Raw genomic sequence first — 42,190 nt, forward strand, 5'->3', positions numbered from 1 at the left:
AACAATGACCGGTTGCACACAGCTAATAGTGGAATGTCTCCGGCTAAATATGAAATGTCTCTGATTAAAGTGTCCGGTTCGACTTGACCAGAACACTATTTCACCGTGCAAACACATAAATAAACTCTCTAAAAGATTGATTGCATGTCCTTATGAATATCTTCTGCAAAAAATATATTACGTAATTTTAGTTATTTATTAATCACTCTGATATTAATAAATTTCCTTTCATGCGAATACTTTCACATTTTCATTCGTATAAATGTTCAGAATGAGGAAACTCATTTTGATAAAGAAGTACTGAGATATTCACAATATATTATAAGGAAGTTACTATGAAAAAAGTATTATCGCAAAATATGTTTACTGCAATCTTTACTTGCATAGCCTTAATTGTTATTTCTTTTGGGAGCATATCACCATCATTTGCTGGAGGGAATGATGGTAAAAACTGCAGTCATGACAAAGGAAAAAAGTTTGAGAGAATGGATGCTAATGCAGATGGAGTAATTACGCTTGAAGAAGTTTTGGCTAAAGCGGAAAAAAGCTTTGTTAAAATGGATACTGATGGTGACGGGAAAATAACGAAAGAAGAAGCCAAAAATCATTTTGCTGCAAAGAAAGAGAAGCACAAAAGACAGTACCACAAAAAACAGGAAAATACGAACCAGGAGTAGTGGTTAAGGTGGCCCTGTAGTCATATACCTGTAACAAAGGAAACTAAATGGCTCCAGAGTCACCAGATGATGAATATCTGCTACTTCAAATACAGGAAGGTGATAATACAGCTTTTGCTACATTAGTTAAAAAGCATAGTACAAAATATTACAACCTTGCTTTTCGTTATATGATAAACCGTGAAGCAGCAGAAGATATTGTGCAAACAGCATTTTTAAAACTATTTGAAAACCCGAGCATATGGAATCCGAAAAAGGGAGTGAAATTCACGACATGGTTTTATCGTATTGTGGTAAACCTGTGTTTAGATAACAAGAAGAAATATAAAGAGATACAGTTGCCTGAAATATTTGAGATAAGTGATGATAGGCCCCATCAGGAAGAAGACGCACTAACGCTAGAAGCACAATCATTATTGGCGGCAGAAATTGCTTCCTTACCGGACAGGCAAAAATCAGCACTAATTTTATGTTTTTACGAGGGTATGAGTCACAAGGAAGCAGCAGAAATATTGGCAGTAAGTGTTAAGGCGCTTCAGTCCTTGTTAATGAGAGCAAAAGAAAGGCTGAAAACAAGAATGAAAGATTATTTGTGGGATACACATGAATAAGGATAAACAACTCGAGCGGCTAATGAACATGTACAACGTTCCACTTGTAAGCGCCAGCTTGGCAGATAGAATTATTCTGGCAGCGACACATGTTAGACAGCGACAAAATATATGGGACTGGATTGGTAGGGTATTCGAAGAGTTTAAACTACCTCTACCTTGCTACAGCCTTACTTCATTACTTGCTATTGGATTCCTGGTAGGCTTCCTCACCTATGACTATGTTGATATTACTATTATTGGGGATGCCTATGTGGCCTCTGATGAGAGTATTTACCAGTTTATGGGTGAAGATGAGACATTATTATGAGTAAGAAATTAAAATTATTCATACTTATATCAGTTATCCTGAATGTTATTCTGATAGGAATCATTGCGGGATATAGTTTTCAGCATTTCGGTTTAGAACGTGGCGATGAGATCATTTCTTTGCTGGACAACTCTTCGTTACCTGAGGAAAAACGTAATAGCTTAAAGAAAAAACTTCGGGATGTGTTACCCAACGAAAACAAGAGAAAAGATAAACAAGAATGGCGTGATAAAACGCTTGCCATCCTTACAGCAAAAGAGTTTGATGTTGATGCATATCGTGCACAATTGGAAAAGAGACGTGTAGAGCGTAGCCAGAATAAGAACGACCAAATAGAAATCATGACAGAGCTTGTCTCTCAGCTCAATCAGGATGAACGCAAAGAACTAGCAAAGATATTTCGCAAGAATCGACGTTTTGTAAATTAGATGTATTAGTGTGATTACCAATGGGTACATTACTATAATAATGAACGAACACATCAAGGAAAAATGTGCTGTGGGCGCACACCATTGAAACAATGCTTGATGGGCAATCGGTTTGGGCGGAAAAGAATTTAACTCAAATCTAAACTGACAGACACCTTAAAAAAACGGGTAACTGTTAGATCAGGTCTGAGCTAGTACATATAAAAATATCCATTGGCCAACTTCATCGTGTTTCTTTTAAACGCCTTGCGGTAGATGGTCGATTACTGCATAAAAATGAATTTTTACCTATCCCACCGTCCCCTCCAAGTCGTGAGCAGACCGTCGATTTCATTAAGTCATACCGCTTATTGAATGGCCAACAGTATTAGTTTGAATTGCAACCAACCTGTCCGGTGCTCTCATTTTTTTAATTTTTTAAAGATTGTCGCTTTTGACGGCTATGCAGCCATTAATTCGAAAAAGTATGCATTTATTTTTACTAGTGCCCCACCAATGTCCCACAAAAGAAAAAGCACCTAGTTATTATCTAACTAAGCGCTTGATTATTTGGTGGGTCTGGTTGGACTCGAACCAACGACCAAGGGATTATGAGTCCCCTGCTCTAACCAACTGAGCTACAGACCCTTCGAAATATAATTAGCCGTTCCCTGTATCAAGAAAGCTGCGCAGTCGCTCGGAGCGCGCTGGGTGGCGCAGCTTCCGTAAAGCTTTCGCTTCGATCTGCCGGATTCGTTCACGCGTTACATCGAATTGTTTGCCGACTTCTTCAAGTGTATGGTCGGTGTTCATTTCGATGCCAAACCGCATGCGTAATACTTTGGCTTCACGTGGTGTCAAAGAGTCTAGTATATCCTTTGTAACCCCTCTTAGGCTAGCATAAACTGCTGCGTCGGAGGGTGCCATCGTTGCCGCATCTTCAATAAAGTCACCCAGATGAGAATCTTCGTCGTCGCCAATAGGTGTTTCCATAGAAATGGGTTCTTTCGAAATCTTCAGTATTTTACGGATTTTTTCTTCAGGCATTTCCATTTTTTCTGCTAGCACTGCCGGTTCAGGTTCTTGCCCGGTTTCTTGCAAAATCTGACGCGAAATACGGTTCATTTTGTTAATGGTTTCAATCATATGCACGGGTATCCGAATAGTACGTGCCTGGTCGGCAATGGACCGTGTAATTGCTTGTCGTATCCACCATGTTGCATAGGTGGAGAATTTGTAACCACGGCGATATTCGAATTTGTCGACTGCTTTCATTAAGCCAATATTGCCTTCTTGGATTAAATCAAGAAATTGCAGGCCACGGTTGGTATATTTCTTGGCGATAGAAATAACCAAACGTAAATTTGCTTCTGTCATTTCTCGTTTTGCACGCCGCGCTTTGGCTTCGCCTGTCGACATTTTCCTGTTAATTTCTCTTAAGTCTCTAATTGAGATACCAATAGTTTCTTTGAGTGAAAGCAATTTTTGCTGTTGCTCGATAATTTCCGGTTTATAGTGTTCCAACGCCTGGCTATATTGTTTTTCTGCATTAACTTCTTTAGTAATCCAGTCAAAGTTTGTCTCGTTACCGGGAAATACCTTGATGAAATAACTGCGTGGCATTTTTGACTTGGAAACACATAATTCCATAATTTTACGTTCGTATCTGCGAACATCCTGAACTAATGTGCGTTGCGTATCGCAGAGTTTTTCGACCATTTTTGCCGAAAAACGGATACACATAAGTTCATTGGAAATTTTTTCCTGTAAATCCTGATATTTACTGCTACTGGGGCCATCTTCATTGAGAACCGTTTGCATTTGTGTGTATAACTCGCGGACAGCGACAAAATGTTCCAATGCATCAGTCTTGAGTTTCAGCAAGTCGGCACTGGCAATCGCGCTCTCATCAGAATCATCATCGGTGTCATCATCTTCAATGTCATCGGAATCAAGTTCTGCAACTAGTGATTCTCCTGGCATGTCACTGTTGACAATATCCTGGTCATCTGTATCTACTAATCCGTCTACTACTTCATCAATACGTAGATTGTCATTTTCTACTTCCGATGCAAGTCTGATTATTTCGGCAATAATAGGCGGACAGGCAGAAATCGCCTGAATCATATGCCGCAACCCACCTTCAATACGCTTGGCTATCTCAATTTCACTTTCGCGCGTTAACAGGCCGACTGAACCCATTTCACGCATATACATGCGCACGGGATCGGTTGTGCGTCCAAACTCGGAATCTACAGAGGACAGTGCAGCTTCTGCTTCTTCGGCAACATCTTCATCGGCAACAGCAGTTGCCGCATCTGACATCAATAATGTTTCAGCATCAGGAGCCTCATCATGGACAGAAATGCCCATGTCGTTGATCATGCTGATAATACCTTCAATTTGTTCGGCATCCAGCATGTCATCAGGCAGATGATCGTTTATTTCCGCATATGTCAGGTAACCCCGTTCCTTACCCAGCACGATTAGTCTTTTTAGGCGCATGCGCCTTGCTTCAATATCCTGTGCCTGCATACTTTCAGGAGCGGCAGAAGCTGCGGATTCAAGGTTGTTAAGTTGTTCTGTTATTGCCGCAGCTTTTGATTTTTTACCGGCACGCGTTTTAGGTTTTTTAATCATTTTGAGTTTCGTGTCTTGTGAGGTAATTATGGCATCGGTAATTTCAGATACGGTATTGTTTTTTTTATGTATTTTTTTTACCGTTTCAGTTGCTTCTGTATTTTTTGTGGTGTTTTGTGATTTAGCCTGTTTTAAATTTTCTTTTTTTTCTTCCGCTTTTGCGGTAGACTTTTTAAATTCTGTATCTCTGGTTTTGACTTGTTTTGTCTTTGGCATATATTTAATTCCAGAATAGGATGTATTAATTAAAAATATAAAAGCAGGTGCTGAATTATAGCAAAATTCTTGCCTGCTGGCATTTTAGCTATCAACGTCAGTCGTGGATTGTCGATGATTACCACGTTAGAATAGTTATGGCGTATTTACAGAAGCCACAAAAAGTCTCTTTTTGTTTTTTTATTTGTTAGCAATCCATTTCATTGCATTGTGTAAATCTTACTAACTTCCGATCTGGCGGAGGTGTTTGTATAAGTAGATGATTAGTACATAGCCAAGCGTTGAAGTTCGCGCTTTTCTTCATCTGTTAATAAACTCAAAGGCTTGTTATGTAGTTCCGTCATGCGCATTTTGTGCTGCATTTCCTGCAGTTTTTTTACAGTATCTGTGAACTCGGTTTCTAAGTCCATGTCATTATCCCAGTCGAGTATTTCACTTTCTATTTTTTCCAATCGCGATCGATAGTGGTGGTCTTGCAAATGAGGTATGATCGAAACTGTTGATGCACTGTTGACAATATCGGGGTTGTTATCCAGAAAATCAACCAGTATTTTCAACATGCCAAGCTCTTCGTTACTGTCTTTGCATTGCGTCAATAGTGCTTTATTCAAGCCCAAACAGTATTTTGGATTATAGAGCAAAAGTAATATTAATCGATGATAGAGCGATGTGGGTTGTTTTCTGGGAAGATTCTTTTGCGCGTGTGCCGGGGCGGTTTGTTTTATCTGCAACAGCGTTTCTAATTCACGTTGATCCAGACTGCATAGTGTTGACAATCGTTTGAGTAGCATCAATGCCAATGCGGGTGCTTTAACGAGTTGTAATAATGGCTTTGCGTCACGAATTAATTTGGCGCGATCTTCATCGGTTTGGAGATTCAGATTACGTGATAATCCCCGCAACAAAAACTCTGATAACGGTAACGATTGCATAATTTGTTGTTCGAATGCTTCTTTTCCATTTTGACTGATAAAGCTATCCGGGTCTTCATTCTCGGGTAAAAAAAGAAAATTAATTGCTTTGCCGTCTGTTAATTGCGCAAGACTGTTTTTAAGTGCTCGCCAGGCTGCCTTGTTACCGGCGCTGTCTCCATCAAAACAAAAAATAATTTTGTCGGTATGGCGTAGTAATTTTTGTATATGAATATCGGTGATTGCTGTTCCCAGTGTTGCAACAACATAATCAATGCCATGTTGTGATAGCGATACAACATCCATATATCCTTCCACGACGATTACGCACTCTGCATCACGAATCGATTTGCGTGCAGAAAACAGATTGTAAATTTCCTGTCCTTTCACAAACAATTCCGTTTCTGGCGAATTAAGATATTTGGGTTCGCCTTGGTCAATGACGCGTCCGCCAAACGCTATGACCTGTCCTTTTTGATTTAAAATTGGAAACATAATGCGATCTCTGAAGCGGTCGTATTGCTTTCCGTCCTTACCGGCGATCACCAGACCGGCGCGTGCCAGTGTTTGGCTTGTTTTTTTGGAGTTGTAATCGGTAAAGAGTGTGGAAAGATGCTGCCAATCATCGGGTGCATAACCTATTCCGAAGCGTGCCGCAGTTTTCCCTGTAAGGCCGCGCTTTTTTAGATAGGCAATTGGTTTTTCTGATCGTTTTAGCTGTTCACGATAAAATTGAGTGGCTGCACGCATCGCTTCGAATAGTTCTTGCACAGTGCAAATCGCTTCTTTATCCCGTGCATTATGCAATGAACGCAAGTTTGCAGGTGTGCTGGATTGTTGCTCTGGAATCTGCATGCCAATAGAGGAGGCCAGATTTTCAACAGCTTCAATAAAACTGAGGCCGTTGTATTCCATCAGGAAATTGATTGCGTTACCATGTGCGCCGCAACCAAAGCAATGATAAAATTGTTTGGTTGGACTGACTGTAAATGAAGGGGTTTTTTCGCCGTGGAAGGGGCAGCATGCAATATAATTAGCACCTGCCTTTTTGAGGGTGACATGACGATCTATCGCATCTATGATGTTAATATGGGTCAATAAATCATGGATGAAAGATTGCGGTATCATTGTTCGAAACAATTAAATAATGCCCAACAAAGCGCATAACTAAAGCAAAATGCGGCCTCAGAAAATGATAGAAACTTATCTGTTTTAAATCAAACAGAAATTTTTGCTTTGACGAGTGCAGAAACTTTGCCCATGTCGGCGCGACCTGCAAGTTTAGGTTTCAATATAGCCATGACTTTGCCCATATCTTGCATTCCTTTGGCTGTTGCAGCTGAGATGGCTTCATTAACCAACATATCAACCTCCTCATCTGAAAATCCTTTGGGCATATAGACGCTGAGTATATTGATTTCATCTTTCTCGGCGGCAGCCAGGTCATGGCGTTGTGCGGCTTCATACTGCTCAATTGAGTCTTTGCGTTGTTTGAGCATTTTCTCAATCACAGCAACGACAGCTGTATCATCCAGCTCGATACGCTCGTCTACTTCCTTTTGTTTGATGGCGGCTTGCAAAAGACGAATTGTATCGCGCTGTTTAGTATTGCCTGCGCGCATGGCAGCTTTCATATCATCAGTAATTTTCTGTTTTAAATTCATGGTGAAAATTAATGTATATCCTGCACAAGCACGGTATTAAACTTAATGTATGCAGAGTGTTGTAACAAAGTTATAAAACGCTGCTTAATAGAGTTTTGGTGGTAAGAGTTGACTACGAAGTCGTTTGTAGTTACGTTTTACTGCTGCCGCCAATTTGCGTTTGCGTTCTGCTGTCGGCTTTTCATAAAATTCACGTGCACGTAACTCTGTCAGTAAACCGGTTTTTTCAATTGAGCGTTTAAAACGACGCATTGCAACTTCAAAAGGCTCATTTTCTTTGACTTTGATCGTAGTCATAAATATCCAGAATCTCCTAATTAACAATTAAAATTTAATATAAAATAAGCTTTAAATATTTGTGATGAGCGCTTTTTTTCTGACTGCGCTCAATTCAACAAAAAGCCTTTCATATTATCACAATATTTGATCTCTCTGTAAAAAAACCATTTCCTCATGATTATTTTAGGTATAGAAACATCCTGTGATGAGACCGGAATTGCGCTGTACGACACTGAACGCGGATTACTCAGTCATGCACTTTATTCCCAAATTGAAATGCATAGCGAATATGGTGGCGTTGTGCCAGAGCTCGCGTCCCGGGACCATATCCGGCGTATTTTGCCGCTCATTAAAGAAGCACTAAATGTTGCCCACTGCGAGCTTGCTGACATCGATGCGCTTGCGTTTACGCAAGGACCCGGTCTGGCCGGTGCGTTGCTGGTTGGAGCCAGTGTGGGTGCTGCACTTAGTTTTGTCTTGAAAATTCCGGCGTTGGGTATTCACCATCTTGAGGGGCATTTGCTTTCGCCACTGCTGTCGACGCCTGCGCCTGAGTTTCCTTTTATTGCATTACTGGTGTCAGGTGGCCATACTCAATTGATGCAGGTTGGCGGTGTCGGACAATATCAATTGTTGGGTGAAACCGTAGATGATGCTGCTGGTGAAGCTTTCGATAAAACAGCTAAACTATTGGGGCTGGGTTATCCGGGAGGTGCGGCTTTGTCGAAGCTTGCCGGACAAGGGCGTCCAGGACGATTTAAATTACCTTGCCCTATGCTTAAAAGCGGTGATCTTAATTTCAGTTTTAGCGGACTTAAAACAGCGGTACTGACCTTAACAAACAAGCAGAAAATGGATCAACAAGTACGCGCCGATATTGCTTTAGCGTTTCAGGAAGCTGTTGTCACCGTATTAACTGAGAAATCATTAGCTGCGCTATCGCGCTCCAATTTAAATCAGTTGGTTGTTGCAGGTGGCGTGGGGGCAAATCAACAATTGCGCCAACATCTCGCTGAAAAAACGGCTTTGATGGGCGCAACTGTTTTTTATCCGCAACTGGAGTTTTGTACCGACAATGGCGCCATGATTGCGTTGGCGGGCGCGTTGCGGTTACAGGCAATGGATAAAAGGGAAAGTATTTCAACGGGTACTTTTACTGTTCGAGCCCGATGGAATCTGGCCGAGACAATTGACGGCTAGTGAGCAATTGAACGCTGAGAGCCCAACAAAACCGGTTTATTTTTTGGCGATAAGCGACTCATATTTTGCGCGCAACTGTTCTTTGCTCTCGACTACATCAGGATTAAGGATAATACAGTCAACCGGACAGACTTCAACACACTGTGGAACGTCATAGTGTCCGACGCATTCGGTGCATTTTTTCGGATCAATGACGTAAATTTCCTCACCCTGAGAAATGGCGCTGTTTGGGCACTCGGGCTCGCAAACATCGCAATTGATACATTCATCCGTTATGATTAAAGCCATTTTTTACCTCTAAAACTATTTTGCTATTTTATTGTGCAAGCGTTGCGCTACGATAGGATGTACAAATTTATCAGCTTTGCCGCCCAGCAAAGCAATCTCGCGAACTATTGTTGCTGAGACAAACATATATTGTTCACTTGGCGTCATAAATAGCGTCTCAACATCCGGGTACATGCTGCGATTCATACCCGCCATTTGAAATTCATATTCAAAATCGGATGCGGCACGTAACCCGCGCAGAATGACTCTTGCATTTTGTTGTTGCAGGAATTCCATTAACAAACCCGAAAATGATGTCACTATTACATTTGGGCAATCTGACAGCACTTGTTCTGCCATATAGACGCGTTCGTCCAGAGTAAAGAATGGTTTTTTTGCACTGCTGGCCGCAATGGCAACAGTTACTTGATTAAAAATGCGAGCAGCGCGCCGCACAAGGTCTTCATGTCCACGCGTTACGGGATCAAAGGTCCCCGGATAAACGGCTTTATCCATGGTTGTCCAATACCGTGTGCAATTCCAATAATTGATAATTCACTTTGCCTGCTTTTCCTTTGCGCCATATCTGCCACTGTTGATCTGGTATCCAAGGAGTTTTGGTTTCAAGATAAACCTGCCCCCTTTTGGTAAGAAGCGGTGGTAACAGAGACATTATTTCAGGTACTAATTGCAGCCGATAGGGCGGATCAAGAAAAACAACATCAAATTGACGTTTGTCAGAAGCTAAAAATACTGTTGCGTCCATATTTACCAGTTCAATCTGGTTTGCCTTTAATTTGTCTCTGTTTTCCTGCAGCGCTTTATACACGCTGTTGTCCGATTCTACCATTATCACCTTCGCAGCACCACGAGAAGCCGCTTCAAATCCCAGTGCGCCGCTGCCGGCAAAAAGATCCAGGCAACACATACCGTCCAGATCCTGACCAAGCCAGTTAAAGAGCGTCTCGCGTACCCGGTCGGGTGTGGGACGCAAGTCAGGTAGGTATGGAAAAGTAATCATGCGGCTACGCCAGCACCCGCCTATGATGCGAAGCTTACCTTGAGTGAGCGCCATAGAGAAAAAAAGATTTGATTTTTATTGCGGAATTGCTCCGACAATCACAGTGACTATATTTTCTGAATGAATACGGCGTTGAAATGCATTTTTGATTTGTGCTGTGGTGACTGCTTCAACCGATTTTAAATAATCATCCAGATATGTTAAAGGGAGGTTATAAAAGCCTATCATGGCAAGATATCCCAATATTTTTTTGTTGCTGTCAAGTCTCAAGGGAAAGCCGCCAATAATGTTTTGCTTGGCAGAAATGAGTTCTTGTTCGCTGGGGCCCTTTTCAATAAAGTCTTTCAGTACAGTTTGTGTCAATACAAGCGCTTCATCTGATTGTTCTTTTTTTGTTTGCAAGCCGATTTGGAAGGGTCCTTTTTCTCTGAGCGGAGAGAAAAAACTGTAAACACTGTAAGCCAACCCTCTTTGTTGGCGAATCTCTTCCATCAGGCGTGACACGAAGCCACCGCCGCCCAGGATGTAATTGCCGACCAGGAGTGGAAAGTAATCTGGATCACTTCTACGCATCCCCGGATAGGCCAGTTGGATATGGCTTTGTGATGCGGGATGTGCGATTTTTTTTATTTGGCCGGTTGGATTTTCAACTGGTGGAATATGATGGTTATTTGCATCTTTGGGGAGATTACCTGTCAGTGACTCCGCTATTTTTGCTGCTTCTTTTTTGTCTATATCGCCTATGATAGCAACAACCGCATTGGCTGCAGTATAGTGGGATTGATAAAACGTGATCAGATCATCTCGCTGTATTTTTTCAACTGTTTCGATCTCTCCTGCCTCGTTTAATCCATAGGGATGATCGCTGTAGAGCATTTCCATCAGTGCGCGGTCTGCGATGTAGCTCGGTTTGGTACTCGATTCTTTAATGCTTGCGATGATTCTTGTTTTTTCACGTTGCAAAATATCCTGTGGAAATTCCGGACTTTGAATAATTCTGGAAAACATATCCAATGCCTGTTCACGTTCACGCTTGTTACTTAAAGTGCGCAGTGTAAACCCGGCGCGATCCACATCAAAGCTTCCACCCAATTGAGCGCCCACATCGGCTAATGCTTTGGCAATCTCATCCTCAGACAGACCGCCTGCTCCTAGATTCAGCAAATGCCGTGTCAAATTTGCTAGACCGGATTTATCAGAGCTGTTTTTACTACTGCCTGCGGCAAATTCCATACGAATATCCAGTATGGGCAGTTCATTACTTTCGACAAAATAGACACGCGCACCGGAAGATGTCTGCCAGAATTGGATAGAAAGCGATGCAGATAACGATTGGGAATAAATGCAAATCAGGAAGACAAAGACATATTGCTTTAGGTGCATAATATTTTTCTCGCGGAATGTTTATACATAATAAAGTACTTGCCGGTTAACCGCTATTTCGCAGCCCTGCGGTCACGCCATTAATGGTCAGATGAATAGATCGTTTTATTTCGTCACTGTCTTCTCCGGAGCGATAACGGCGCAACAATTCCACTTGCAAATGATTGAGCGGGTCAATATAAGGTCTTCGGTTCTGAATACTGCGCGCAAGCGTCGGATTATCCTGTAATAACTCGGTATTGCCTGTTATCGCAAAAAGCCATTTTTTGCAGCGTTTCCATTCTTCGTGAATGCGTCCAAAAATCTGATCCCGTAAAATAATATCCGTTACCAGTTCAGCATATCGGGAAGCAATACCCATATCGGTTTTGGCCAGTACCATATCCATGTTCGACAACAAGGTCTGCATAAATGGCCATGTTCGGTACATTTCCTGCAATAATTCCAATCCTGTTCCTGTTTGATCCTCTTGCACAAAAGCTTCAACCGCATGCCCAAAACCATACCATCCGGGAATCATGACACGATTCAGGCCCCAGCTGAAAACCCATGGAATAGCACGCAAATCTTCAATCTCATCTGATGATTTGCGTGAGGCCGGACGACTGCCGATATGTAAGCCGGAAATCTCGCGAATGGGTGTCGATTCCTGAAAAAACTGCTTGAATCCCGGTGTTTCAAATACTAGGTTTTGATAAGCCGCAAATGAATGAACGGCGAGATTATCCATGGCCCGATAATACCGTCCAGCATTGTCTCCAATCGGATCATGACCTAATAATGTAGATTCAATCGTTGCAGCGACCAGCGTTTCAAGATTGCGTCTGCCAATTTCCGGTTCAGCATATTTACTGCTGATAACCTCACCTTGTTCGGTAACGCGTATCTGGCCATTTACGCTACCGGGTGGCTGTGCCAAGATGCCCTGGTAGCTGGGGCCGCCGCCGCGTCCGACTGTGCCGCCCCGTCCATGAAAAAGCCTTAACTCGATATTATGTTTAGCAAACACCTTAGTCAATTCAATTTCAGCTTTATAAATCTCCCAGTTGGATGTGATGAATCCACCGTCTTTGTTGCTGTCTGAATACCCCAGCATAACTTCCTGTACATTGCCGCGCGAAACTAACAGTGTTTTGTAGTAAGGCAGGGAAAACAGCTGATCCATGACTACGCCGCAACTGCGCAAATCCGATATGGTCTCAAACAGTGGAATAATATTGAGCCCAAGATACGGTTTTTCTCCAGCCTGCAATAGACCGACTTCTTTGAGTAATAGCGCCACTTCCAGTACATTAATAATATGTGTTGTCATGGAAATGATGTAATTGGGTATAGCCGCATGGCCAAAACGGGTTTGGATTTCTGCAGCTTTTTGCAAGATGCGCAATTCACTATTGGTTGATTCCGAATATTCCAGATAGGGTGAAAGTAACGGACGTGGACTGCTGATTTCGTTGAGTAACCATTCAATGCGTTTATCTTCTGGCATCTCCAGGTAATCGTTCCGATCTGTACCCAATTCAAAAAGTTCTGCAACGACCTGTTCATGAACCTTACTATGCTGACGCATGTCCAGAGGCGCCAGGTGAAAGCCAAAGACATCCGCTGCGCGCCGTAAATTACGTAGTGGTCCGCGCGCAATCCAGTTTGCATTATGCTTTTTGAGCGATTTGATAACAATGTCGAGGTCATGCACAAATTCACTGCTGTCAGTGTAGGCTTGAGTACTTTCGTGTATCTCTGTCTGCTTGGGAGTATGCCCCAGTTTTTGGGTGGTTGCGACAAGTCGTGCGCCGATACCGATAAATGCGCGCCGGTAGGGTTCATCAATACGGCAGGCTGGGATATCCGGAGAAGCTGCCGCCAGTTCTTCCAGTTCATCTGTAATATTTACTAGACGCTCGGCCAGACTCATGGTGTGGCCAATTCTTTCTACTTCGTCAATATAATAATCCAGCGCTAATGCGGATTGTCGTTCGGCTGCATATAGCATGACCTGATCCGTGACAAACGGGTTGCCATCTCTGTCGCCCCCAATCCAGCTTCCAATGCGAAGAAATGAATTGACACGAGGCGCTTTGTCGCCCATGTGACGTTCCAGCAGGTTTTCAATTTTTGCGTAGATATAAGGTACCTGAGACAGAAACGTGTAGCTGTAATACGCTAGCCCATTATCGATTTCGTCATGTACTGATAAGCGTACAGAGCGTAACATGCGCGTAAGCCACAAAATTTGGATCATGGCGTGTAAATTTTCTTCATTTTGCCGTTTTTCATTGGGTGTCAGCTGGGTGAGTGCGCGCTCTCGTAACAAGCGTTCTATAGTAAGCTGGCAGTCGAGAATGCTTCTACGCTGGACCTCAGTCGGGTGTGCGGTTAGAACCGGCGAAACTATTGCTTTGGCAAAAAAATTGGCAAGTGATTCGCTGTCGATACCGCTTTCAAAAACGCGCCTCAATGCCAATGTTACACTGCCGGCTTGAGGCGACGAGCCGGCACACAGGTGCGCACGGCGGCGGCGATTATGATGTACATCTTCAGCAATATTTGAAAGTTGAGAAAAATAACTAAAAGCACGTACGACAACTACCGTTGCCGCGTTACTGAGTTCAGCAAGTATGCGGTCAAGTTCCTGACGTGCTTGCGGGTCTTGCTCTCTATGGAAGCGTATGGCTGTTTGTCTGATTTTCTCAACCAGCTCGAAAGACGCCTCTCCTTCCTGTTCGCGCAGGATATCTCCCAACATACGACCTAATAAGCGAATATCTTCTCGAAGCGGTAAATCCTTAACGTCAGCGGATTCATTTTCGGAATGATTTTCCAAGCCTACAATATGCATAGTGTTACTTCGCCTCTAGTTTAAAATTTGTTATTTATACTTCCTTTAATCCAAGCCGTACCTGGTTCGTGTTTGTCCAAGTCAGCATGGGTCATGCTAGAATGATCGTTTCGCTTTTATAGAAAATTTTGTCATTTTTATTATTTTTTTTATTTAATGTCCAACTCATTTCATATTCCTCAAAGCATAATTATTGCTTCTCGAGAAAGCCTACTTGCAATGTGGCAAGCCAAGTTTATTCGGAAACGTTTAATCCAATTATACCCGCAAACCGAAGTTAGCATACTCGGCATGACAACCCAGGGAGATCAGATACTAGATAAATCCTTATCAAAAATTGGAGGAAAAGGACTTTTTATCAAAGAGTTGGAGCAGGCGTTGGAAGATGGGCGAGCAGATATCGCTGTTCATTCCATGAAAGATATGCCCATGAATGTACCTGAAGGGTTTGCGTTGGCTGCTATTACTGAACGTGAAGATCCGCGCGATGCATTTGTTTCCAATCAGTATAAAAGTCTTGAAGAATTACCACCAGACAGCGTTGTCGGCACATCCAGCTTGCGGCGCGAAAGTCAGCTGCGTGCGCAATTTCCGCATCTAACTGTCAAACCATTACGCGGCAATGTGCAAACCCGATTGCGTAAGCTGGATGAAGGGCAGTATGCTGCTATTATTTTGGCTGCCGCTGGTTTAAAGCGATTGGAATTATCCGACCGTATCACTGCGTTGTTGAGTCCTGAGCAAAGCTTGCCCGCGGTCGGTCAGGGCGCCTTAGGCATAGAGTGTCGGGAAGACCGGTTCGACCTGGTTGGTCTTTTGCAACCGCTACATCATCAGGAAACAGCTTGTTGTGTCAAAGCCGAGCGAGCCATGAGTCGTGTGCTGGGGGGCAGTTGTCAGATTCCGTTAGGTGCTTTCGCTGAAATTGCGAATGATCAATTGAAGCTGCGTGGATTTGTCGCCAGTCCTGATGGCAAACAGATAGTGAGTAATGAATTAAAAGGCAAACCGGAAAGCGGGGAAGATATGGGGAAAAGCATGGCGCAAAACCTGATCGCACAAGGTGCTGATAAAATTCTCGCGGCAATTGTTTCGGAACACGGCTGGTGATTACGAATCAGGCGGTCAGGCCTTTGCAAGGAATCAATGTATTGGTTACCAGGCCTGAACACCAAAGTCTTTTTCTGACTGAAAGTATTCGGAATCTGGGCGGTAATCCAATTATTTTCCCGGTATTAGAAATATCGGATATTAAGAACAAAGCGCCTTTGCTTGAATTGATCCGGCGGCTTGATGAATATGATCTGGCTGTTTTCGTGAGTCCGAATGCTGTGCATAAGGCTATGCAGTTCATTCGCACACACCGCTCAATCCATCAACTATTGCCTGCACACACCAAAATCGCTGCGGTTGGTAAAGGCAGCGCAGATGCTTTAAAAGAATACGGTGTTGATCAAGTAATTATTCCAAAAGAACGTTTTGACAGCGAAGCGTTACTTGAGCACGCAGCGCTTCAACACGTGTCGGGAAAACGCGTCATTATTTTTCGTGGTAACGGTGGCAGGCCATTACTGGGTGATACCTTGATGCAGCGCGGCGCATTGATTGATTATGCTGAATGCTACTATCGAGGCAAACCCAATGTTGATCCGGATGAGTTAATATCAAACTGGTCCCATGGGAGAATCAATGCTGTCATTATCACAAGTAGTGAAGGTTTGCAAAATTTATTTGACATAATTGGCTCATATGGCCAACAATTGCTGAAAATAACACCTGTATTTACTGCTTATGAACGAATTGCCTGTAATGCACGGGATGCTGGGCTCAAAAAAGTTGTGCGATCAGTGGATACCGGCGATCAGGGTATATTGCAAAGTATGCAGGATTATTTTTGTAAAACCAAAGTTTAAGAACATTTTGATGGTATCAAACCATAATAATACATACCATCAAACCGGGGAGCGTCAGAAAGTTGTTGATGAATTGATACTATAATGAAAAAGTCTGGACCTTTAAATTAGGATGCTTCAACTATTGCACTATCGTAGATGGTATTTTAATTATACTGTCAGCGGTATCAGCAGATATGAATGCAATTTCGATTACTGGCTCCAACATTAACAAGGAGAGGATATGAGACTGATACTTTGGGTGTTAGTACTGTTTGCTGCTGCTGTTGCTGTTGCACTTGCTGTCGAAGAATATAGTACAGGTCATCTCATAGTGGAGATACCGTCTTTTGAAAAAATAGAGCTGTCACTTGATTATGCTGTGGCGGGTCTTGTTGCTGCATTTGTTGTATTTTATATTCTGGTTCGAATGCTTATTGGTTTATTTGATCGCCGAAATATCAGAGCAGAATCGTTGATGTTGACAGGCTTGAAAGCTTTCTTTGAAGGTGATTATGATAAGGCCAAGAAAAGTGCGACAAAAGGATTCAAACTGGCAAAAACACCGCTTATCAAAACAATTAATTCGGTGGTCGCTACACGTTCTGCGCATTATGTTGCGGACACTTTTACACGAGATGCATTGCTCGCCAAAACGGAGCAGGAAGTGCAGGATGAAAGAGCGTTGCGACTGGTTACCAAAGCTGAGTTGTTGCTGAGTGCTGGTCGCCCTCAGGAGGCGCTGGAAGCGCTGCAGGATTTGTACTCCACAGGCGGCTTACAGCCGACAGCCGTTTTACGATTGGAGCTGGAAGCACAAAAACAAGTCAAAAACTGGGATGCTGTTCTTGAAATAGCTGACGTATTAAGGCGCCGTCATCCGCTTAGCAGAGATAATTTCGAGAAGATCAGACATGAGGCGCATCTGCAAAATTTCAAGATTAAAGCAACGAACCTAAAGTCGCTAAGCAAATACTGGCACAGCTTATCCGAGCATGAACAAGGCAATAGCCGTTTGGCTGCGGCTGCGACACGCGCCTATATTTCATTGGGTGATTGTGCGACCGCACATAAAATTGTCGAGCGAAACGTGCAAACAGACTGGGATTCTGAATTAATTTTACTTTATGCGGAGTGTCTTAATTATCATGTCAGCAGACAAATTGAATGTGCTGAAGTCTGGCTGAAAGCGCAGCCTAATAATGCCGATTTGCTTTTGATGCTGGGTAAATTATGTGCTCATTGTGAATTATGGGGCAAGGCACAGAGTTACCTGGAAGCCAGTGTTTCTGTAGAACCCAGCGCGACCGCGCATTTTTCGCTGGCGCAATTAAATGAAAAACTCGGTAAGCATGAGTTGGCAATGGATCATTATAACAAGGCGCTTGAACTGACATTAAGAACCAGTTTAGCAGTCTAAGCAGCGTGCTTGCACTTCTGTTGCCTAACAGCTTGTCAATTTATATTGTTCTAGTAACGGATTCTAAGCAATTTTCTGGTAATTTCACTATTGGTTGTTGCTTGTTGAAGGTGTAAAAACATCGGAAAAAAAGCCGTCTTTCGGAAGATTACGCAGAGCGGTAAAATCCTGATAGGCGGCTTTCACCATTACAGGAGAGCCACAAGCATAGACTTGGTGATTTTTAAGTGTACAGAAATCGTTTAGGACGGCTTCATGTACGAAACCTTCTCTACCTTTCCAGTTATCTTCAGGCAATGCATCAGATAATACTGGGATAAAAGTGAAATTGTCATGGAGTTGTTGCCATTGCTTGGCTAAGTCGCCTAAATATAGATCCGCTTTGGTGCGTACACCCCAATAAAGCGTCATGTTGTACCTGTTATTTTTATGATAAAACACATGCTCAAGTATACTTTTAATCGGCGCAAAACCAGTTCCGCTGGCTAAGAAAATGATTGGAATCTCCTCCGGCGTGTCACGTAGAAAGAATGATCCCAGTGGTCCCTCAAAACGGAGAATGTCTTTCACTTTCATTTTGGTAAATACATGCTCAGCAAATACACCGCCTGGATAGTTGCGTGCATGTAACTGCAGAACTTCATCATCATGAGGCGCGTTTGCCAGGGAAAAGCTGCGTCGTTTGCCATCTTTGAGCAGAATGTCGATATACTGCCCGGCAAGAAATTGTAATCGCTGATTCGTCGGCAGCTTCAGGGAAATAATCATTACATCCGGAGCGACGCGTTCAAGTTTCTCAACACGAGCAGGCAATGTTTTGATTTCAATATCTTTGATTGCACTGATTTCATGACATTCAATGACCAGATCTGACAATGGAGAAGCGCAGCAAAATAATGCTAGGCCTGCCTGTTTCTCTTCTTCGGTAAGCGTTTCATCAGTGTAGCGGCCATAGTTGACTGTGCCGGATAGAATTTTACCTTTACAGATGCCGCAGGAACCATTGCGGCAACCATATGGCAAAGAAAAGCCCGCTTGAAGAGTTGATTGTAAAATAGTTTCATCCGGTGCGGCGTTGTTTATAACATGCCCGCTCGGTTTTATAATGATTTGATGCGACATGAGGTTGCTGAAGAACTAAAAAAATAATTGAATGGGAAGAAAAAACGTTTATATGAAAAAAACATTGCTCATCGTAGGTTGTGGTGACATTGCTTTACGTACTGTGCGGCTTTTACGGACAAAATATCGAATTTTTGGTTTGTTTCGCAATTCGAGCAATACTCAGCAATTTCGCGTTCTCGGCGTGACGCCGATTCAAGGTGATCTTGATTGTCCGTCCAGTCTCGATAAACTGACTGGCATTGCACAAATTATCATTCATTTGGCCCCGCCACCTAATCAAGGTACCCAGGATTTACGCACTGCGCATCTGCTCGCTGCACTGTCTAAACAGACAAAAGGCAAGCAGGGCATTTTACCACAACGGTTTATCTATATCAGTACCAGCGGTGTTTATGGCGATTGCGAAGGTGCGTTGATAGACGAAACGCGCCCATTGAACCCATGCAACGATCGCGCCAAACGTCGGGTTGATGCCGAAAAACAAATATGCAAATGGGGTATTCGCAACCATATATCGGTTTCAATCTTGCGTGTGCCCGGTATTTATGCCACTGACCGTTTACCATTAAAGCGCATTCAAGATGGCTTGCCAGCATTTATGGAATCGGAAGATGGCTTTACCAACCATATTCACGCAACCGATTTGGCACAAATTATTTGCGCTGTAATACAGTACGGAAAACCTGGAAGAGTCTATAACACTACGGATGATACGCAAATAAAGATGGGTGATTATTTCGACCTGGTAGCCGACCATTTCAATTTGTCACGCCCACCGCGAATTCGGCGTGATCAGGCAGCAGGCAGTCTTTCGCCTGGAATGCTGTCTTTTATGAATGAATCCAGACGGATCAGCAATGTTCGTATGAAAAAAGAATTATTTGTAAAGTTACGTTACCCGACTGTTGTGGAGGGGGTTAAGGAGGCGGCAATGTCCTTGGATAGTAAACTATTATAAGGGAGAGAAACAGTAGCGGCGTTCTTAGAATTGAAAATACACCCTGTCATATGTTCAATTATTCGCATTACAACTCAGTATGCAGTCCCGGGATGCCGATGCGCTGTATATGGATAGCGTTGTTGTCTTTTTCATAAGCGAGCAATTTACCTTCTTTTTGCCAGAGGCGGAATGCGAGAGCATACGATAGTACTCGGATCGGATAATCACGCGGCAGCGTCTGCAGATAGGGTTGAACGGTTATGAAGTCGGTAGCGCCATATTGCTGCATGATGAAACGTAAGCCGCCGTTAGCGGGACCAATGTTATAAGCTAATAGGCCCAGAAAAGGATCGCCTTTCATTTCGGACAGATAGTGCTTGAATGTGGCGGCAGCTATGAAGGCGTTATGTCGAGGATTATTCAGTGAAAGTCTGTCGGTGTTCAACTGCTTAAAAGTTTGGTCGACGGCTGTTTTTGGGGGGTGGGTGATCTGGAATAATCCGCGTCCACCATCATGGCTGTTTCGCGGTATGAAAGACGATTCTGCTGCAGCAATGCCTTGTAAAAGCTGAACATCAACACCGAAAGCTTTGGATGCGTCCTCAATGGCCTGCTGATAGGCCTGTGCCCGTCCAATCATTTTTTGTAGTTGCGTTAAATTGTGCCTGCGATAAGCCGCGTAGACCTGATGCGCAAGTGTTACACGGCCTGCTTCTTTCTTGCCGCCAACCAACGTGCGGAAATTTCCATAAGCCTGAGCAAATTGATCATGGGTGACAGACGAGGCAAGTAGCAAAGCCAACACAATAGATAACATCGGTGTCCATAATTCCGAATGAAGTTGCAACCATTTTCGCAATTTCCACCAACCGATAATAAAAATGCAGGCAGCTACGATCAATGCCAGTACGCCGACCGCGAATGGCAGCAGATTGCTAAAAAAACTGGTACCTGTAAGTCGGTTTGCGGAATAACCAAGCAGTATCATGATGATGAGAATTGCGGTAATACCTAGGCAAAGAATTTCCAGACTTGCCATCAATAGCTTTCGTTTGAAAGCGCTCGACTGGTCTTTTTTCTGTCGTTTGAGAGGCAGGTTGTAGCCTGCGCGTGTTGCCGCCTTTCGTTTACGTTTGTTGGATGCGGCCTTGGGTTTTGTATTGCCGATATGCGCTGTTTTATGCATTGAATAATAGTCTGGACAAATGAATTATTCGTTTGTTTTATTTATCATGTATTTTTGTGCAGAATAGCATTTTCATGTCTGGAAATTGTCCTGCAACGGCCTCGATTGTTTTTACATGAATTCCTCTCTGGCCTTACCTGGTAGGTTTATTATCAACATGACTGTAATAAGAGCTGAATGTGGTAAATTTTGAATGCTAGACGGTACATTTGTTATTTGTAAAATCATAGGCAAAGTTTTCGCGCGTGTTGCACAGCAAAAGTAAAGAAATGTATGCTTACGGTTGAAAGCTTCGAGGATAAGGTGACACGTTAAGCAGGTAATTACCATGCGACAGTTAATAGTATCATTATTCTACAAGGATATTTATGGATAGTTGGGATAGCGGGTTTCGAGGTGCGCCGGGACAGGGTATGTCGCATACGCTGAGTTTCGGGGGAGCGGCCAGTTTTTTTCGCGTACCTTATCAGAACAAATTGACAGATGTCGATGTGGCGGTGACCGGGGTGCCGCTCGATGTCGCTACTACTAACCGACCCGGTGCGCGATTAGGGCCGCGTGCCATTCGAAATGCATCGCTGTCGCTGGCCTGGGAACGCCCGTGGCCATGGCGCACGGACCCGATGGCTGCGTTGCGCGTGATCGATTATGGAGACTGTGAGCCTGTAGATGGTGACTTACTGAGCGTATCGCATATCGAAACGCATATCGCCAAAATTATCAATTCTGGCGCTGCGACTTTGATGCTTGGAGGAGATCATTTTGTTACTTTCCCCAGCTTGAAGGCGCATGCTGCCGTATATGGTCCTATCAGCCTGATTCATTTTGATGCCCATACCGACACATGGCCTTCCTCCGGCAATACTGTCAATCACGGTACCATGTTTCACTGTGCAGCGCTGGAAGGGATTGTAAATCCTGCATCTTCCATACAGATCGGTATCCGCACCATCAATGAGGATACGCTGGGTTTCCAAATTGTTTCTGCGGCGGATGTGCACCAGTCGTCCAGTCGCGATATAGCCAGGCAGATACGCGAGCGGGTGGGAAATTCACCAGTTTACTTCACTTTTGATATCGACTGTCTGGATCCGGCTTTTGCACCCGGTACGGGTACTCCGGTGCCGGGTGGGCTGTCAACCTTCCAGGCGCTGAGTATTATAAGAGAGCTCTCGGGTATTCATCTGGTAGGTATGGATGTTGTTGAAGTCGCTCCCGCCTATGATCATGCTGAAGTCACCGCGCTGGCAGCGGCGCAGATTGCTATTGAGTTGCTGTGCCTTTTTGCCGAGAGTCACAGGGGGAGAAGAAACCCGCGATGAATGATAGCACAATAAAACATGAATGGAGCTGTGCCGATTCGCAAGCACTATATGCCATGGAAAGTTGGGCGGATGGGTTTTATGCGGTGAACAGGCAAGGTCATGTTTCAGTTTGTCCCATAGAGGGACAGACGCTGCATATAGATGTGATGAAAGTGATTCGTGCTGCGCGTGCTGAAGGCGCCTCGCTGCCCATGCTGATTCGTTTTCAGGATGTTATCAGTTCCCGTGTGCGGCGCCTGAATCTGAAGTTTCAGGATGCGATTCGAGAATGCGGATACGAAGGGACCTATCGCAGCATTTTTCCAATTAAAGTTAATCAGCTACATGAAGTGGTTGCGGAAGTTCTTGAGGCTGGACAGGAATTCAACATTGGATTGGAATGTGGTTCCAAAGCAGAATTGCTGGCCGCGCTGCCGCTGGTTGGTGATGAGACACTGCTGCTTTGCAATGGGGTGAAGGATGCCACGATGCTGAACCTGATGTTGAATGCCCAGCAGCTTGGCCAGCAGGTGGTGCCGATTATAGAAAAATATTCAGAATTTGATCAACTCATGTCCCTTATTGATGCACGTCAGATCAAACCGCGGATGGGCGTGCGGGTGAAACTGAATACAAGGGGTTCGGGGCGTTGGTTTGAGTCCGGTGGAGCCAGTTCCAAGTTCGGGCTGACGATTCCAGAACTGGTAAAGTTGGTGCGGACATTGGAAAATCGCGAAATAACCGGACAGCTTGAGTTGCTGCACTTTCATCTGGGGAGCCAGCTTTCCGATATTCAAGTGCTGCGCAGTGCGGTCAAGGAAATTACGCAGATTTATGCAGATCTGGTATTGCGGGGGTTGCAGATTAGATATCTGGATGTCGGTGGCGGACTTGGCGTAAATTATGGTGCTGATTACAATAACCCGGATTGCTCCATCAATTATGGATTGCGTGAATATGCCAATGTGGTGGTATATACAGTCAAGGAAGTCTGTGATGAACGGCAGGTACCTATGCCTGATCTTTTGTCAGAAAGTGGTCGCGCACTAACCGCGCACCATTCCATGTTGGTAGTTCCCGTTCTGGGGGTGCACAGACCGGATAGCCCACCTGCAACGGACTTGCCGCTTGAATTGCACACTGTGGTGTTACGCATGAAAGCGGTGTACAACAATGTGTTGTCGGCGGAGAAAAGTGGCATATTGCTGGAATGCTATCACGATGCCCAGGAAATCCGTCGGGAAACCGAACAGCTGGCACGATTGGGATACCTCTCAGTTGAAAACATGGCGCAATCGGATAGATTTTACTGGAGTGTTTGCCGCGAGGTGCTGCACAAGCTGGCAGCGGCTGAACTAAATCCGGTGCCGGCCGAGCAACTGGAGCTGGAAAAACAGCTCACGGATCTATATCTGGGGGATTTTTCGGTTTTTCATTCGATTATCGATCACTGGGCTATCGGACAGGTGTTTCCAGTGATGCCGTTGCACCGACTGCATGAAAAACCTGAGCGGCGCGGACAAGTGGTGGATCTGACTTGTGATTCAGACGGTAAAATCAGTCAATATGTATCTTCGGCTGGTACTGTTGACTGTTTGCCCTTGCATGATTTTCGTCAAGATGAACCTTACTATCTAGGTGTATTTCTTGTCGGGGCCTATCAGGAGATTTTGGGCGATGCGCACAATCTGTTCGGGCGAGTGGATGAAGTGCATATTTATGCGAGAGCAGAAGAAAAGGAGGGCTTCTGGATAGAAGAGTTACTGAAGGGAATCAGTGTTAAGGAAATGCTGAGCCAAGTGCAATACTTTCCCAATGATCTGGATCGGCGTATGTCGGAATTTATCCGTCGGCAGATCAATGCGGGATGCATTAAGCCAACGGAGGGTACACGGATTCTTAATAACTATACTCGGCATCTGGAAGATACCACTTATTGTGATATTTGTGCCGGTGATCCGTTGTAGTTGTGTGTTCATTTGTTGTAGTGGTCTAACATGTCATGAATTGGATGATGTGGCGCCTATGGCAAGTTGGATGATTTCTTCTGTACGGGTTTGTCGATTCAACGGTTCCATACTCTATTGCTCGCCTCTTATAGTGTGGCATATTCAAGCTAGCAGAAATAACAAATGGAGTTGTATCCTTGGGAAATGAAGTTTGTCGAGAAGAACATAACTTTCTTGTGATTCTTCTTTTCTGCTTATGTCAAAGATTAGGCCGCAAACTTTTTTGTCTTCAGAAGTTAGAGTGCTTCGTTAAGTGGAGGGAGCAAGTTAAAGTTCAACGCCCTCTGCTTGAAGAACTTGGCGTTCGTAAATATTATTGCCTGAGTGATCGTTAACCTGCAGGTCACCATCACGGGTTATATGTATGATGGCCGTTTTAATAATTATGGTTCGGCAAGAACAAATGTATAGGAAAAAACTGGTGACGCACCATCAGTCCATGATAACAGCAGTTTTCATAATGAATTCATTGCGATAAACTGATGCCTGTATTTGATACTGCTTGGAAAATGCGATTTAGAGATGTAATTAACCTGGCGATTATATAGTTGTGTAACTTTCAGCTGCACCAACAGGGAGGTAAAGTGTGAAACGTTTATTCTTCATCGTAACTCTGAATGTTTTGGTCTTGTCTGGTTGTTCGGGAATACATACTGGTAGTGGTGAGGTTATCCAGCCTATTCACTGTAATGACGTAGCGGATCGCGGACATCTCAATTTTTTATCCATCAATCTGTTATTTTCTGAAACCGAAACGCGCGATCGTCGGTTGGACACGATTGCACAATTTGTATCAGATGTTCCGGTAGACGTAATTCTTCTCCAGGAAGTTGCTGGTGGTGTATTGGTGGGTACAACCAACAGTGCTTTTGATCTTCAGGAAAAACTGCGTGATCGTGGACATGGCTATGACTTACAAACAGCGTTTGAAACGGGTTTGCCGGGACTCCTGGCGGTGGCTAATGCGGTTTTAACCCGCTGCGAAATTGATTATAAAATGGTTAAGCGTTTGCCGAAGGCCTCTGAGTTTGAGTTTAAAGGGCACGATATCAAGCTGCCAAGAAACGCGATGATGATTCGCTTAAATATCCCTGAATTTGGAAAGCTCAACGTCTATAACACGCATCTGTGTGCAAAATGCAGTGCCGATGAACAGAATGCCCAGCTAGAAGCATTATTGTTATTTGTTGATGAAGCAGAAACATTTTACCCTCAAACAAATCCTGTTGTTGTGGGCGGAGATTTTAATATCGACCGTTTTCGAGATAATCCCTTTGCGGAAGGTATCTTTTATAACAAAATTATCAATGCCGGTTTTACTGACGCCTATGCTGAAGGCAGATCTTTGGAGAGGTTGTGTTCAAACACAGCGATAGCTGACGAACATTGTACAGTTGGCGTTTCAACTTTGGATGCGGGTGACTCCGCCAGGCGTATAGATTATATTTTTGTTAAAGAGATAAAAAATATTATTACGAGTCGTGTGGTATTTAATGATCTTGTTGATGGAAGTCAGTCAGGTGTTTCCGATCACGCGGGTGTTTTTGTGTCAATAGCAGTGCCATAAATGTTTTGTAGCGCAGGTGGTACAGTGCGCAGAGTTCTAAAACAGAGACTCGCCGCAGAATCCGGTCGAATTGATTCTATCAGGATCTATCGAAGAATAATAATGTCATATGAATTAATCTTACGCTGAGAGTTGTTTGCGCGTTTGTTTTCTTATAAACAAGGAATTGTGGGATAAATCACTAACTGTCTTTGCTTTTACTGTTACGCTGCATGTTGTTTAATATGACTTCCCGCTAACTTTAATGGAGGAATCCAGCGATGAATATGGAATTTTCTTTTGACGAAGCTGAAGATGTTGATGAACTGTTCGCTGAAAGCCGCGTTGTTAAAATAATCGATGAAATGGAGTTTGTCGAAGATGAATTGGATTATTTTGATGAAACTGAAATCCAACGTGAGCTCACGGAAATGTTTTGACTCTTATGACGGCTTCCTTTTGATCGCGGTCGAGGGTTATTTCCTGACCAAGACTGATTTCATCGAGTTGTTTGTTTAGGATAATAGTGTGATAGACATAAAAAAGGTTAGATTGCGTTTTGCAGCATATGCGCAATCTAACTGTTAGCACCCGCCTCCTCTTTTTCTTCTTGTATCATCTTGCTGCGCTTATCACTGGCGTTCTGTGTATTTATCGAAATCTAATTCGACTCTGATTCTCTCTGTTTTCTGATATTCTCCAATTGCGCCAATACAGGTTATTTGCAAAACCCTATTGAATTTATGGTAATTAGGGTTCAAACTCTGCTGGGGGTAACCTGCGAGCAGGCGATAAACGCTTTCCCCTGTGCGGAATATTCCACTGAATAACCGAAAAAGATTAATTTACATAAGGAAGAATCATATGAAAAAAGGCTTTAGCTTGATGCTGCTATGGGCAGTGAGTTTGTTTCTCCTGGTTTTTAGCAGTTGGGTAAGCGCAGAGGCTGCGCCAGTCATGAGTGAAGCGCGTACGGTCGCGCAATATAACTACATTATCCATATTTTGGCGATGTTGTTGATTGGTTTTGGCTTTTTGATGGTTTTTGTGCGCCGATATGGTTTTGGTGCTGTGACAGGCACATACCTGGTTGTTGCTGTCGGGTTGCCATTGTATATTTTATTGCGCGCCAATGGCATTTTTGGACACCATTTAGATCCGCATACGCTGGATGCAATATTGTTTGCTGAATTGTCGGTGGCAACAGCATTAATCGCCATGGGAGCGGTGCTTGGTCGTTTGCGTGTATTTCAATATGCGTTGCTGGCGTTGTTACTGGTACCGCTTTATTTGCTTAATGAATGGATTGTATTGGATGACGCGCTTGGTTTGACACCTGGTTTTCAGGATACCGCCGGGTCAGTTGTGATTCATGCATTTGGCGCTTATTTCGGTTTGGCCATGTCGATTGTGTTAACTACAGAATATCAGCGCACCAAACCGATTGAGTCAGATCATACTTCGGATCGTTTTGCGATGCTGGGTTCCATGGTGCTATGGCTTTTCTGGCCAAGCTTTGCGACAGCACTTGCGCCACTCGAGGACATGCCGCAGACAGTCGCGAATACTTTGCTGGCGCTGTCAGGTGCAACGATTGCAACTTACTTTCTGAGTTATAAGTTGAACGGCGGCAAAACGTCGATGGTTGACATGGCGAATGCTGCGCTCGCGGGTGGAGTCGGCATTGGATCGGTATGCGATATTGTATCGCCGACAGGTGCATTTGGTATCGGGTTGCTGGCAGGCGCGATCTCTGTACTGGGATATGTTTTTTTGCTGCCTAAGCTCGAAAGCAAATTTAAGCTTCTCGATACCTGTGGTGTCCATAACTTACATGGTATGCCCGGACTACTGGGCGGATTCAGTGCGTTGCTGGTTGTGCCTGGAGTTGCTACGGCACAATTAACTGGTATTGGCATTACACTTTGCATTGCAGTTGTGGGCGGGCTTGTGGCTGGTATCATTATTAAAATTACCGGTACGACACGCGAACCTTATGAGGATAGTGTCGAGTTTACCCACATGGCGGGGCCAGAAAGTGAACAGGCGTCTGGACAAATGCAGGCACGTATTGAGTCTTTGGAAAAGAAAATCGCTTTACTTACCATGCAGTCTGAAGACAAATCGCTTGAGATGAGAGGGGTAGTCACGGGATTGGAAACTCAAATCGAATCATTAGAAAAAGAAATTAAAGATGCGCAGTCGGTTGAGACACTCCGGCCAAAACCAGAATCTTAAACGTGCTCTGCTGATGAAACTACCCTTCAATCTTATCTATCCAGGCCGTCAAGAGATAGAGGGGTGGTTCATGAAAGCGGACTGTCGGTTTTGGAAAACTCTCTGATTAAACGTGCAACACGGATGCTATGGCTACCTTGCCAGTAAATATGGTTGCAATCGGAGCAAACCAAGAATTTTTCATAATGCTTTTTTGTCAGTGGTTTTAAGCGTTGTGCGATGTTTTGCTTCTCGGTTTGCTTCAGTTTTCCATTGCAAAAAGTGCAACGTGTCAATGGCTTGAAAAAACTGTACATATTGAATCTGGCCAGTACTTCCCTGACTTGAATTTTGGGGGTTTCAACGCGAACAAAGTATCCATGATTAATTATTTTTCGATGCAATAACTTTCGGTCCCGGGTGAGGACAATACGCTGGGTGATGCTGGAGATTTCCGCTATCGCTTTGTCATCGAAATTATTACAGTAAAGGCTGTCAAAGCCAAGTAGTCTGAGATAGCGAGCTAATCTGCCCAAATTGACGTCCACGACAAATCTTGGTTCACCTGATACTTGTGGAGAGAGGTGGCGTAGCGGTGCGATGTTGATTTGTTTGATTGATGCGTTTGCTGGGTGCACATGGATATCATCACCATTTTGGACAATATAATTGAAGTCGACTGAAACACCGTTGACGATTATCAAATCTATTTCGGGATGTGGAACATTGTAAGATTCAATGATATCCTTTATAGAAGTTCGATGTTTAAAGTTATGAACGATGGTCTTGTTTTGTCCATTTGGCGCGATAAAATCTTTAAGTTCCGCATAAAAATGCAGGCGTGCTTGCTTCATAGCGCAAGTATTACATCGGACTGAGATCATATATATGATGTATTTGCATAGAAACTCAAAACTATTTCACGTATAATTCGTCTTTCAAAAGCAGGGCAAATCAGTATTTTCTGCCCGATTTCCTAATCGAGTCAAAATCCAAGGAGTTCTTGTGTCACAACGCCCGCATGCCATTCTCGCACTCGCAGATGGAACTGTTTTTTATGGCGTTTCTATAGGTTTTGACGGCGTTACGACGGGCGAAGTTGCTTTTAACACTGCGATGACCGGTTATCAAGAAATATTAACCGATCCATCTTACTGCCAGCAGATTATCACACTGACTTACCCGCATATTGGCAATACGGGCATCAATTTACAAGATTTTGAATCCGGAAATATTGACAAAGTTTATGCGGCTGGACTAGTGATTCGTGATTTGCCATTGACGGCAAGCAATTGGCGTAAAACGCAGTCTTTGGCCGGTTTTCTTGCAGACCAGCAAGTGGTGGCTATCGCCGAAATTGATACACGCAAGCTTACACGAATATTACGTGAAAAAGGTGCGCAGTCAGGCTGTATTATGGCCGGAAGGATTGATGAGCACGAAGCAATCGAGCATGCGCGTTCTTATCCGGGTTTGGCTGGCATGGACTTGGCCAGAGTTGTTTCTTGCCGAAAACCATACACCTGGGATGAGGGTGAATGGTCACTGGAGTCAGGTTATAAAGTGCAGGCGAACATATGTTTTCATGTGATCGCATTTGATTTTGGGATAAAACGCAATATTCTGCGTAAATTGGCGCAACGTGGCTGCAAAATAACTGTAGTGCCAGCGCAGACATCCGCTGAAGAAGTAATGGCACTGCAACCGGATGGGGTCTTCTTATCAAACGGACCGGGAGACCCGGAGCCCTGTAGTTATGCAATTACTGCAACGCGCGCATTACTGGATAAAAATATTCCAATATTCGGGATTTGCCTGGGCCATCAGTTGCTTGCACTGGCAAGTGGCGCGAAAACCGTCAAAATGAAATTCGGGCATCATGGCGCCAATCACCCGGTGCAGGATGTTAAACGTGAAAAAGTTTTTATTACAAGTCAGAACCATGGCTTTGCTGTGGACATGGATACTTTGCCCAGTAATATTCGTATTACACATGTTTCGCTCTTTGACGGCAGTCTGCAGGGATTTGAGTTGCTTGACAAGCCAGCATTCTGTTTTCAGGGTCATCCTGAGGCGAGTCCCGGACCACATGAAGCTGACTATCTATTTGACCGCTTTATTGAAATAATGCAAAGCTCTAAAAATTAAAGCAAATTAATAATTCTTATAAAAATCAAACAAAAATTCTCATCTGACAATGCCTAAACGTGTCGACATTCAATCCATTCTCATCATAGGTGCTGGACCAATTATTATTGGCCAGGCGTGCGAATTCGATTATTCTGGGGTGCAGGCCTGTAAGGCCTTGCGTGAGGAAGGCTATCGCATCATATTGGTAAATTCTAATCCGGCCACCATCATGACCGATCCAGAAATGGCCGACGCAACCTATATTGAGCCAATAACGTGGAGGATGCTGGAAAAAATCATAGAGCTGGAACGCCCGGACGCGTTGTTGCCGACCATGGGTGGGCAGACGGCGCTCAACTGTGCACTCGATCTGGTCAAACATGGTGTTCTCGATAAATATCAGGTTGAATTGATTGGCGCTTCACGTGAGGCGATCGATAAAGCAGAAGATCGGGAAAAATTTAAACAGGCGATGTCGCATATTGGACTTAACTCAGCACGTTCGGCTATGGCGCACAGTATGGAAGAAGCAATGCAAGTGCAGGCGATGGTGGGTTATCCGGTTATTATCCGCCCTTCTTTTACAATGGGAGGCAGTGGTGGGGGGATTGCCTATAACCGTGAAGAATTTGTCGATATCTGTGAACGTGGATTGGATGCTTCACCGACCAGAGAATTGCTGATTGAAGAATCTGTTATAGGTTGGAAAGAATTTGAGATGGAAGTGGTTCGTGATAAACAGGATAACTGTATCATTATCTGTTCCATCGAGAATCTGGATCCCATGGGTATTCACACGGGTGATTCAATTACCGTCGCACCAGCGCAAACGTTGACTGATAAGGAGTATCAACTTATGCGCGATGCTTCCATTGCAGTGCTGCGTGAGATCGGGGTTGAAACAGGCGGCTCAAATGTACAGTTTGCCATTAACCCGGAAGACGGACGCATGTTGGTCATAGAAATGAATCCGCGCGTATCCCGTTCGTCAGCCTTGGCTTCAAAAGCAACCGGTTTTCCTATTGCGAAAATTGCAGCCAAGCTTGCAGTGGGCTATACCTTGAATGAGCTTGGTAATGATATTACCGGCGGCGTTACGCCGGCATCATTCGAGCCGGCAATCGATTATGTCGTCACCAAGGTGCCGCGTTTTGCCTTTGAGAAATTTCCGCAGACCAATGATCGCCTGACGACACAAATGAAATCGGTCGGTGAAGTGATGGCAATCGGCAGAACCTTCCAGGAGTCGCTGCAAAAAGCTTTGCGGGGATTGGAAACAGGTGTTGATGGTCTGGACGAAATAACGGATAACCTGGAAAAGATTCAATCCGAGTTGGCCAATCCCGGCTCGAATCGCATCTGGTATGTTGCTGATGCTTTTCGCTGTGGTATGACGCATGAGGAAATTTTTCAGCTCACGCACATTGACCCTTGGTTTCTGGTGCAAATCGAAGACTTGGTCAAGCAGGAGCAGTTGCTGTCTAAAAAAAGACTGGAAACACTGGATGAACAAACATTACGCAGATTTAAGCGCAATGGATTTTCTGATCGTAGGCTGGCAAAGCTTCTGAAAACAGACCAAACCGCGGTGCGTATTTATCGTCACCGGTTTAATCTGCGACCGGTTTATAAGCGTGTCGATACCTGCGCTGCCGAATTTGCCACAAGTACGGCATATATGTATTCCACTTATGAAGAAGAGTGCGAGGCGCAGTCGACGAACAATAAGAAAATCATGGTGCTGGGTGGCGGTCCTAATCGTATCGGTCAGGGTATTGAGTTTGATTATTGTTGCGTGCATGCCGCCTTGGCGCTGCGGGAAGATGGGTATGAAACGATTATGGTCAACTGCAACCCCGAAACGGTTTCAACCGACTATGATACTTCGGATCGGTTATATTTTGAGCCGTTGACACTGGAGGATGTGCTGGAGATCGTTGCAGTAGAAAAGCCGGAAGGTGTAATCGTGCAGTACGGTGGACAAACACCGCTTAAACTGGCGCGTGATCTAGAGGCTAATGGCGTGCCGATTATCGGTACCAGTCCTGATATGATTGATTGTGCGGAAGATCGCGAGCGTTTTCAGAAAATGCTGCAGGTCTTGGGATTAAAGCAACCGCCTAATCGTACTGCACGTAATGCTGAAGCGGCTCTGGTTGCTGCTGAAGAAATTGGCTACCCGTTAGTAGTTCGGCCTAGTTATGTGTTAGGAGGTCGTGCAATGGAAATAGTGCACGAGCAAGGCGACTTGGAGCGGTATATGCGCGAAGCCGTCAAGGTATCCAACGATTCGCCTGTTTTGCTTGATCGTTTTCTGACCAATGCAGCGGAGGTCGATATTGATGCTATACATGATGGTGAAACTGTATTAATTGGCGGCATCATGGAGCATATTGAACAGGCAGGTGTTCATTCGGGCGATTCAGCCTGTTCTTTACCTCCTTTCAGTTTGTCGCCGGAAATGCAGGGAGAATTGCGTCGCCAGACTGCGGCCATGGCGCGTGCGTTACATGTGGTGGGTTTGATGAATGTACAATTTGCTATACAAGATGGCACAGTTTATGTTTTGGAAGTCAATCCGCGAGCATCTCGGACGGTACCATTTGTATCCAAAGCGACGGGTTTGCAGTTAGCAAAGATATCTGCGCGTTGCATGGTCGGAAAAACACTTATTCAACAGAATGTTACGCGTGAAATTGTACCTTCATTTTTTTCGGTAAAAGAGGCTGTTTTCCCTTTTATTAAGCTGCCAGGTGTAGATACGATATTGGGACCGGAAATGAAATCTACGGGTGAAGTCATGGGCATGGGCAGTACTTTCGCAGAAGCATTTGTTAAATCTCAACTGGCATCAGATATCCGTTTGCCAAAATCAGGCAGAGCTTTCATTAGTGTGCGTCAATCGGATAAATTTCATGCAATCGAAATCGCACACGATCTTGCGAAGCTTGGGTTTACGCTTTATGCTACAAGAGGAACAGCAGCAACACTAGTTGGAGCAGGTTTGCAGGTGGTTATTGTCAATAAGGTAGCAGAAGGGCGTCCACATATTGTGGACATGATTAAAAATGGTGAAATCAGCTTGATCATTAATACTGTTAAAAATAAACGCAGCGCGATACGTGATTCTTATTCGATTCGTCATGCAGCGCTGCAAGCGAGAGTGACCTACTACACGACTTTGGCTGGTGCGCGCGCTGCATGCGTTGGTATGATCAATATACAGGAATTAAAAGCGTATAATCTGCAAAAACTGCATTCATGACTTTAATGAGAAGAGTAATTTCTGATTGAATAGTGTGAATTAAAAAATTTTAGGACAACAGGGATAAATAGCAATAATGGGTACAATTCCTTTAACTGTGACTGGCGCAGAAGCGCTTCGAAATGAACTGCATGAAATGAAAACGGTGCATCGTCCTGCGGTCATCGCAGCAATAGCTGAAGCACGCTCTCACGGCGATCTTTCGGAAAATGCTGAATATGATGCAGCCAAGGAGAAGCAAGGTTTTATTGAAGGACGTATTGCTGAGTTGGAAAGCAAATTATCAATTGCGCAAATCATTAATCCGGCGCTTATTAATGCTGATGGTGCTTGTGTTTTTGGTGCAACTGTAGCGTTAGAAGATCTACAAAATGGCGAATCGGTCACGTATCAGATTGTGGGTGATGATGAGGCTAATATCAAGAATGGAAAAATTTCGATTAGTTCTCCGACTGCGCGCGCTTTAATTGGTAAATATGAAGGCGATATTGCAGAAGTGCAAGCACCGGGTGGTGTTCGGGAATACGAGATATTGAGTGTTAAGTATATTTGAATGTTATAGATGTGTCAGTTTTGATAGCTGCGTTTGGTGCGACGTGGCTCGCGCTTTTGTTTTTTAGTTGATTTTTTTTGATTGATTTCTTCCGGTCTGGGGCGATAAATTACAAAAGTTTTACCGATATGCTGAATTGATGCTGCATTGAGTCGTTGGCAAATATCTTCGAGCATTGATTCTCTGGCATTGCGGTCGTCCACTTGCACTTTAATCTTAATTAATTCGTGACTAAGTAGTCCTCTATCCAGTTCGCACAAGACGTTGTTAGTTAATCCCGCTTTTCCAATGATTACTACTGGATTGAGCGCATGTCCCTGTGCAGAAAATCGGCGGCGTTGTGTAACACTAAGCGTCAACATAAATTTTACTTATCAAAATATCTATTCTACTTGATGGCGCGAACTAAAACCAGTAATCCATGGATGAAAGAACATGTGAGCGATTTTTTTGTAAAACAGGCAAAAAAAGAAAATTATCGTTCACGTGCTGCATATAAATTACTTGAAATTAATGAACGCGATCATATACTAAAAGCAGGTATGGTTGTTGTAGACTTGGGTGCTGCGCCGGGCAGTTGGTCTCAAGTTGCCCTCTTTAAAGTAGGCGAGAAGGGTAAAGTTGTTGCATTTGATATTCTTGATATGCAACCATTGCCGGGCGTAACCTTTATTAAAGGTGATTTTCGAGAAGAAAGTGCTATTATGATGCTGGATCGTGAGTTGGCGGGGCATTGTCCTGATGTGGTTATTTCAGATATGGCGCCTAACATAAGTGGTATAGGCGTGAGCGATCAGGCGCGCAGCATATATTTGGCAGAACTGGCATTAAGCTTCGCGATGGAGAAACTGAACTACGGCGGCAGTTTTTTGGTCAAAGCTTTTCAAGGAAGTGGGTTTGATCAGTTTTTATATGAGATGCGGGGCGGATTTAAGAAAGTCTTGGTACGAAAACCAAAGGCTTCTCGTGACCGTAGTAGTGAAGTGTATTTGTTAGGGCTTGAAAGAAACTAAAAATACTGAATTCTAATAATTAAATACCTGATAAATTAATATATAAGTAGTTGATAACACAAGCCAAACTTATATTATAGTTGTTCTAATTATATTGCGTTGTTTTTTTTTGTTTTACTCGAGAGTTGAAATTTAAAGCGAGTTGGCGTAAAAAGATAATATTTCTACAGGTGCAAACCAAGGAGCTATTTTGAATAATCTGATTAAAAATATGGCCATTTGGCTTGTAATTGCACTCATTTTGATGACGGTATTTAACCAATTCAGTGTGCGACAACAAGCACAGGTGCCGATTGAATACTCACAATTTATTTCCGAATTAAACCGAGGCCGTATAGCAAAGGTGGTCATTGATGGCCGTACATTGAGAGGTACAAATACGGATGGCGCACGTTTTACTACATATGCTCCGTCGGATCCATGGCTGGTAAGTGATTTGCTTAAATCAGGCGTTGTTATTGAAGCAAAACCAGAGGAAGAACCCTCCATGTTAATGAGCATTTTCATTTCATGGTTTCCAATGTTGTTGCTCATCGCGGTATGGATATTCTTCATGCGTCAAATGCAAGGAGGTGGCCGTAATGGCGGTGCATTCTCTTTTGGTAAAAGCAAAGCACGTATGCTCGATAAATCTCAGAACCCAGTGACTTTTAATGATGTCGCTGGTTGTGAGGAAGCAAAGGAAGAAGTTTCCGAGCTCGTAGAATTTTTGCGTGACCCTACCAAATTCCAAAAACTGGGAGGCCGCATACCGCGTGGTGTCTTGATGGTGGGCAGTCCCGGAACAGGTAAAACACTTTTGGCGCGCGCCATTGCTGGTGAGGCTGGAGTGCCTTTCTTCAGTATTTCTGGTTCTGATTTTGTGGAAATGTTTGTCGGTGTTGGTGCATCAAGAGTGCGCGATATGTTTGAGCAGGCCAAAAAACATGCACCGTGCATCATCTTTATTGATGAGATTGATGCGGTTGGACGTCAACGTGGCGCAGGCCTGGGTGGCGGTAATGATGAACGTGAACAGACGCTCAATCAATTGCTCGTCGAAATGGATGGTTTTGAAGGTGCGATGGGTGTTATTGTGATTGCGGCAACTAACCGCCCTGATGTTCTTGATCCGGCACTCCTTCGCCCTGGGCGTTTTGATCGACAAGTAACTGTACCGTTACCTGATATTCGTGGGCGTGAACAGATTCTTAATGTTCATATGCGCAAAGTACCGTTAGCACCTGATGTCAAAGCTGGTGTTCTGGCGCGTGGAACGCCGGGTATGTCAGGTGCGGATTTGGCTAATCTGGTTAACGAAGCAGCCTTGTTTGCGGCACGTAAAAATAAGCGGCTAGTGGATATGGACGACTTTGAAAGTGCCAAAGATAAGATATTTATGGGGGCCGAAAGAAAGTCAATGGTTATGCCTGAGAATGAACGCAAGAATACGGCTTATCACGAATCAGGGCATGCAGTAGTGGCGTATCTGTTACCTAAAACCGACCCAGTTCATAAGGTGACTATTATTCCAAGAGGACGTGCATTGGGTGTCACAATGCAGTTGCCGACTGAAGATCGCTTTAGTATGGAAAAAGAAGAGATTCTACAAAGACTGGCGGTTATGTTTGGAGGTCGTATCGCTGAGGAAGTTTTTATGCATCAAATGACAACAGGTGCATCAAATGACTTTGAACGTGCGACTGAATTAGCTCGGCAGATGGTTACCCAGTGGGGGATGACTGACTCGCTTGGTCCAATGGTTTACGGTGAAAATGAAGGTGAGGTTTTTCTTGGCCGATCTGTAACCACTCATAAGAACATGAGTGAGGCGACAATGCAAAAGGTTGATGCTGAGATACGCCGTATCGTTGATGAGCAATATGCATTAGCGCGTAAATTGATTGAGGAAAATAAAGATAAGATCGAAGCCATGACGCAAGCTTTGCTGGAATATGAAACCATAGACAGCGAACAGATTAAAGATATCATGGAAGGACGCCCTCCGCGCCCGCCCAAGGCACCGCAATCTACGGTGGAAAAAGCAACTGAAGAAGCACCTTCTGCGGAAGAAGAAACAGATGAAACAGATATTCCACCGCAAGGAGTTGCAAAAGAAAGTACAGAATAGGAACTTTTGCTTCAATTAATTCTCGACTAAGTCGCCAGGACGGGATACGATTAATAAACGTATCCCGTTTTTTATTCCGACATCTTTTAATTACTCTGTTAATGCGGCATCAAATTCATACTTCCAGACGACCGCTTGTGATGGGGATAGTCAATGTAACGCCAGACTCTTTTTCAGACGGTGGGATGTTTTCCTCGACAAGCGATGCTGTAGCTTATGCAAAAAAGCTAGTTGAGGCGGGTGCTGATATTCTGGATATCGGGGGTGAATCAACTCGTCCGGGCAGTTCGCCAGTCAGCATTGACGAAGAATTGAAGCGTGTGATACCGGTTGTAGAGGCATTTGCAAATAAGGATGTCCTTATTTCAGTAGATACTTCCAAAGCGGAAGTTATGCGACAAGCAATTGATGCAGGCGTTGATATGATTAATGATGTCAACGCATTGCGTGCTTGCAAAGCATTGGAAACAGTAGCAGAAAATGATCGTGTGTTTGTATGTTTAATGCATATGCAAGGCAGTCCTGCTAATATGCAAAAAAATCCTCAATATATAAATACCGTGCAGGATGTTTACGATTTTTTGCAAGATCGCATTCAAGTGTCGGTTGCGGCGGGTATTTTAAAACATCGCCTGATTATCGATCCAGGTTTTGGCTTTGGCAAAACATTGCAGCATAATCTTGCATTGTTGAATAAATTGAAATGTTTTACACAATTAAATGTACCTATTCTGGCTGGGTTATCAAGAAAATCAATGTTAGGTGCCATGACAGGTAACGCCGTAGATCAACGTATCCATGAAAGCGTCGCTGCAGCTTTACTTGCGGTGATTAATGGTGCAAGAATCGTACGTGTTCATGATGTAAAAGCAACTAAAGATGCATTATCTATTTTCACTGCTATGCAGGAAAATAGTTAGAATCAATATTTGCTGAATTATAATATTTCTATAGCAGTATACAAGAAAGAGCAGTATTTATTAACTTACACTTTAAACTGTAAATCATTGACTAAGAAATTTTTTGGAACTGATGGTATAAGAGGACGTGTCGGGGAGGATCCGATCACCCCGAATCGTATTTTGAGTTTAGGTTATTCTGCTGGCAAGGTGTTGGCGGCTAAGGACTGGCACCTTATGGAAGGTGAACGTCCTGTAGTGTTAATTGGAAAAGATACCCGCGTATCAGGATATATGCTGGAATCTGCACTGCAAGCTGGTTTATCTGCAGCAGGAGTTGATGTGCTTTTGTCGGGTCCGATGCCAACATCTGCAATTGCATATTTGATCCGTGCGCTTAGACTGCAAGCAGGGATTGTTATCTCAGCTTCACATAATCTGTTTGAAGATAATGGTGTCAAATTTTTTTCTGCTGATGGAACCAAGCTGCCAGATGAAATAGAGCGCCAGATTGAAGCCGGGATTAATGTCCCAATTGTAACGATGCCTTCCTCGCAATTGGGTAAAGTACAGCGGTTGAGAGATGCTAGCGGACGCTATATTGAGTTTTGTAAAAGCACTTTTCCTTATCATCTGGATTTGCGGGGTTTGCGAATCGTAGTCGACTGCGCGAACGGAGCCGCTTATCACATTGCTGGTCACGTATTTCATGAACTCGGTGCTGATGTGGTAACTATAGGCAACGAACCAAATGGATTGAATATTAATCTTGACTGTGGAGCAACACATTGCTCGACATTGCAAGAAGCAGTTAAATTACACCAGGCCGATTTGGGTATTGCGTTGGATGGAGATGGTGACCGTGTTGCAATGGTTGATGAAAAAGGTACGCTGTATGATGGCGACCAGTTAATTTATCTTATTGCCAGGCATCGTCAACAGGCCGGTTTTATGCAAGGCGGCGTTGTTGGTACGTTAATGACCAATATGGCGATTGAAAATGGATTTGAAGGTATGGGTATTCCGTTTCAGCGCGCTAAAGTGGGTGATCGCTATGTAATGGAACTTCTGCGGGAGAATAATTGGTATTTAGGTGGGGAGAGCTCCGGGCATATTATTTGTATGGATAAACATACCACCGGTGATGGGATTATTTCAGCTTTGCAGGTATTACATGCTCTTTGTGATATGCAACTCACTTTGGCTGAGTCATTGCAAGACATTGCGCTTTATCCGTCGCGGCTGGTGAATGTGAAAATTTTGCAACCATTCGATTTTGCGAATCATAGTGAAGTCAGGACAGTTGTTAAAAATGCTGAATCCGATTTGAGTACACAAGGACGTATTTTATTGCGTGCTTCCGGTACTGAACCATTAATACGCGTCATGGTGGAAGGTGAGTCTGATAAAAAAGTTAATTTTTGGGCCGAACAAATTTCAGGTGTGATCCGGAATATTTGTAAATAAGCTATAGACTGATTTTGTGGATTATTTGCGATTACCTGTTAACAGAAAAATATAGAAAATTTTTCTGCGTTGCCTTCGAGGTATTAGTAAAAGTACAAACGCGCGTTTATTACGCCTGAACTCGGCTTTTCACGTGACACATTATGTGTTTTGTTTTCGGATAGATTTACGGTCGCTTAAAATCTGCTTATTTCAGTTTTGTCGCTAGATGTTATCTTTTCTGTCTCAATGACGCTCTGCCGTAACCTGTTTGACTTACCTGTCACGAAATTGTAACAATGTTGTCATACAATTCGACCCGGTATAATAAGAATATTTATATAATTTCTCTAAAAATCTCTAATTTGGAGTGCGTGAATGTTGAGTTTATTACGTTTGAAAGTGTTTGTGGTTGTAATTGCCGTATGCTTCTTTTGTTTAAATACAAATGTTAGTGCTAACCCCATCGTCAGAATTGATGGCTCTAGCACAGTATATCCTATCATAGAAGCGGTGGCGGAAGATTTTCAAATTGCAAAGCGTGGTTCGGTGCGTGTCACAGTGGGTATTTCTGGAACGGGTGGCGGTTTCAAGAAGTTCTGTAGAGGTGAACTGGATATTGTCAACGCGTCTCGGGCGATCACTGAGCTGGAAATGCAGGTATGTAAAAAAACAGGTGTGCAATATATAGAAATGCCTATCGCATTCGATGCTTTAACAGTAGCAATCAATCCAAGAAATAATTGGAGTGAAACTATGAAAATTGATGAATTGAAGCAAATTTGGGAGCCGGGAGCACAGGGTGAAATTAATAATTGGCGTCAAATTAATTCTGATTGGCCTGATAAAAAAATAAAACTTTATGGTGCTGGTGCTGATTCTGGAACGTTTGAATATTTTACTGAGGCAATTGTCGGCAGGGCAAAATCCAGCCGAGGTGATTTTACTGCTTCAGAGGATGATAATGTTCTAGTGCAAGGTGTTGCGAGTGATAAGTATGCACTTGGTTTTTTTGGATTTGCCTATTACATTGAGAATAAAAATAAAATTAAAGCAGTTGCTATCGATAGTGGAAGTGGTGGTGTTATTCCATCTGCGGAAACAGTAGAAAATGGCAGTTATCAACCCTTATCCAGGCCGGTTTTTATATATGTGAATGCGCAATCTACTGGCAAATCTGAAGTTCAGGATTTTGTAAAATTCTTTATGGAAAACGCCGCGGAACTGGTTGCTGAGGTAAAATATTTCCCGTTGTCACCCAAAATTTACGATAATAATCTCATGAACATGAAAAAGAAAAAAGTGGGTACAGTATTTAGCGGTGAATCAGAAGTTGGAGTCAATATAGAGGAAGTGATGAAGCACAATGCACGCATGTAGTTAACGGATTCGTATTTTTCAGGTATTAAGAAATATCAATTTACGGATGTGTTTCTAAGAGTAATACTGCCGATCGATTTAGAAAAGCTATCGCAAGTTTTGCTAAATCAATCGGTTTTTTTTGTGATTCCTTATGAAAAAATGCAGCGTTTGAGGGTCTGAATAAAAGGGTTGTATATTAACTGTAAGGTCGGTGCACAGTGTTATCCAGTCAGTAAACCGTGGGTACACACAAGTTGCATCCATTTAATTGGTTTAATATTCTGAATTATTTGTTATACAATTCGATGTCGAATTGTTCGAGCAGGATTGCTGAGCATATACAAAAAAATAATCGTTTACAGACAAAAATTGGAGAGAATATGAAGGAAGTATCTGGGTGTGGATGGGCAATGAAATTCGGGGGAGCTATTCTGGTTTTGTTTATGGCGCTGCCGGTATATGCACAGTTAATGCTTGCTCATGAAGGGCATCATGATGCGGGTGGATGCGAAATAAAGGGGGGTGAATTTCCAATCACATTCAGTGGTTATGAAGTACCGAAAGGAGATATACCGCCTATGCATTCATTCTGTTCAAATATACCAACACCTGGCAAAGTACAGTTAACTGTAGAATTACCTGACTGGGATTCTCGCGAGATACCTTTGGCTGTGCGTTTAGTTGCAGCTGGACATAAAGGCCATGGTGGTCATAGTGATCATAAGAAACATAATAAAGAAGCTGATAACACTCAGTCGGTAGCCAGTGAAGCGGCTGAAGGTGAAGGGGGGCACAGTGATCATGATATGCACGACCATGAGGGACACGAGAGTAAGGCAGAGGGCGATCCGAGCGCGAATGATATCGTGTATATGCCGTATGCGGCGCATAGTTCGGGAATCGTTGTGGTTTCAGCGGATTTACAAAAAGGGAGTTACGAAATATTGTTGGAAAGAAAAAATGATGGTGGTGATATCGTTGTAGCGGGGCGTGTGCCATTTGTAGTAGGTGGTAGTGGTGGGGGGCATGCTGGACATGGTGGAGGATTCGGTATGATGGAGATTGGTTTGCTAGTTATCGCTGCAGGAGGTGCCGCATTTTATTTTATGCGTCGCAAAAAAGTCGGCGACGAAAGTAAATCTTAACTGTTCATTAGATCGCGCATGTAAATACGTGCTGCCCTTTTTACTGCCGTGTAAGATTGATTGGAGTAGATAAAACTGCTTGACAGTGAAGAGTTGACTGAGTAGTCTTGCCGAGCGGAAGTAAAGAAGAAGAGAGGTGCTGCAAATCTTGCTTTGTACTTGAATGCACAGAGTTTGCGCGGGGAGTTGAGAGGATAGCGCGT

The 42,190-nt window shown here is 43.7% G+C and carries 37 protein-coding genes, 1 tRNA gene and 1 pseudogene; 24 read left to right on the forward strand and 15 right to left on the reverse strand.

What is annotated here, in order from left to right:
- The first annotated feature begins 335 nt into the window (after positions 1-335).
- The 5 genes and pseudogenes from C8R11_RS14300 to C8R11_RS14320 all read left to right on the forward strand — a co-directional run.
- Entirely contained in the window at positions 336-677 is a 342-nt protein-coding gene (locus tag C8R11_RS14300; protein WP_107796293.1) for an EF-hand domain-containing protein, read from the forward strand.
- 47 nt (positions 678-724) lie between these two features.
- The gene (locus C8R11_RS14305; RefSeq protein ID WP_107796294.1) at positions 725-1,288 is read left to right on the forward strand and encodes an RNA polymerase sigma factor; all 564 of its coding nucleotides are present in this window, start codon (positions 725-727) and stop codon (positions 1,286-1,288) included.
- Positions 1,281-1,598 (forward strand): hypothetical protein, encoded by a 318-nt coding sequence (locus C8R11_RS14310; protein ID WP_107796295.1) that lies wholly within the window; start codon positions 1,281-1,283, stop codon positions 1,596-1,598. The genes C8R11_RS14305 and C8R11_RS14310 overlap by 8 nt, the downstream gene beginning before the upstream one ends.
- A complete protein-coding gene (locus C8R11_RS14315) occupies positions 1,595-2,026 on the forward strand; it encodes a periplasmic heavy metal sensor (RefSeq protein WP_107796296.1) in 432 nt (143 codons plus the stop codon). Before C8R11_RS14310 ends, C8R11_RS14315 begins: the two co-directional genes overlap by 4 nt.
- Before the next feature lie 18 nt (positions 2,027-2,044).
- Positions 2,045-2,169 (forward strand): annotated as a pseudogene (locus C8R11_RS14320) (IS481 family transposase); the annotation flags it as partial.
- A gap of 407 nt (positions 2,170-2,576) precedes the next feature.
- Here C8R11_RS14320 and C8R11_RS14325 read toward each other — a convergent pair.
- The 5 genes from C8R11_RS14325 to rpsU form a co-directional block, all read right to left on the reverse strand.
- Positions 2,577-2,653 (reverse strand) — tRNA-Ile (locus tag C8R11_RS14325).
- Between the two features lie 12 nt (positions 2,654-2,665).
- Positions 2,666-4,645, reverse strand: a complete 1,980-nt coding sequence (gene rpoD, locus C8R11_RS14330; protein WP_107796317.1) for an RNA polymerase sigma factor RpoD — start codon at positions 4,643-4,645, stop codon at positions 2,666-2,668.
- A 479-nt stretch (positions 4,646-5,124) separates the two neighbouring features.
- Complete coding sequence (gene dnaG / locus C8R11_RS14335) at positions 5,125-6,900, reverse strand: DNA primase (protein ID WP_107796297.1); 1,776 nt, start codon at positions 6,898-6,900, stop codon at positions 5,125-5,127.
- Between the two features lie 89 nt (positions 6,901-6,989).
- The gene (locus C8R11_RS14340; protein WP_107796298.1) at positions 6,990-7,436 is read right to left on the reverse strand and encodes a GatB/YqeY domain-containing protein; all 447 of its coding nucleotides are present in this window, start codon (positions 7,434-7,436) and stop codon (positions 6,990-6,992) included.
- A gap of 84 nt (positions 7,437-7,520) precedes the next feature.
- A complete protein-coding gene (gene rpsU / locus C8R11_RS14345) occupies positions 7,521-7,733 on the reverse strand; it encodes a 30S ribosomal protein S21 (RefSeq protein WP_028460937.1) in 213 nt (70 codons plus the stop codon).
- Positions 7,734-7,889: 156 nt separating this feature from the next.
- On the opposite strand from rpsU, the gene tsaD reads away from it, so the two are divergent.
- Positions 7,890-8,915 (forward strand): tRNA (adenosine(37)-N6)-threonylcarbamoyltransferase complex transferase subunit TsaD, encoded by a 1,026-nt coding sequence (gene tsaD, locus C8R11_RS14350; RefSeq protein WP_107796299.1) that lies wholly within the window; start codon positions 7,890-7,892, stop codon positions 8,913-8,915.
- Between the two features lie 36 nt (positions 8,916-8,951).
- Here tsaD and C8R11_RS14355 read toward each other — a convergent pair whose 3' ends face one another.
- The 5 genes from C8R11_RS14355 to ppc are packed head-to-tail and all read right to left on the reverse strand — an operon-like array spanning position 8,952 to position 14,425.
- Positions 8,952-9,203, reverse strand: a complete 252-nt coding sequence (locus C8R11_RS14355; protein ID WP_107796300.1) for a YfhL family 4Fe-4S dicluster ferredoxin — start codon at positions 9,201-9,203, stop codon at positions 8,952-8,954.
- Positions 9,204-9,218: 15 nt separating this feature from the next.
- Positions 9,219-9,698 carry a pantetheine-phosphate adenylyltransferase gene (gene coaD, locus C8R11_RS14360; protein WP_107796301.1) on the reverse strand — a complete coding sequence of 160 codons (480 nt, stop codon included), beginning with the start codon at positions 9,696-9,698 and terminating at the stop codon, positions 9,219-9,221.
- Positions 9,691-10,257: a 16S rRNA (guanine(966)-N(2))-methyltransferase RsmD gene (gene rsmD, locus C8R11_RS14365; RefSeq protein ID WP_107796302.1), complete on the reverse strand. Its 567-nt coding sequence runs from the start codon at positions 10,255-10,257 to the stop codon at positions 9,691-9,693. Before rsmD ends, coaD begins: the two co-directional genes overlap by 8 nt.
- A gap of 21 nt (positions 10,258-10,278) precedes the next feature.
- Positions 10,279-11,586, reverse strand: a complete 1,308-nt coding sequence (locus C8R11_RS14370) for a M16 family metallopeptidase (RefSeq protein ID WP_107796303.1) — start codon at positions 11,584-11,586, stop codon at positions 10,279-10,281.
- Positions 11,587-11,632: 46 nt separating this feature from the next.
- Complete coding sequence (ppc, locus tag C8R11_RS14375; protein ID WP_107796304.1) at positions 11,633-14,425, reverse strand: phosphoenolpyruvate carboxylase; 2,793 nt, start codon at positions 14,423-14,425, stop codon at positions 11,633-11,635.
- A 156-nt stretch (positions 14,426-14,581) separates the two neighbouring features.
- Here ppc and hemC point away from each other — a divergent pair, with 156 nt between their 5' ends.
- The 3 genes from hemC to C8R11_RS14390 all read left to right on the forward strand — a co-directional run bounded on the left by hemC (position 14,582) and on the right by C8R11_RS14390 (position 17,737).
- Positions 14,582-15,535 (forward strand): hydroxymethylbilane synthase, encoded by a 954-nt coding sequence (hemC, locus tag C8R11_RS14380; RefSeq protein WP_107796305.1) that lies wholly within the window; start codon positions 14,582-14,584, stop codon positions 15,533-15,535.
- A complete protein-coding gene (locus C8R11_RS14385; RefSeq protein WP_244907708.1) occupies positions 15,532-16,338 on the forward strand; it encodes a uroporphyrinogen-III synthase in 807 nt (268 codons plus the stop codon). The genes hemC and C8R11_RS14385 overlap by 4 nt, the downstream gene beginning before the upstream one ends.
- Positions 16,339-16,561: 223 nt before the next feature.
- On the forward strand, positions 16,562-17,737 hold the full coding sequence (locus C8R11_RS14390) for a heme biosynthesis HemY N-terminal domain-containing protein (protein ID WP_107796306.1): 1,176 nt from the start codon (positions 16,562-16,564) through the stop codon (positions 17,735-17,737).
- A gap of 87 nt (positions 17,738-17,824) precedes the next feature.
- On the opposite strand, the gene C8R11_RS14395 is transcribed toward C8R11_RS14390, so the two are convergent.
- On the reverse strand, positions 17,825-18,859 hold the full coding sequence (locus tag C8R11_RS14395) for a CDP-6-deoxy-delta-3,4-glucoseen reductase (RefSeq protein ID WP_107796307.1): 1,035 nt from the start codon (positions 18,857-18,859) through the stop codon (positions 17,825-17,827).
- Positions 18,860-18,911: 52 nt separating this feature from the next.
- Here C8R11_RS14395 and C8R11_RS14400 point away from each other — a divergent pair, with 52 nt between their 5' ends.
- Positions 18,912-19,820, forward strand: coding sequence for an SDR family oxidoreductase (locus tag C8R11_RS14400; protein WP_107796319.1), 909 nt, complete (start codon positions 18,912-18,914; stop codon positions 19,818-19,820).
- 67 nt (positions 19,821-19,887) lie between these two features.
- Here C8R11_RS14400 and C8R11_RS14405 read toward each other — a convergent pair whose 3' ends face one another.
- Complete coding sequence (locus tag C8R11_RS14405) at positions 19,888-20,988, reverse strand: lytic transglycosylase domain-containing protein (RefSeq protein ID WP_107796308.1); 1,101 nt, start codon at positions 20,986-20,988, stop codon at positions 19,888-19,890.
- Positions 20,989-21,356: 368 nt separating this feature from the next.
- Here C8R11_RS14405 and speB point away from each other — a divergent pair, with 368 nt between their 5' ends.
- From speB to C8R11_RS14425, 5 genes are all read left to right on the forward strand, one after another.
- The gene (speB, locus tag C8R11_RS14410; protein WP_107796309.1) at positions 21,357-22,310 is read left to right on the forward strand and encodes an agmatinase; all 954 of its coding nucleotides are present in this window, start codon (positions 21,357-21,359) and stop codon (positions 22,308-22,310) included.
- Positions 22,307-24,259, forward strand: a complete 1,953-nt coding sequence (gene speA, locus C8R11_RS14415; protein WP_107796310.1) for a biosynthetic arginine decarboxylase — start codon at positions 22,307-22,309, stop codon at positions 24,257-24,259. The genes speB and speA overlap by 4 nt, the downstream gene beginning before the upstream one ends.
- Positions 24,260-24,887: 628 nt before the next feature.
- On the forward strand, positions 24,888-25,868 hold the full coding sequence (locus tag C8R11_RS14420) for an endonuclease/exonuclease/phosphatase family protein (protein ID WP_107796311.1): 981 nt from the start codon (positions 24,888-24,890) through the stop codon (positions 25,866-25,868).
- Between the two features lie 260 nt (positions 25,869-26,128).
- Positions 26,129-26,287 carry a hypothetical protein gene (locus C8R11_RS16300; protein ID WP_170841655.1) on the forward strand — a complete coding sequence of 53 codons (159 nt, stop codon included), beginning with the start codon at positions 26,129-26,131 and terminating at the stop codon, positions 26,285-26,287.
- A gap of 424 nt (positions 26,288-26,711) precedes the next feature.
- Entirely contained in the window at positions 26,712-28,085 is a 1,374-nt protein-coding gene (locus C8R11_RS14425) for an ammonium transporter family protein (protein WP_107796312.1), read from the forward strand.
- 68 nt (positions 28,086-28,153) lie between these two features.
- Here the strand turns inward: C8R11_RS14425 and C8R11_RS14430 are convergent, their stop codons facing one another.
- On the reverse strand, positions 28,154-28,918 hold the full coding sequence (locus C8R11_RS14430) for a Mut7-C RNAse domain-containing protein (protein ID WP_107796313.1): 765 nt from the start codon (positions 28,916-28,918) through the stop codon (positions 28,154-28,156).
- A gap of 151 nt (positions 28,919-29,069) precedes the next feature.
- On the opposite strand from C8R11_RS14430, the gene carA reads away from it, so the two are divergent.
- The 3 genes from carA (at position 29,070) to greA (ending at position 34,012) form a co-directional block, all read left to right on the forward strand.
- Positions 29,070-30,212: a glutamine-hydrolyzing carbamoyl-phosphate synthase small subunit gene (gene carA, locus C8R11_RS14435; RefSeq protein WP_107796314.1), complete on the forward strand. Its 1,143-nt coding sequence runs from the start codon at positions 29,070-29,072 to the stop codon at positions 30,210-30,212.
- Between the two features lie 49 nt (positions 30,213-30,261).
- Positions 30,262-33,459, forward strand: coding sequence for a carbamoyl-phosphate synthase large subunit (gene carB / locus C8R11_RS14440; RefSeq protein WP_107796315.1), 3,198 nt, complete (start codon positions 30,262-30,264; stop codon positions 33,457-33,459).
- A 76-nt stretch (positions 33,460-33,535) separates the two neighbouring features.
- A complete protein-coding gene (gene greA, locus C8R11_RS14445) occupies positions 33,536-34,012 on the forward strand; it encodes a transcription elongation factor GreA (protein ID WP_090700488.1) in 477 nt (158 codons plus the stop codon).
- Between the two features lie 14 nt (positions 34,013-34,026).
- Here the strand turns inward: greA and C8R11_RS14450 are convergent, their stop codons facing one another.
- The gene (locus C8R11_RS14450) at positions 34,027-34,374 is read right to left on the reverse strand and encodes a YhbY family RNA-binding protein (protein ID WP_090700486.1); all 348 of its coding nucleotides are present in this window, start codon (positions 34,372-34,374) and stop codon (positions 34,027-34,029) included.
- A gap of 33 nt (positions 34,375-34,407) precedes the next feature.
- Between C8R11_RS14450 and C8R11_RS14455 the strand changes: the two genes are divergently transcribed.
- From C8R11_RS14455 to C8R11_RS14480, 6 genes are all read left to right on the forward strand, one after another.
- Positions 34,408-35,025 (forward strand): RlmE family RNA methyltransferase, encoded by a 618-nt coding sequence (locus tag C8R11_RS14455; protein WP_090700484.1) that lies wholly within the window; start codon positions 34,408-34,410, stop codon positions 35,023-35,025.
- Between the two features lie 190 nt (positions 35,026-35,215).
- A complete protein-coding gene (gene ftsH, locus C8R11_RS14460) occupies positions 35,216-37,135 on the forward strand; it encodes an ATP-dependent zinc metalloprotease FtsH (protein WP_280142075.1) in 1,920 nt (639 codons plus the stop codon).
- A 101-nt stretch (positions 37,136-37,236) separates the two neighbouring features.
- Positions 37,237-38,055, forward strand: a complete 819-nt coding sequence (gene folP / locus C8R11_RS14465; RefSeq protein ID WP_090700481.1) for a dihydropteroate synthase — start codon at positions 37,237-37,239, stop codon at positions 38,053-38,055.
- Positions 38,056-38,142: 87 nt separating this feature from the next.
- Entirely contained in the window at positions 38,143-39,501 is a 1,359-nt protein-coding gene (gene glmM / locus C8R11_RS14470; RefSeq protein WP_090700570.1) for a phosphoglucosamine mutase, read from the forward strand.
- A gap of 357 nt (positions 39,502-39,858) precedes the next feature.
- Positions 39,859-40,860 (forward strand): PstS family phosphate ABC transporter substrate-binding protein, encoded by a 1,002-nt coding sequence (locus tag C8R11_RS14475; protein WP_090700480.1) that lies wholly within the window; start codon positions 39,859-39,861, stop codon positions 40,858-40,860.
- 362 nt (positions 40,861-41,222) lie between these two features.
- Positions 41,223-41,987, forward strand: coding sequence for a hypothetical protein (locus tag C8R11_RS14480; RefSeq protein WP_107796316.1), 765 nt, complete (start codon positions 41,223-41,225; stop codon positions 41,985-41,987).
- Here the strand turns inward: C8R11_RS14480 and C8R11_RS16555 are convergent.
- Positions 41,984-42,190 (reverse strand): hypothetical protein (locus tag C8R11_RS16555; protein ID WP_219908616.1); only part of this gene is annotated, 207 nt, incomplete at its 5' end. The two genes, C8R11_RS14480 and C8R11_RS16555, sit on opposite strands and share 4 nt — an antisense overlap.

The sequence above is a fragment of the Nitrosomonas aestuarii genome, assembly GCF_003046585.1.
GTDB lineage: Bacteria > Pseudomonadota > Gammaproteobacteria > Burkholderiales > Nitrosomonadaceae > Nitrosomonas > Nitrosomonas aestuarii.

What these genes read in the sequence shown, in the direction of transcription:
- tsaD (WP_107796299.1), top strand. Translation starts at nt 7,890, where the DNA reads ATGATTATTTTAGGTATAGAAACATCCTGTGATGAGACCGGAATTGCG.
- coaD (WP_107796301.1), bottom strand. Translation starts at nt 9,698, where the DNA reads ATGGATAAAGCCGTTTATCCGGGGACCTTTGATCCCGTAACGCGTGGA.
- C8R11_RS14480 (WP_107796316.1), top strand. Translation starts at nt 41,223, where the DNA reads ATGAAGGAAGTATCTGGGTGTGGATGGGCAATGAAATTCGGGGGAGCT.
- rsmD (WP_107796302.1), bottom strand. Translation starts at nt 10,257, where the DNA reads ATGGCGCTCACTCAAGGTAAGCTTCGCATCATAGGCGGGTGCTGGCGT.
- greA (WP_090700488.1), top strand. Translation starts at nt 33,536, where the DNA reads ATGGGTACAATTCCTTTAACTGTGACTGGCGCAGAAGCGCTTCGAAAT.
- C8R11_RS14390 (WP_107796306.1), top strand. Translation starts at nt 16,562, where the DNA reads ATGAGACTGATACTTTGGGTGTTAGTACTGTTTGCTGCTGCTGTTGCT.
- folP (WP_090700481.1), top strand. Translation starts at nt 37,237, where the DNA reads ATGCGGCATCAAATTCATACTTCCAGACGACCGCTTGTGATGGGGATA.
- hemC (WP_107796305.1), top strand. Translation starts at nt 14,582, where the DNA reads ATGTCCAACTCATTTCATATTCCTCAAAGCATAATTATTGCTTCTCGA.
- C8R11_RS14340 (WP_107796298.1), bottom strand. Translation starts at nt 7,436, where the DNA reads ATGAATTTAAAACAGAAAATTACTGATGATATGAAAGCTGCCATGCGC.
- carB (WP_107796315.1), top strand. Translation starts at nt 30,262, where the DNA reads ATGCCTAAACGTGTCGACATTCAATCCATTCTCATCATAGGTGCTGGA.
- C8R11_RS14300 (WP_107796293.1), top strand. Translation starts at nt 336, where the DNA reads ATGAAAAAAGTATTATCGCAAAATATGTTTACTGCAATCTTTACTTGC.
- dnaG (WP_107796297.1), bottom strand. Translation starts at nt 6,900, where the DNA reads ATGATACCGCAATCTTTCATCCATGATTTATTGACCCATATTAACATC.
- C8R11_RS14315 (WP_107796296.1), top strand. Translation starts at nt 1,595, where the DNA reads ATGAGTAAGAAATTAAAATTATTCATACTTATATCAGTTATCCTGAAT.
- rpsU (WP_028460937.1), bottom strand. Translation starts at nt 7,733, where the DNA reads ATGACTACGATCAAAGTCAAAGAAAATGAGCCTTTTGAAGTTGCAATG.
- C8R11_RS14305 (WP_107796294.1), top strand. Translation starts at nt 725, where the DNA reads ATGGCTCCAGAGTCACCAGATGATGAATATCTGCTACTTCAAATACAG.
- C8R11_RS14450 (WP_090700486.1), bottom strand. Translation starts at nt 34,374, where the DNA reads ATGTTGACGCTTAGTGTTACACAACGCCGCCGATTTTCTGCACAGGGA.
- C8R11_RS14355 (WP_107796300.1), bottom strand. Translation starts at nt 9,203, where the DNA reads ATGGCTTTAATCATAACGGATGAATGTATCAATTGCGATGTTTGCGAG.
- C8R11_RS14425 (WP_107796312.1), top strand. Translation starts at nt 26,712, where the DNA reads ATGAAAAAAGGCTTTAGCTTGATGCTGCTATGGGCAGTGAGTTTGTTT.
- C8R11_RS14455 (WP_090700484.1), top strand. Translation starts at nt 34,408, where the DNA reads ATGGCGCGAACTAAAACCAGTAATCCATGGATGAAAGAACATGTGAGC.
- ppc (WP_107796304.1), bottom strand. Translation starts at nt 14,425, where the DNA reads ATGCATATTGTAGGCTTGGAAAATCATTCCGAAAATGAATCCGCTGAC.
- speB (WP_107796309.1), top strand. Translation starts at nt 21,357, where the DNA reads ATGGATAGTTGGGATAGCGGGTTTCGAGGTGCGCCGGGACAGGGTATG.
- rpoD (WP_107796317.1), bottom strand. Translation starts at nt 4,645, where the DNA reads ATGATTAAAAAACCTAAAACGCGTGCCGGTAAAAAATCAAAAGCTGCG.
- C8R11_RS14370 (WP_107796303.1), bottom strand. Translation starts at nt 11,586, where the DNA reads ATGCACCTAAAGCAATATGTCTTTGTCTTCCTGATTTGCATTTATTCC.
- C8R11_RS14430 (WP_107796313.1), bottom strand. Translation starts at nt 28,918, where the DNA reads ATGAAGCAAGCACGCCTGCATTTTTATGCGGAACTTAAAGATTTTATC.
- C8R11_RS14395 (WP_107796307.1), bottom strand. Translation starts at nt 18,859, where the DNA reads ATGTCGCATCAAATCATTATAAAACCGAGCGGGCATGTTATAAACAAC.
- C8R11_RS16300 (WP_170841655.1), top strand. Translation starts at nt 26,129, where the DNA reads ATGAATATGGAATTTTCTTTTGACGAAGCTGAAGATGTTGATGAACTG.
- C8R11_RS14400 (WP_107796319.1), top strand. Translation starts at nt 18,912, where the DNA reads ATGAAAAAAACATTGCTCATCGTAGGTTGTGGTGACATTGCTTTACGT.
- C8R11_RS14310 (WP_107796295.1), top strand. Translation starts at nt 1,281, where the DNA reads ATGAATAAGGATAAACAACTCGAGCGGCTAATGAACATGTACAACGTT.
- speA (WP_107796310.1), top strand. Translation starts at nt 22,307, where the DNA reads ATGAATGATAGCACAATAAAACATGAATGGAGCTGTGCCGATTCGCAA.
- C8R11_RS14405 (WP_107796308.1), bottom strand. Translation starts at nt 20,988, where the DNA reads ATGCATAAAACAGCGCATATCGGCAATACAAAACCCAAGGCCGCATCC.
- C8R11_RS14475 (WP_090700480.1), top strand. Translation starts at nt 39,859, where the DNA reads ATGTTGAGTTTATTACGTTTGAAAGTGTTTGTGGTTGTAATTGCCGTA.